General features: G+C 73.0%; 52 protein-coding genes and 1 pseudogene (1 of these 53 running past the window's edge). 43 read left to right on the top strand and 10 right to left on the bottom strand.

Annotation, left to right across the window (positions count from 1 at the left end; translation table 11 throughout):
* A protein-coding gene (locus ABT238_RS28075) for an SRPBCC family protein (protein ID WP_350796914.1) crosses the window boundary here: on the top strand, window positions 1–175 show its 3' end. 353 nt of this gene lie to the left of the window's left edge; the window shows 175 of its 528 coding nt (coding positions 354–528); its start codon lies beyond the left edge, outside the window; it ends in the stop codon at window positions 173–175.
* Window positions 176–178: 3 nt separating this feature from the next.
* Here the strand turns inward: ABT238_RS28075 and ABT238_RS28070 are convergent, their stop codons facing one another.
* Window positions 179–1,279, bottom strand: coding sequence for a glycoside hydrolase family 18 protein (locus tag ABT238_RS28070; RefSeq protein ID WP_350569214.1), 1,101 nt, complete (start codon window positions 1,277–1,279; stop codon window positions 179–181).
* Window positions 1,280–1,423: 144 nt separating this feature from the next.
* On the opposite strand from ABT238_RS28070, the gene metH reads away from it, so the two are divergent.
* The 3 genes from metH to ABT238_RS28055 all read left to right on the top strand — a co-directional run bounded on the left by metH (window position 1,424) and on the right by ABT238_RS28055 (window position 7,667).
* On the top strand, window positions 1,424–4,933 hold the full coding sequence (metH, locus tag ABT238_RS28065; protein WP_350569213.1) for a methionine synthase: 3,510 nt from the start codon (window positions 1,424–1,426) through the stop codon (window positions 4,931–4,933).
* 140 nt (window positions 4,934–5,073) lie between these two features.
* The gene (locus ABT238_RS28060) at window positions 5,074–5,775 is read left to right on the top strand and encodes an HAD family hydrolase (RefSeq protein ID WP_350796880.1); all 702 of its coding nucleotides are present in this window, start codon (window positions 5,074–5,076) and stop codon (window positions 5,773–5,775) included.
* Between the two features lie 290 nt (window positions 5,776–6,065).
* A complete protein-coding gene (locus ABT238_RS28055; RefSeq protein WP_350569209.1) occupies window positions 6,066–7,667 on the top strand; it encodes an ABC transporter substrate-binding protein in 1,602 nt (533 codons plus the stop codon).
* A gap of 101 nt (window positions 7,668–7,768) precedes the next feature.
* On the opposite strand, the gene ABT238_RS28050 is transcribed toward ABT238_RS28055, so the two are convergent.
* Both ABT238_RS28050 and ABT238_RS28045 read right to left on the bottom strand, forming a co-directional pair.
* Window positions 7,769–8,440, bottom strand: a complete 672-nt coding sequence (locus ABT238_RS28050) for a response regulator (protein ID WP_350569208.1) — start codon at window positions 8,438–8,440, stop codon at window positions 7,769–7,771.
* Window positions 8,441–9,349, bottom strand: coding sequence for a RecB family exonuclease (locus ABT238_RS28045; RefSeq protein WP_350569206.1), 909 nt, complete (start codon window positions 9,347–9,349; stop codon window positions 8,441–8,443).
* Between the two features lie 180 nt (window positions 9,350–9,529).
* Here ABT238_RS28045 and ABT238_RS28040 point away from each other — a divergent pair, with 180 nt between their 5' ends.
* From ABT238_RS28040 to ABT238_RS28030, 3 genes are all read left to right on the top strand, one after another.
* Window positions 9,530–10,750 carry a site-2 protease family protein gene (locus ABT238_RS28040; protein WP_350796856.1) on the top strand — a complete coding sequence of 407 codons (1,221 nt, stop codon included), beginning with the start codon at window positions 9,530–9,532 and terminating at the stop codon, window positions 10,748–10,750.
* A 57-nt stretch (window positions 10,751–10,807) separates the two neighbouring features.
* Window positions 10,808–11,767: a tRNA (adenine-N1)-methyltransferase gene (locus ABT238_RS28035; RefSeq protein WP_350569202.1), complete on the top strand. Its 960-nt coding sequence runs from the start codon at window positions 10,808–10,810 to the stop codon at window positions 11,765–11,767.
* Window positions 11,768–11,894: 127 nt separating this feature from the next.
* Window positions 11,895–12,500, top strand: coding sequence for a hypothetical protein (locus ABT238_RS28030; protein ID WP_350569201.1), 606 nt, complete (start codon window positions 11,895–11,897; stop codon window positions 12,498–12,500).
* Window positions 12,501–12,564: 64 nt separating this feature from the next.
* Here the strand turns inward: ABT238_RS28030 and ABT238_RS28025 are convergent, their stop codons facing one another.
* Window positions 12,565–12,867 carry a ferredoxin gene (locus ABT238_RS28025; RefSeq protein ID WP_502884335.1) on the bottom strand — a complete coding sequence of 101 codons (303 nt, stop codon included), beginning with the start codon at window positions 12,865–12,867 and terminating at the stop codon, window positions 12,565–12,567.
* Between the two features lie 286 nt (window positions 12,868–13,153).
* Between ABT238_RS28025 and arc the strand changes: the two genes are divergently transcribed.
* The 24 genes and pseudogenes from arc (at window position 13,154) to ABT238_RS27905 (ending at window position 36,609) form a co-directional block, all read left to right on the top strand.
* Window positions 13,154–14,920, top strand: a complete 1,767-nt coding sequence (gene arc / locus ABT238_RS28020) for a proteasome ATPase (protein WP_350569198.1) — start codon at window positions 13,154–13,156, stop codon at window positions 14,918–14,920.
* Between the two features lie 216 nt (window positions 14,921–15,136).
* The gene (gene dop, locus ABT238_RS28015) at window positions 15,137–16,648 is read left to right on the top strand and encodes a depupylase/deamidase Dop (protein ID WP_350569196.1); all 1,512 of its coding nucleotides are present in this window, start codon (window positions 15,137–15,139) and stop codon (window positions 16,646–16,648) included.
* Between the two features lie 182 nt (window positions 16,649–16,830).
* Complete coding sequence (locus tag ABT238_RS28010) at window positions 16,831–17,049, top strand: ubiquitin-like protein Pup (RefSeq protein WP_350569195.1); 219 nt, start codon at window positions 16,831–16,833, stop codon at window positions 17,047–17,049.
* A gap of 155 nt (window positions 17,050–17,204) precedes the next feature.
* Window positions 17,205–17,282 (top strand): annotated as a pseudogene (locus ABT238_RS28005) (endonuclease VII domain-containing protein); the annotation flags it as partial.
* A complete protein-coding gene (prcB, locus tag ABT238_RS28000) occupies window positions 17,279–18,073 on the top strand; it encodes a proteasome subunit beta (RefSeq protein WP_350569233.1) in 795 nt (264 codons plus the stop codon). The pseudogene ABT238_RS28005 and the gene prcB, both read left to right, overlap by 4 nt.
* 32 nt (window positions 18,074–18,105) lie before the next feature.
* Window positions 18,106–18,909 (top strand): proteasome subunit alpha, encoded by an 804-nt coding sequence (gene prcA, locus ABT238_RS27995; RefSeq protein WP_350569193.1) that lies wholly within the window; start codon window positions 18,106–18,108, stop codon window positions 18,907–18,909.
* A gap of 126 nt (window positions 18,910–19,035) precedes the next feature.
* Window positions 19,036–20,397: a Pup--protein ligase gene (gene pafA / locus ABT238_RS27990; RefSeq protein ID WP_350569192.1), complete on the top strand. Its 1,362-nt coding sequence runs from the start codon at window positions 19,036–19,038 to the stop codon at window positions 20,395–20,397.
* 173 nt (window positions 20,398–20,570) lie between these two features.
* Window positions 20,571–21,563, top strand: coding sequence for an FKBP-type peptidyl-prolyl cis-trans isomerase (locus ABT238_RS27985; protein WP_350569191.1), 993 nt, complete (start codon window positions 20,571–20,573; stop codon window positions 21,561–21,563).
* A 240-nt stretch (window positions 21,564–21,803) separates the two neighbouring features.
* Window positions 21,804–23,111 (top strand): FKBP-type peptidyl-prolyl cis-trans isomerase, encoded by a 1,308-nt coding sequence (locus ABT238_RS27980; protein ID WP_350569189.1) that lies wholly within the window; start codon window positions 21,804–21,806, stop codon window positions 23,109–23,111.
* Between the two features lie 160 nt (window positions 23,112–23,271).
* A complete protein-coding gene (locus tag ABT238_RS27975; protein ID WP_350570767.1) occupies window positions 23,272–23,637 on the top strand; it encodes an FKBP-type peptidyl-prolyl cis-trans isomerase in 366 nt (121 codons plus the stop codon).
* Window positions 23,638–23,804: 167 nt separating this feature from the next.
* Complete coding sequence (locus ABT238_RS27970; RefSeq protein WP_350570769.1) at window positions 23,805–24,785, top strand: helix-turn-helix transcriptional regulator; 981 nt, start codon at window positions 23,805–23,807, stop codon at window positions 24,783–24,785.
* A 73-nt stretch (window positions 24,786–24,858) separates the two neighbouring features.
* Window positions 24,859–25,815, top strand: a complete 957-nt coding sequence (locus ABT238_RS27965; protein ID WP_350570770.1) for a helix-turn-helix transcriptional regulator — start codon at window positions 24,859–24,861, stop codon at window positions 25,813–25,815.
* Between the two features lie 3 nt (window positions 25,816–25,818).
* On the top strand, window positions 25,819–26,049 hold the full coding sequence (locus ABT238_RS27960; RefSeq protein ID WP_350570771.1) for a hypothetical protein: 231 nt from the start codon (window positions 25,819–25,821) through the stop codon (window positions 26,047–26,049).
* A gap of 23 nt (window positions 26,050–26,072) precedes the next feature.
* Window positions 26,073–26,252 carry a hypothetical protein gene (locus ABT238_RS27955; protein WP_350570772.1) on the top strand — a complete coding sequence of 60 codons (180 nt, stop codon included), beginning with the start codon at window positions 26,073–26,075 and terminating at the stop codon, window positions 26,250–26,252.
* 273 nt (window positions 26,253–26,525) lie between these two features.
* Complete coding sequence (gene tatA / locus ABT238_RS27950) at window positions 26,526–26,822, top strand: Sec-independent protein translocase subunit TatA (RefSeq protein ID WP_350570774.1); 297 nt, start codon at window positions 26,526–26,528, stop codon at window positions 26,820–26,822.
* Window positions 26,823–26,940: 118 nt separating this feature from the next.
* Window positions 26,941–27,831 carry a twin-arginine translocase subunit TatC gene (tatC, locus tag ABT238_RS27945; protein WP_502891471.1) on the top strand — a complete coding sequence of 297 codons (891 nt, stop codon included), beginning with the start codon at window positions 26,941–26,943 and terminating at the stop codon, window positions 27,829–27,831.
* A gap of 138 nt (window positions 27,832–27,969) precedes the next feature.
* Window positions 27,970–29,136, top strand: coding sequence for an NAD(P)/FAD-dependent oxidoreductase (locus ABT238_RS27940; RefSeq protein ID WP_350570776.1), 1,167 nt, complete (start codon window positions 27,970–27,972; stop codon window positions 29,134–29,136).
* A gap of 60 nt (window positions 29,137–29,196) precedes the next feature.
* Entirely contained in the window at window positions 29,197–29,517 is a 321-nt protein-coding gene (locus tag ABT238_RS27935; RefSeq protein WP_350570777.1) for a (2Fe-2S)-binding protein, read from the top strand.
* Entirely contained in the window at window positions 29,498–30,961 is a 1,464-nt protein-coding gene (locus tag ABT238_RS27930) for an FAD/NAD(P)-dependent oxidoreductase (RefSeq protein WP_350570779.1), read from the top strand. Before ABT238_RS27935 ends, ABT238_RS27930 begins: the two co-directional genes overlap by 20 nt.
* Before the next feature lie 177 nt (window positions 30,962–31,138).
* Complete coding sequence (locus ABT238_RS27925; RefSeq protein WP_502884377.1) at window positions 31,139–32,002, top strand: dihydrodipicolinate synthase family protein; 864 nt, start codon at window positions 31,139–31,141, stop codon at window positions 32,000–32,002.
* Between the two features lie 120 nt (window positions 32,003–32,122).
* The gene (locus ABT238_RS27920; protein WP_350570781.1) at window positions 32,123–33,127 is read left to right on the top strand and encodes a proline racemase family protein; all 1,005 of its coding nucleotides are present in this window, start codon (window positions 32,123–32,125) and stop codon (window positions 33,125–33,127) included.
* Between the two features lie 55 nt (window positions 33,128–33,182).
* Window positions 33,183–34,547: an aldehyde dehydrogenase family protein gene (locus ABT238_RS27915; RefSeq protein ID WP_350570782.1), complete on the top strand. Its 1,365-nt coding sequence runs from the start codon at window positions 33,183–33,185 to the stop codon at window positions 34,545–34,547.
* Entirely contained in the window at window positions 34,547–35,602 is a 1,056-nt protein-coding gene (locus ABT238_RS27910) for a proline racemase family protein (protein ID WP_350570784.1), read from the top strand. The genes ABT238_RS27915 and ABT238_RS27910 overlap by 1 nt, the downstream gene beginning before the upstream one ends.
* A gap of 128 nt (window positions 35,603–35,730) precedes the next feature.
* Window positions 35,731–36,609 carry an ornithine cyclodeaminase family protein gene (locus tag ABT238_RS27905; protein ID WP_350570826.1) on the top strand — a complete coding sequence of 293 codons (879 nt, stop codon included), beginning with the start codon at window positions 35,731–35,733 and terminating at the stop codon, window positions 36,607–36,609.
* A 226-nt stretch (window positions 36,610–36,835) separates the two neighbouring features.
* Here the strand turns inward: ABT238_RS27905 and ABT238_RS27900 are convergent, their stop codons facing one another.
* Window positions 36,836–37,447, bottom strand: a complete 612-nt coding sequence (locus tag ABT238_RS27900) for a TetR/AcrR family transcriptional regulator (protein WP_350570785.1) — start codon at window positions 37,445–37,447, stop codon at window positions 36,836–36,838.
* A 170-nt stretch (window positions 37,448–37,617) separates the two neighbouring features.
* On the opposite strand from ABT238_RS27900, the gene ABT238_RS27895 reads away from it, so the two are divergent.
* Together ABT238_RS27895 and ABT238_RS27890 are read left to right on the top strand one after the other, a co-directional pair.
* Entirely contained in the window at window positions 37,618–38,445 is an 828-nt protein-coding gene (locus ABT238_RS27895; protein WP_502891470.1) for an NAD(P)-dependent oxidoreductase, read from the top strand.
* 174 nt (window positions 38,446–38,619) lie between these two features.
* Complete coding sequence (locus ABT238_RS27890) at window positions 38,620–39,330, top strand: GntR family transcriptional regulator (RefSeq protein ID WP_350570787.1); 711 nt, start codon at window positions 38,620–38,622, stop codon at window positions 39,328–39,330.
* Between the two features lie 188 nt (window positions 39,331–39,518).
* Here the strand turns inward: ABT238_RS27890 and ABT238_RS27885 are convergent, their stop codons facing one another.
* Complete coding sequence (locus tag ABT238_RS27885) at window positions 39,519–40,199, bottom strand: ABC transporter ATP-binding protein (protein WP_350570789.1); 681 nt, start codon at window positions 40,197–40,199, stop codon at window positions 39,519–39,521.
* The gene (locus ABT238_RS27880) at window positions 40,196–41,272 is read right to left on the bottom strand and encodes an ABC transporter permease (protein WP_350797161.1); all 1,077 of its coding nucleotides are present in this window, start codon (window positions 41,270–41,272) and stop codon (window positions 40,196–40,198) included. Before ABT238_RS27880 ends, ABT238_RS27885 begins: the two co-directional genes overlap by 4 nt.
* A 162-nt stretch (window positions 41,273–41,434) precedes the next feature.
* Between ABT238_RS27880 and ABT238_RS27875 the strand changes: the two genes are divergently transcribed.
* From ABT238_RS27875 to ABT238_RS27865, 3 genes are all read left to right on the top strand, one after another.
* On the top strand, window positions 41,435–42,664 hold the full coding sequence (locus ABT238_RS27875) for a sensor histidine kinase (protein WP_350796616.1): 1,230 nt from the start codon (window positions 41,435–41,437) through the stop codon (window positions 42,662–42,664).
* Window positions 42,661–43,311: a response regulator gene (locus ABT238_RS27870; RefSeq protein WP_350570792.1), complete on the top strand. Its 651-nt coding sequence runs from the start codon at window positions 42,661–42,663 to the stop codon at window positions 43,309–43,311. The genes ABT238_RS27875 and ABT238_RS27870 overlap by 4 nt, the downstream gene beginning before the upstream one ends.
* Before the next feature lie 81 nt (window positions 43,312–43,392).
* Complete coding sequence (locus tag ABT238_RS27865) at window positions 43,393–44,430, top strand: nitronate monooxygenase (protein ID WP_350570793.1); 1,038 nt, start codon at window positions 43,393–43,395, stop codon at window positions 44,428–44,430.
* A 28-nt stretch (window positions 44,431–44,458) separates the two neighbouring features.
* On the opposite strand, the gene ABT238_RS27860 is transcribed toward ABT238_RS27865, so the two are convergent.
* Window positions 44,459–45,862 (bottom strand): aminopeptidase P family protein, encoded by a 1,404-nt coding sequence (locus ABT238_RS27860; RefSeq protein ID WP_502884378.1) that lies wholly within the window; start codon window positions 45,860–45,862, stop codon window positions 44,459–44,461.
* 303 nt (window positions 45,863–46,165) lie between these two features.
* Here ABT238_RS27860 and ABT238_RS27855 point away from each other — a divergent pair, with 303 nt between their 5' ends.
* Genes ABT238_RS27855 through ABT238_RS27835 form a run of 5 tightly spaced genes read left to right on the top strand, consistent with a single transcriptional unit; the run spans window position 46,166 to window position 51,857 of the window.
* A complete protein-coding gene (locus ABT238_RS27855; protein ID WP_350570796.1) occupies window positions 46,166–47,923 on the top strand; it encodes an ABC transporter substrate-binding protein in 1,758 nt (585 codons plus the stop codon).
* Window positions 47,924–47,936: 13 nt separating this feature from the next.
* Entirely contained in the window at window positions 47,937–48,899 is a 963-nt protein-coding gene (locus ABT238_RS27850) for an ABC transporter permease (RefSeq protein ID WP_350570798.1), read from the top strand.
* Complete coding sequence (locus ABT238_RS27845) at window positions 48,896–49,882, top strand: ABC transporter permease (protein ID WP_350570799.1); 987 nt, start codon at window positions 48,896–48,898, stop codon at window positions 49,880–49,882. The genes ABT238_RS27850 and ABT238_RS27845 overlap by 4 nt, the downstream gene beginning before the upstream one ends.
* Window positions 49,882–50,883 (top strand): ABC transporter ATP-binding protein, encoded by a 1,002-nt coding sequence (locus tag ABT238_RS27840; RefSeq protein ID WP_350570801.1) that lies wholly within the window; start codon window positions 49,882–49,884, stop codon window positions 50,881–50,883. The genes ABT238_RS27845 and ABT238_RS27840 overlap by 1 nt, the downstream gene beginning before the upstream one ends.
* Window positions 50,880–51,857, top strand: coding sequence for an ABC transporter ATP-binding protein (locus ABT238_RS27835; RefSeq protein ID WP_350570802.1), 978 nt, complete (start codon window positions 50,880–50,882; stop codon window positions 51,855–51,857). The genes ABT238_RS27840 and ABT238_RS27835 overlap by 4 nt, the downstream gene beginning before the upstream one ends.
* Window positions 51,858–52,146: 289 nt before the next feature.
* Here the strand turns inward: ABT238_RS27835 and soxR are convergent, their stop codons facing one another.
* Window positions 52,147–52,698: a redox-sensitive transcriptional activator SoxR gene (gene soxR / locus ABT238_RS27830; protein WP_350796508.1), complete on the bottom strand. Its 552-nt coding sequence runs from the start codon at window positions 52,696–52,698 to the stop codon at window positions 52,147–52,149.
* A 47-nt stretch (window positions 52,699–52,745) separates the two neighbouring features.
* Here soxR and ABT238_RS27825 point away from each other — a divergent pair, with 47 nt between their 5' ends.
* On the top strand, window positions 52,746–54,212 hold the full coding sequence (locus tag ABT238_RS27825; protein ID WP_350796493.1) for an MFS transporter: 1,467 nt from the start codon (window positions 52,746–52,748) through the stop codon (window positions 54,210–54,212).
* Window positions 54,213–54,365: 153 nt separating this feature from the next.
* Here the strand turns inward: ABT238_RS27825 and ABT238_RS27820 are convergent, their stop codons facing one another.
* A complete protein-coding gene (locus tag ABT238_RS27820) occupies window positions 54,366–56,744 on the bottom strand; it encodes an immune inhibitor A domain-containing protein (protein ID WP_350796476.1) in 2,379 nt (792 codons plus the stop codon).
* Between the two features lie 154 nt (window positions 56,745–56,898).
* Between ABT238_RS27820 and ABT238_RS27815 the strand changes: the two genes are divergently transcribed.
* Window positions 56,899–56,972: KR domain-containing protein (locus tag ABT238_RS27815; protein ID WP_350797148.1), on the top strand; the 74-nt coding region annotated here is incomplete at its 3' end.

Raw genomic sequence — 56,972 nt, 5'->3', positions numbered from 1 at the left:
CGGGACCTGGACGTTCGTGCTGACCGGGGCCGGCGGGGGCTGCACGCTCACCGTCACCGAGCGCGGCGAGGTCTACCAGCCGCTGTACCGGGCCGTCTCGCACTACGTGACCGGCGAGGGCGCCGCCGTCCACCGCTTCCTGGCCGCGCTGGCCCACCGGATGTCCCCGGCCTGAGCGCTACCGCACCCACTCGCGCCGGTAGTCGGCCCAGTTCTGCTCGGTGGCGGCGAAGTCCACGTACAGGCCGACGCCGAAGCTTTGCCGCTGCAGGTCGTACCGGCCCAGGCCCAGCCGGATGCCCCGGATCCCGGCGGTCACCGTCTCGGCGTCGCCCCAGTGGCCCCACTTGTCCTCCCAGTAGAACGGCAGGCCCATCAGCAGGTCGACGTCCTCGGGGGTGGCCTCCAGGGCGAGTTCGGTCTGGTAGGCGTTGTAGGCGCCGTAGAACCCCTCGGTCGGCATGCTGGAGTCGTAGGTCATCAGCGCGATCTGGTCGACCCGGCGCGCGGTGGCCGCGAAGTACGCCTGGTCCCACCACTTGCCGTGGCCGGTGAGCGCGATGCCCACGGTGTGCTGGTACGGCAGCGGGTCGATCTGCGGGGCGGCCACCGAGAGCACGGCGCCGCGGCCGGCGGTGACCGGGCGCACCCGCTCCAGCAGGTCGAGCCAGCCCTTCGAGCCGGGCCGGATCGGCTCCATGTCGAAGTGCACGCCGTCGAAGCCGAGGTCCAGCACCTGGACGGCGGAGGCGGTGACCCGCGCGCGGGTGGCGACGTCCTCCAGGTCGAGGGCGTCCTTCTCCGGCTTCACCTCGTCGCCGAGCCAGCTCTGCACCCGGATGCCGGGCAGCGCCCGGTGGGCGGCGTCGGTGAACCAGCGGGCGCGGGGGTGGACGGAGGGCGGCAGCGAGCCGTCGTGCTCCAGCGGTCCGGTGTGCACGTACAGGTCCCGTACGCCCGTGCCGGCCAGCCGCCGGGCGAGGTCGGCGATGTCGGCGTCACCCTTCCGGCCGTCGACCCAGGCGTGGCCGAGCCAGACCGCGTCGCGCCCCCGGGTACGGGCCTCGGGCGAGGGATCGCCGACGTACTGCAGGCGCAGCGCGAGGGCCGCCGAGCCGACCGGCAGGGCGACCACGGCGAGCGCCGTCACCGCCACCACCAGCGTCTTCCGCCACCACGACCAGCCGCGCCAGCGGGCCCGCAGCGCCCGCGCCCGGGCCGCGGCCCACCCCGGCGCCCGGCGCGCCCCGTCTCGTAGTCGTGTCCGGAATGCGGTCATGCCGTCGTTCCCCCCTCATGGCCGAGCGTTCAGGATACGGAACTGGTGGTCGCCACCGGCCCCGGGCCCGATACCCTGGCCACGTGCGTCCCCGATCCAGCGGGTGCGCAAAGCCGACAGCCGTCGCACCCAGGGAGAAGCCCCATGGCCACTGCAGCCACCCCGTCCGTCACCCGGCAGAGCCGCGCGAACGCGCTGCGCGAGGCACTGGCCACCCGTGTGGTGGTGGCCGACGGAGCGATGGGAACCATGCTCCAGGCACAGGACCCCACGCTGGAGGACTTCCAGAACCTGGAGGGCTGCAACGAGGTCCTCAACCTGACCCGGCCCGACATCGTCCGCTCGGTGCACGACGCCTACTTCGCGGTGGGCGTGGACTGCGTGGAGACCAACACCTTCGGTGCCAACCACTCCGCGCTCGGCGAGTACGAGATCGCCGAGCGGATCCACGAGCTCTCCGAGGCCGGTGCCCGGCTGGCCCGCGAGTCCGCCGACGCGCACACCGCCGTGGACGGCCGGCCGCGCTGGGTGCTCGGCTCGATCGGCCCCGGCACCAAGCTGCCGACCCTCGGCCACGCCCCCTACGAGACGCTGCGCGAGGGCTTCCGGCAGAACGCGGCCGGTCTGATCGCCGGCGGCGCGGACGCCCTGCTGGTGGAGACCAGCCAGGACCTGCTGCAGACCAAGGCCGCGATCCTCGGCTCCAAGCAGGCGCTGGCCGATGCGGGCGTGGACCTGCCGGTGCTGGCCCAGGTGACCGTCGAGACCACCGGCACCATGCTGCTCGGCTCGGAGATCGGCGCCGCGCTGACCGCCCTGGAGCCGCTGGGCGTCGACTACATCGGCCTGAACTGCGCCACCGGCCCGGCCGAGATGAGCGAGCACCTGCGCTACCTGGCGAAGAACGCCCGGATCGGCCTGTCCTGCATGCCGAACGCCGGTCTGCCGGTGCTGGGCAAGGACGGCGCGCACTACCCGCTGAGCCCGTCCGAGCTGGCCGACGCGCACGACGTCTTCACCCGCGAGTACGGGCTGTCGCTGGTCGGCGGCTGCTGCGGCACCACCCCCGAGCACCTGCGCCAGGTGGTCGAGCGGGTGCAGGGCCGTCCGGTGACCCCGCGCGACCCGCGCCCGGAGCCGTCCGCGGCCTCGCTGTACCAGTCGGTGCCGTTCCGTCAGGACACCTCGTACCTGGCGATCGGCGAGCGCACCAACGCCAACGGCTCGAAGAAGTTCCGCGAGTCGATGCTGGCCGGCGACTGGCAGGCCTGCGTGGAGATCGCCCGCGACCAGATCCGGGACGGTTCGCACCTGCTGGACCTGTGCGTGGACTACGTCGGCCGCGACGGCGTCGCCGACATGAAGGAGATCGCCGGCCGGCTGGCCACCGCCTCGACCCTGCCGATCGTGCTGGACTCCACCGAGCCGGAGGTGCTGCGGGCGGGCCTGGAGGCGCTCGGCGGCCGCGCGGTGCTCAACTCGGTCAACTACGAGGACGGCAACGCCCCGGAGTCGCGGTTCGGGCGGATCGCCTCGCTGGCCCGCGAGCACGGTGCCGGCCTGATCGCGCTCACCATCGACGAGGAGGGCCAGGCCCGCACCGCCGACAAGAAGGTGGAGATCGCCGAGCGGCTGATCGCCGAGCTCACCGCCGACTACGGCATCGACGAGGGCTCGATCCTGGTCGACTGTCTGACCTTCACCCTGGCCACCGGCCAGGAGGAGTCCCGCCGGGACGGCATCGAGACCATCGAGGCGATCCGCGAGCTGAAGCGCCGCCGCCCGGCGGTGCAGACCACGCTGGGCCTGTCCAACATCTCCTTCGGCCTCAACCCGGCCGCCCGGGTCGTCCTCAACTCGGTCTTCCTGCACGAGTGCGTGGAGGCCGGCCTGGACTCGGCGATCGTGCACGCCTCCAAGATCCTGCCGATCTCGCGGATCCCGGAGGACCAGCGCGAGGCCGCGCTCGACCTGGTGTACGACCGCCGCCGGGACGGCTACGACCCGCTGCAGCGCCTGCTGGAGCTGTTCGAGGGCGTCTCCTCGGCCTCGGTCAAGGCGTCCAAGGCGCAGGAGCTGGCGGCGCTGCCGCTGGACGAGCGCCTGCAGCGCCGGATCATCGACGGCGAGCGGGCCGGCCTGGAGGCCGACCTGGACGAGGCGCTGACGGCCCGTCCGGCGCTGGAGATCATCAACGACACCCTGCTGTCCGGCATGAAGGTGGTCGGCGAGCTGTTCGGCTCCGGCCAGATGCAGCTGCCGTTCGTGCTCCAGTCCGCCGAGGTGATGAAGACCGCGGTGGCGCACCTGGAGCCGCACATGGAGAAGTCCGACTCGGAGGGCAAGGGCACCATCGTGCTGGCCACCGTGAAGGGCGACGTCCACGACATCGGCAAGAACCTGGTCGACATCATCCTGTCCAACAACGGCTACAACGTGGTCAACCTGGGCATCAAGCAGCCGGTCTCGGCGATCCTGGACGCCGCGCAGGAGCACAACGCGGACGTCATCGGGATGTCCGGCCTGCTGGTCAAGTCCACCGTGATCATGAAGGAGAACCTGGAGGAGCTGAACCAGCGCAAGCTGGCGGCCCAGTTCCCGGTGATCCTCGGCGGCGCCGCGCTGACCCGCGCCTACGTCGAGCAGGACCTGTACGAGATCTACGAGGGCGAGGTCCGCTACGCCCGGGACGCCTTCGAGGGCCTGCGGCTGATGGACGCGCTGATCGCGGTCAAGCGCGGCGTGCCGGGCGCGGTGCTGCCGGAGCTCAAGCAGCGCCGGCACGCCCGGGTGGAGGTCGAGGAGCCGGAGGAGGTCAACCTCGGCCAGATCCGCTCCGACGTGGCGGCGGACAACCGGGTGCCGGCCCCGCCGTTCTGGGGCGAGCGGATCGTCAAGGGCGTGCCGTTCGCCGACTACGCCTCCTGGCTGGACGAGGACGCGCTGTTCAAGGGCCAGTGGGGGCTGAAGGCCGCCCGCAGCGGCGAGGGGCCCTCCTACGAGGAGCTGGTGGAGACCGAGGGCCGGCCGCGGCTGCGGATGTGGCTGGACCGGCTGCAGACCGAGGGCTGGCTGGAGGCGGCCGTGGTCTACGGCTACTTCCCGGCCAACTCCAAGGGCGACGACCTGATCGTCTTCCACGAGGACGGCACCGAGCGGACCCGCTTCACCTTCCCGCGCCAGCGGCGCGGGCGGCGGCTGTGCCTGGCGGACTTCTTCCGCCCGGAGGAGTCCGGGGTGCGCGACGTGGTCGGCCTCCAGGTGGTCACCATGGGCAACCGGATCTCCGAGGCGGCCAACGAGCTGTTCGCCGACAACTCCTACCGCGACTACCTGGAGCTGCACGGCCTGTCCGTCCAGCTGGCCGAGGCGCTGGCCGAGTTCTGGCACGCCCGGGTCCGCTACGAGCTGGGCTTCGGCGACGAGGACCCGCAGGACGTCAAGGACATGTTCGCGCTCAAGTACCGCGGCGCCCGGTTCTCGCTGGGCTACGGGGCCTGCCCGGAGCTGGAGGACCGCGCCAAGATCGCCGAGCTGCTGAAGCCGGAGCGGATCGGCGTGGTGCTCTCCGAGGAGTTCCAGCTGCACCCGGAGCAGTCCACCGACGCGATCGTGATCCACCACCCGGAGGCGAAGTACTTCAACGCCCGGTAACGCACGGGTTGCGCAACGTTCGCCCGATCCGGGCGCTCCGGGCGTATCCTTGATGATCCTGAACGGGCCGGTCCGCTCACCAGCGGGCCGGCCCGTGCCATCCCCGGGGCCGATCCGGGCACGGACGGAAGGATCCCGCCATGACCACCATCTCCACCGCCACCCAGCTCCTCGGCGACGACGACCGGGGCCTCCAGGCGGTGCTGCTGGACATGGACGGGACGCTGGTCGACACCGAGGACTTCTGGTGGCAGGCGGAGGCCTCGCTCTTCGCCGACCTGGGCTACCAGCTGACCGCCGAGGACCGTGCCCACGTGGTCGGCGGCCCGATGACCCGGGTGATCGACCACCTGCTGAGCAGCACCGGGGTGGACCTGTCGCCGGCCGACCTGACCGTGCTGATCAACCAGCGCTTCGTCGACCTGCTCGGCGGCGGGGTGCCGCTGATGCCGGGCGCCGAGCGGCTGCTCAACACGCTGGCCGCGCACGGCGTGCCGGCCGCGCTGGTGTCCGCCTCGCACCGGCACATCATCGACATCGTGCTCCGCTCGCTGGGCGCCGAGCACTTCGCGTTCTCGGTCGCCGGGGACGAGGTGCCGCGCACCAAGCCGCACCCGGACCCGTACCTGGAGGCGGCCCGCCGGCTGGGTGCCGACCCGGCCCGCTGCGTGGTGGTGGAGGACGCGCCGACCGGGGTGCGGGCCGCCGAGGCGGCCGGCTGCCCGGTGGTCGCGGTGCCCTCGGTGGCGCCGATCGAGCCGGCCCCGGGGCGGCTGGTGCTCTCCTCGCTGGAGCAGGTCGATCTGGAGCTGCTGCGCTCCCTGGTGGCCTCGCGAGTGTGATTGTCGTCTCATTGCGGAGCGCCACTACCGACCGGTAAGCGGGCAGGGCCGCCCGGCCCGGGGGAGCGCCCCGGGAGAAAACGGGCATTGCCTGACAACTCGTCGGACGGGCCAGCCCAGAGCCCCGTCGCCGTGTCCCAAACGTCACCTGTGCGGGTGTCGGGGGTGTGTGTTCGATATGGCACGCTACTCCAGTTCGTTCCACCCCCGAGCCCAGGCACCGCCGCTGACGGGCACCCCCCGTCGTGCCCGCGATCGCAGCCGGACCGCACCCCAGAAGGACGCGACCCGTGAAGACTTCAGCTGAACGACTGGCCGTGCTCGGCTGTGCCGGAATCGTCGCCGCCTCGGTGGCCGGCTGCGGCTCGGTCACCGACGCCGTCAAGGGGGACGGCGACAAGGCGATCACCATGGGCACGACCGCGCTGACCAGCTCCCTGGACCCGGCCATCGCCTACGACGCCGGCTCCTGGCTGCTGATGCGCAACACCTTCCAGTCGCTGCTCAGCTACCCGGCCGCCTCCAGCGCGCCCACCCCGGACGCCGCGCAGTCCTGCGAGTTCACCGCCGGTGACGCCACCCAGTACCACTGCACGCTCAAGTCCGGGCTGAAGTTCTCCAACGGCCACGCGCTCACCGCCGCCGACGTCGTCCACTCGATCCAGCGGACCCTGAAGATCAACGACCCGAACGGCCCGGCCGGCCTGCTGTCGTCGATCAAGTCCGTCGAGGCGCCCAACGACACCGAGGTGGTCTTCCACCTCGGCCAGCCCGACGCCACCCTCCCCGCGAAGCTGGCCGGCCCGGCCGGCGCCATCGTCGACCAGGAGGTCTACCCGGCCGACAAGGCGCTGCCCAACGACAAGCAGATCGGCTCCGGCCCGTACCGGATCGAATCGGTCGAGGCGATGGCCAACGGCGGCCCGGCGAAGGTCGTGCTGCTGCCGAACGACAAGTACACCGGCGACGCCAAGCTGCGGAACAAGAAGTTCACCCTGCGCTACTACGACAAGCCGGCCGACCTCAAGACCGCGCTGGACAACGGCGACGTCGACCTCGCCGACAACAGCCTGGAGCCGAACACCGCCGCGCAGATCCTCTCCGACCAGCAGGGCGGCAAGACCGACCTGCGCGTCGTCGAGGGCGACAGCAACGACACCCGCTACCTGGTCTTCAACACCAAGGACGCCACCGGCGGCAACGTCGCCGTCCGCCAGGCCGCCGCCCAGCTGATCGACCGCAAGTCGCTGGCCCGCGACGTCTTCGCGCGCACCGTCCAGCCGCTGTACTCGATGGTCCCGGCCGGCGTCACCGGCCACAACACGGCCTTCTTCGACCGCTACGGCGACCAGGACGTCACCAAGGCCAAGGCCATCCTCACCGCCGCCAAGGTGTCCACCCCGGTCAAGCTCACCCTCACCTGGTCGCGCTCGCGCGCCGAGGCCGCCGAGGCCGAGACGCTGAAGAAGCAGCTGGAGGCCGGCGGCCTGTTCCAGATCACCGTCCAGCAGGAGCCCGACTGGGACACCTACAAGAAGGGCTGGAACGAGGGCAAGTACCAGCTGTACACGATCGGCTGGTTCGCGGACTACCCGGACCCGGACAACTACGTCGCCCCGCTGATCGTCGACGGCGGCTCGTACCACCACGGCTGGGACGACCCGCAGATCAGCCAGAAGCTGGTGCCCGACACCCTCAAGCAGACCGACCGGGCCGCCGCGACCGGCACCTACGCCCAGATCCAGGGCATCGTCGCCACCAACGCCCCGCTCATCCCGCTGTTCCAGAACAAGGCGTTCTTCACCTCCCGCTCCAACATCACGGGTGTGGAGTCCACCGTCGACACCACCGGCTTCTTCCGCTTCTGGGAGATCGGCCGCAGCGGCAAGTAGCAGCGCGGCGGCACGCAGCCCCCGCGGCGCTGAGCGGCCCGCCCGCCCCACCCGGCCACCGGCCGGGGGAGCGGACGGGCCGCTCGCCGTCCCTCCGGGCCCTACAGCGTGCCCGGGCGCACCAGCCCGCTCTCGTAGGCGTACACCGCCGCCTGCACCCGGTCGCGCAGCTGGAGCTTGGTCAGCACATGGCCGACGTGCGTCTTCACCGTCGTCTCGCTGACGAACAGCTCCGCCGCGATCTCCGCGTTCGACAGCCCGCGCGCCACCAGCTTCAGCACCTCCAGCTCCCGCTCGGTCAGCGCGTTCAGCGCCTGCGGAGGCGTCTCGTCGCCCGAGGGCAGCTTGGTGGCGTACATGTCCAGCAGCCGCCGGGTGATCGACGGGGCCAGCATCGCCGCGCCGTCCGCCACCACCCGGATCGCCTGCACCAGCTCCTCGGCCGGCACGTCCTTCAGCAGGAAGCCGCTCGCCCCCGCGCGCAGCGCCTCCACCACGTACTCGTCCAGGTCGAAGGTGGTCAGCACCAGCACCTTCGCCGGGCCGTCCCGCCCCGGACCGGCGATCCGGCGGGTCGCCTCGACACCGTCCATCCGCGGCATCCGGATGTCCATCAGCACCACGTCGGGCTGCAGCGCCCGCACCTGGTCCAGCGCCTGCTGGCCGTCGCCGGCCTCGCCGACCACCACCAGGTCGGACTCGGCCTCCAGGATCATCCGGAAACCGGTGCGCAGCAGCGGCTGGTCGTCGACCAGCAGCACTCGGATCGTCACCTAGGACTCCTTGTTCATGGGATCCCCCGTGGGATCGCCCTCGTCGGACGTACGCGCCAGCGGCAGCGGGTACGGCGGGGGCGTGCCGCCGAACTCCGGACAGCTGGCCCGGTGGTCGCACCAGTCGCAGAGCCGGTTGCGGGTCGCCGGGAAGTCGCCGGTCGCCACCGCCCGGCCGATCCGCTCCCACAGCGCCAGCAGCTTGCGCTCCACCGCCAGCAGGTCCGCCTCGTCCGGGTCGTAGCTGACCACGTCCCCGCCGCCGCCCAGGTAGACCAGCTGCAGCCGCTTGGGGATCACGCCCTTCCAGCGCCAGACCACCAGTGCGTAGAACTTCATCTGGAACATCGCCTTGCCCTCGAAGTCCCGCGAGGGCGCCCGGCCGGTCTTGTAGTCCACCAGCCGGACCTCGCCGGTCGGGGCGACGTCCACCCGGTCGATGTAGCCGCGCAGCAGCAGCCCCGAATCCAGCGCCGTCTCCACGTAGAGCTCGCGCTCCACCGGGTGCAGCCGGGTCGGGTCCTCCAGCCGGAACCACTGGGAGAGCAGCTTCTCCGCGTCCGCCAGCCAGCGGGCCAGCGCGGCGCCGTCCGGGTCCTCCGGGAACAGCCCGGCCAGCTCCGGGCGCTCGCCCAGCAGCCGCTCCCACTGCGGGCGCAGCAGCCCCAGCGCCCGCTCCGGCGTCCGGTCGGCCGCCGGCGAGTCGAACAGCCGCTCCAGCACCGCGTGCACCAGGGTGCCCCGGGTCGCCGCCGCGCTCGGCGGCTCGGGCAGCCGGTCGATCACCCGCAGCCGGTACAACAGCGGGCAGGTGAGGAAGTCGCCGGCGCGCGACGGGGACAGCCCGGTCGGGGCCGCCGCCGGACGGGGCGGGGCCGCGGCGGGACTGCTGGTCTCGGTCTGCTGCATATCCCAGACCCTATTGCCCCGCGCTGTCATCCCGCTGCCACGGTGCTGCCGCATCGCGGCCGCCACGGGGTATGAACGAAGGGGAAGGCGAGGGGCGAGCGCCGGGCGGCCGCCCCGATCACGTAGCGTGGGCGCACCGGCGCGCGGCGCGCTGCGGGGGCGACGGACGAAGGGAACACGGTGAGCGACTCCAGGGGGCAGCAGACCTCCGACCAGCCACCGCAGGGCGGCAACACCCGGCCGGGGACCCCGCCGCCCCGCGAGCCGGAACCCCGCGGCGGCATCCTGATGGGCCGCCCCTTCGGCGTGCCGATCTACGTCACACCGTCCTGGTTCATCATCGCGGCCCTGATCACCTGGGTCTTCGGCGGCCAGCTCGACCGGGTGCTGCCCGACCTCGGCGGCACCCGCTACCTGGTCGCGTTCTCCTTCGCCGTCGCCTTCTACGGCTCGGTGCTGGTCCACGAACTCGCCCACACCGTCGTCGCGCTGCGCTACAAGCTCGGCGTCCGCCGCATCCAGCTGCAGTTCTTCGGCGGCGTCTCGGAGATCGAGAACGAGGCCGAACGCCCCTGGCGCGAGTTCTGGCTGGCCTTCGTCGGCCCGCTGCTCTCCCTGGTCCTCGGCGGCGTCTTCTACCTCGCCCTGCAGGCCGTCGAGGTCTCCACCGTCCCCGGCGTCCTGCTGACCGGCCTGATGGTCTCCAACCTCATCGTCGCGGCCTTCAACCTGCTGCCCGGCCTGCCGCTGGACGGCGGCCGGATGCTGCGCGCCGTGGTCTGGGCCGTCACCGGCCGGCCGATGGCCGGCACCGTCGCCGCCGCCTGGGCCGGCCGCGCGCTCGCCATCGCCGTCCTCGTCGGCCTGCCGCTGATCAGCTCCGCCCGCGAGCTCGACCGCAGCCGCACCGACACCCTGGTCGACGCCGTCCTCGCCGCCGTGCTCGCCGCGATCATCTGGAACGGCGCCACCGGAGCGCTGCGCAACGCCCGCCTCAAGGAGGTCCTGCCCGGCCTGCGGCTGCGCGACCTCGCCCGCCGGGCCGTCGAGGTCACCGCCGACACCCCGCTCGGCGAGGCCATGCGGCGCGCCCACGAGGCGCAGGCCGGCGCGGTCGTCGTGGTGGACGGCCGCGGCGAACCGATCGCCATCCTCCGCGAGGCCGCCGTGCGCGGCATCCCCGAGCACCGCCGCCCCTGGGTCGCCGTCGGCCCGCTCGCCCGCGACCTCGAACCGGGGCTGCGGCTCTCCGCCGACCTGGCCGGCGAGGACCTGCTGCGCGCGGTGCGGGCCACCCCCGCCGGCGAGTACCTGGTCGTCGAGGAGGACGGGCGCACCTACGGGGTCGCCGCGCTCACCGACATCGAACAGCGGCTGACCGCCGCCGTCACCGGCCGCTGAGCCGGTCACCCGGTCACCTGGTCAGCCGGACGGTCGGCTTCCCTTAGGATTGTCCGCATGTCCGAACCGACCGGTGCCACCCGCCGACGCGGGCCCTTCCAGGTCGGGGACCAGGTCCAGCTGACCGACCCCAAGGGCCGCCACTACACGTTCACGCTCCAGGCCGGGAACCAGTTCCACACCCACAAGGGTGCGTTCCCGCACGACGAGCTGATCGGCGCTCCCGAGGGCACGGTCGTGCGCACCACGGGGAACGTCCCGTACCTCGCGCTGCGCCCCCTGCTCCCCGACTACGTCCTGTCCATGCCGCGCGGCGCGGCCGTGATCTACCCCAAGGACGCGGGGCAGATCCTGGCCATGGCCGACATCTTCGCCGGCGCCCGCGTGGTCGAGGCCGGCGTGGGCTCCGGCGCGCTCTCCACCTACCTGCTGCGCGCCGTCGGCGACACCGGCATGCTCGCCTCCTACGAGCGCCGCCAGGACTTCGCCGACATCGCCAAGGGCAACGTCGAGCGCTACTTCGGCGGGCCGCACCCGGCGTGGAAGCTCACCGTCGGCGACCTCCAGGACAACCTGGTCGAGGCCGACGTCGACCGCGTCATCCTCGACATGCTGGCCCCCTGGGAGTGCCTGGACGTCGCCTCCAAGGCGCTCGTCCCCGGCGGCCTCATCTGCTGCTACGTGGCCACCACCACGCAGATGTCCAGGACCGTCGAGGCGCTGCGCGAGCACGGCACCTTCACCGAGCCGCAGGCCTGGGAGACCATGGTCCGCACCTGGCACCTGGAGGGCCTGGCCGTCCGCCCGGACCACCGGATGATCGGCCACACCGGCTTCCTGCTCACCGCCCGGCGGCTCGCCGACGGCGTCGAGCCGCCGCTGCGCCGCCGCCGTCCGGCCAAGGGCGCCTACGGCGAGGACTACGACAACGGGGCCCCCGAGCCGTCCCTGCAGGAGCGCGCGGCCGCCCGGGCCGCCGCCCGCGCCGAGGCCGCCGACCAGGCCGGCCTCGACTGAGACACCTCCCGGAGGGGTGGTACGGCGCCGCCGTACCACCCCTCCCGCGTTCCCGCACCCGGGGCACCGCGAGGCCGCCCCGGTGTGGGACGATGCTCGCTCACGCAGACCTCGGAGGGGACGCCTGGTGGAGACCGCGGTCGGGACGACGGCTGGACAGCAGACCGCCACGGGCCGCACCGGCCCCCGGCACGGGCGCACCGCCCCCTGGCACTGGGCCGTGACGGTGGCCGGCTGCGCCGCCGTGGTGGCCGCCGCGCTCGCCGCGGGCCCCGCCAGTGGCGCCCCCGGGCCCGCCCGGCCCACCCCCAGGGCCCTGCCCGCGGCCGCCGCCCCCGACCCGGCCCGGGCCGAACTCCCGCTCGACTGCGGACCGTTCCCGGTGACCGTGGCGGCCCACTTCGCCGCCGACCTCGGCGACGGGCGCCCCGGCACCGTCGTCGCCGCGCACTGCGCCGCCGAGAACGGCACCCCGCCGGACGCCGTCTACCTGCTCGGCGACGGCGCCGGCGGGCGTCCCGCCGTGCTGGCCACCCTGCTCTCCGAGCGGGAGGGCCTCACCGTCAGCCGCCTCGCGCTGCGCTCCGACGGCACCGTCACCGCCCACGCGCAGGGCTACTCCGGCGACGACGTGCCGCGGTTCGCCCCCGACATCTCGGTCGACCTCACCTGGACGCGCAAGGGCGGCGGCTGGGAACGCTCCCAGACCGCCGCCCCGCTCAGCCTCACGTAACTCGCCCGCGCGGCACCGGCGCGCCCTTCGGCTCGGGGCGGGGCCGCGCCCGCTCGCCGGGTTGTTACTCGGCGTCAGGCCCGTAGACCTCGACGCGGTCGGAGGCCCGGCGCACGTGGATGCAGTCGCCGGGGCAGTCCTTCACCGAGTCCACCACGTCCTGAAGCAGCGTCAGCGGCACCGGCACCGTCTCGCCCGGCTGCTGGCGCAACTCGTCGTCCTCGCCCTTCACATAGGCGAGGCCGTCGATGTCCAGCTCGAACACCTCGGGCGCGTACTGCGCGCAGATGCCGTCGCCGGTGCACAGATCCTGGTCGATCCACACCTCCAGCGGCTCGGCCGCCGTCGTCGACTCGCTCACCGACATGATGATTGTCCGCCGTTTCTGTCCCGAGACGCCCCGTCCTGGGGCATTCCCGCCATTCGTACAACGATCGGACCCCGTGCGTCGGTCGCGATCGGATATCGACTCGATCGACGATACATCTGGCCCGCTTTGGCCCGTGCGCGGTGGGTATCCCCCTAGCAGAGGGGAAGCACGCGAGGGCGAAGATCGGACACGCCCGTTCCATCTTTCTTGATCTAGGGGTTTACGGACCCCTGGTCCCAGGTAGGGTCTGGAAGCGTCCAGCTCCCCGGAGGAGGTGAGGACCGTGGCAGCCCACGATGACGACTACAACCGCAGCACCGGCAGGCCCGCTCGTGGTTCCGACGAGGCCGCTCAGGTCTCGTACCTTGAGCAGGAAATCGCCGTGCTGCGCCGCAAGCTCGCCGACTCGCCGCGCAATTCGAGAATCCTCGAAGAGCGGATCGTCGAGCTCCAGACCAACCTGGCCGGCGTGACCGCCCAGAACGAACGGCTCGCCTCCACCCTGCGTGAGGCCCGCGACCAGATCGTGGCCCTCAAGGAGGAAGTGGACCGGCTGGCACAGCCCCCGGCGGGATTCGGCGTCTTCCTCAGCTCCAACGAGGACGGCACCGCCGACATCTTCACCGGCGGCCGCAAGCTCCGCGTGAACGTCAGCCCCAACGTCGCCCTCGACGAGCTGCGCCGCGGCCAGGAAGTCATGCTCAACGAGGCCCTCAACATCGTGGACGCGATGGCCTTCGAGCGCATCGGCGACCTCGTCACCCTCAAGGAGGTCCTGGAGGACGGCGAGCGTGCCCTGGTCATCGGCCACACCGACGAGGAGCGGGTGGTCCGACTCGCCGAACCGCTGCGCGAGGCCACCCTCCGGGCGGGGGACGCCCTGCTGCTGGAACCGCGTTCCGGCTACGTGTACGAGGTCGTGCCGAAGGCCGAGGTCGAGGAGCTGGTCCTCGAGGAGGTCCCGGACATCGACTACCGCCAGATCGGCGGCCTCGCCAACCAGATCGAGCTCATCCGCGACGCGGTCGAGCTGCCCTACCTGCACGCCGAGCTCTTCAAGGAGTACGAGCTGCGCCCGCCCAAGGGCGTGCTGCTCTACGGCCCGCCCGGCTGCGGCAAGACGCTGATCGCCAAGGCCGTGGCGAACTCGCTGGCCAAGAAGGTCGCCGAGGTCACCGGCCGGCCCCAGGGGAAGAGCTACTTCCTCAACATCAAGGGCCCCGAGCTGCTCAACAAGTACGTCGGCGAGACCGAGCGGCAGATCCGCCTGGTCTTCCAGCGGGCCCGGGAGAAGGCGGGCGAGGGCACCCCCGTCATCGTCTTCTTCGACGAGATGGAGTCGCTCTTCCGCACCCGCGGCTCGGGCGTCAGCTCGGACGTCGAGAACACCATCGTCCCCCAGCTGCTCGCCGAGATCGACGGCGTGGAGGGCCTGGAGAACGTCATCGTCATCGGCGCCTCGAACCGCGAGGACATGATCGACCCGGCGATCCTGCGGCCGGGCCGTCTGGACGTCAAGATCAAGATCGAGCGCCCGGACGCCGAGGCGGCCAAGGACATCTTCTCCAAGTACCTCAAGGACTCGCTGCCCTTCCACCCGGACGACGTCAAGGAGCACGACGGCTCCGTCGAGGCCACGGTGGCCGCGATGATCCAGTCGGTGGTGGAGCGGATGTACTCCGAGACGGAGGAGAACCGCTTCCTGGAGGTCACCTACGCCAACGGTGACAAGGAGGTCCTGTACTTCAAGGACTTCAACTCCGGCGCGATGATCCAGAACATCGTCGACCGGGCCAAGAAGATGGCCATCAAGGACTACCTCGACCACGGCCAGCGCGGTCTGCGGGTCTCCCACCTGCTCAACGCCTGCGTGGACGAGTTCAAGGAGAACGAGGACCTGCCGAACACCACCAACCCGGACGACTGGGCCCGGATCTCCGGCAAGAAGGGCGAGCGGATCGTGTTCATCCGCACCCTCGTCACGGGGAAGCAGGGCGCCGAGTCCGGCCGCTCCATCGACACTGTCGCCAACACCGGGCAGTACCTGTAGCCGACCCGCTCCGGGTCCCCCGGAACGCACGCACCCCGTCCGGCTGTGGCGCCTCGCGGCCCCGCAGCCGGACGGCGCGTCTCGGGGCCCGCCGGTCGGCACCGCGTTCTAGGCTCGACCCACCGTTCGCGGGCAGACGGCCGGCGTCGGTGCTGTTCAGCGGTACGTCAGCGTGGACCGCCCGCCGGGGGCGGCACACCGGGCAAGGAGGGCCGCATGACCGTACGGCGCGTGATGGGCATCGAGACCGAGTACGGAATCTCCGTGCCCGGGCACCCCAACGCCAACGCCATGCTCACCTCGTCCCAGATCGTCAACGCGTACGCGGCGGCGATGCACCGGGCACGGCGGGCCCGCTGGGACTTCGAGGAGGAGAATCCGCTGCGCGACGCCCGGGGCTTCGACCTCGCACGGGACGTCGCCGACGCCAGCCAGCTGACCGACGAGGACATCGGCCTCGCCAACGTCATCCTCACCAACGGCGCGCGGTTCTACGTGGACCACGCGCACCCGGAGTACAGCTCGCCCGAGGTGACCAACCCGCGCGACGCCGTGCTCTGGGACAAGGCCGGCGAACGGATCATGGCGGCGGCCGCACAGCGCGCGCTGGAGCTGCCCAACGGGCAGAACATCCACCTGTACAAGAACAACACCGACAACAAGGGCGCCTCCTACGGCACCCACGAGAACTACCTGATGAAGCGGGCGACCCCGTTCGCCGACATCGTCCGCCACCTCACCCCGTTCTTCGTCTCGCGCCAGGTGGTCACCGGCTCCGGCCGGGTCGGCATCGGGCAGGACGGCTCCGCCCACGGCTTCCAGATCAGCCAGCGCGCCGACTTCTTCGAGGTCGAGGTCGGCCTGGAGACCACCCTCAAGCGGCCGATCATCAACACCCGGGACGAACCGCACGCCGACGCCGAGAAGTACCGCCGGCTGCACGTGATCATCGGCGACGCCAACCTCTCCGAGATCTCCACCTACCTCAAGCTCGGCACCACCTCGCTGGTCCTCGCCATGATCGAGGACGCCTTCATCACCTCCGACCTGGCCGTCGACCAGCCGGTGCGCACCCTGCACCGGATCTCGCACGACCCCACGCTGAAGCACCTGGTCACCCTGCGCAGCGGGCGCCGGCTCACCGCCGTCCAGCTCCAGCTGGAGTACTGCGAGCTGGCCCGCAAGTACGTCGAGGACCGCTTCGGCACCGACGCCGACGAGCAGACCGTGGACGTGCTGGCCCGCTGGGAGGACGTGCTGGGCCGGCTGGAGCGCGACCCGATGTCGCTCTCCCGCCAGCTGGACTGGATCGCCAAGCGGGAGATCCTGGAGGGCTACCGCAGCCGGGACGCCCTGGAGTGGGACAATCCGCGGCTCCAGCTGGTCGACCTCCAGTACAGCGACGTACGGCCCGAGAAGGGCCTCTACAACCGCCTGGTGGCCCGTGGCCGGTTCGACCGGCTGGTGACCGAGGAGGAGGTCACCAGGGCCGTCACCAAGCCCCCGGAGGACACCCGGGCGTACTTCCGCGGCCGCTGCCTGGAGCAGTACGCGGAGCACGTCGCGGCGGCCTCCTGGGACTCGGTCATCTTCGACCTGCCGGGCCGGGACTCGCTCCAGCGGGTGCCCACCCTGGAGCCGCTGCGGGGCACCCGCAACCACGTCAAGGAGCTGCTGGACCGCTGCCGCACGGCGGAGGACCTGCTCCGGGTGCTCTCCGGCGGGTAGCCGGGTCACTTTCCGATCACCACGGGTGAACGCCGGGCAAATGGGAATCATCCGGGGGGACGGCGGGTGTTGGACAGGAAGCGCCACCGGCAAACCGGAAGCGGGTTGTCGCACCTTGTGTATAGGGTCGATGCAGCAAGCAACGACCAAACCGTGCCAGACGATCGAGCGGGGTGAGGTAAATGGCGAGCAAGGACACCGACGGCGGCCAGCAGCGGGCGAACCGCTCCTCCGAGGAGGTCGAGGAGCAGGCCGCGGAAGCGCAGAATTCGGACGACCTCAAGGAGCGCCAGGAAAAGCTGAGCGACGACGTCGACGCGGTTCTGGACGAAATCGACGAGGTCCTGGAATCGAACGCCGAGGATTTCGTGCGGCAGTTCGTGCAAAAGGGCGGGCAGTAATCCCGGGCGGATTCCGGGCGGCCGCCCCGCGGCTTTTCGGGAATCCGAGGTTGTGACCGACGACGGCGGGCGGGCGGCGCGAGCCGTCCGTCCGTCCGGTCCGGCCCTCCGCCGTGCTGGACAGTGATCGTCCGGCCGGTAGGGTGCGGGCAGTGCGCGCTTCAAGCTACCTGGAAGGAATCGTGTGGAAGCCAACACTCGTGGCACCGGGCGTCTACCGGCTGCCTTCCTGACCCCGGGGTCCTCGTCGTTCCTCGACTTCCTGGAGGCCCACCGGCCCGAGCTGATCCCCGGCCGGCGCAGCCTGCCGGAGGGCGTCATCGAGGCCCCGCACGGCACGACCATCGTGGCCGCGGTCTTCGACGGCGGCGTGGTCCTCGCCGGCGACCGCCGCGCGACCATGGGCAACGTGATCGCCCAGCGGGACATGGAGAAGGTCTTCCCGGCGGACGAGTACAGCGCGGTCGGCGTCGCCGGCACCGCCGGCCTCGCCATCGAGATGGTCCGGATGTTCCAGCTGGAGCTGGAGCACTACGAGAAGATCGAGGGCACCGTGCTCTCCCTGGAGGGCAAGGCCAACCGGCTCACCACCATGATCCGGGGCAACCTCGGCATGGCGATGCAGGGCCTCGCCGTGGTCCCGATGTTCGCCGGCTACGACGTCGACCTCGGCCGCGGCCGGATCTTCACCTACGACGTCACCGGCGGCCGCTCCGAGGAGCGCGGCTTCGCCGCCACCGGCTCCGGCTCGGTCTTCGCCCGGGGCTCGATGAAGAAGCTGCACCGCGACGACCTGACCGCCGAGCAGGCCTCCACCATGGTCGTCCAGGCGCTCTACGACGCGGCCGACGACGACTCCGCCACCGGCGGCCCCGACCTCGCCCGCAAGATCTTCCCGATCGTCTCGCTGATCACCGAGGACGGCTTCCGCCGGCTCACCGAGGCCGAGGTCGCCGAGATCGCCGTCTCCATCACCGACCAGCGCCTGGCCCACCCCAACGGGCCGCAGGCCCCGCTGCTCTAGCCATCAACTGAGGAAGGAAGGGACGACCGCCGGTGTCGACACCGTTCTACGTCTCCCCCCAGCAGGCCATGGCGGACCGCGCGGAGTACGCCCGCAAGGGCATCGCGCGCGGTCGCAGCGTGGTCGTGCTCACGTACGCCGACGGCATCGTCTTCGTCGCCGAGAACACCTCCCGGGCGCTCCACAAGGTGTCCGAGATCTACGACAAGATCGCCTTCGCGGCGGTCGGCCGGTACAACGAGTTCGAGAACCTGCGGATCGGCGGCGTGCGCTACGCCGACCTGCGCGGCTACACCTACGACCGGGCCGACGTCACCGCCCGGGGCCTGGCCAACGTCTACGCACAGACGCTCGGCACCATCTTCTCCTCGGTCGGCGAGAAGCCCTACGAGGTCGAGCTGATCGTCGCCGAGGTCGGCCGCACCGGCGACGACGACCAGATCTACCGGCTCACCCCGGACGGCTCGGTCGTCGACGAGAAGAACTACGTCGTGGTCGGCGGCAACGCCGACTCGATCGGCAACTACCTCGGCCAGCGGCACCGCAGCGGCTTCTCGCTGACCGAGGCGGTCAAGGTCGCCGTGGACTCGCTCGCCCGCGACCCCAACGGCGGCAGCCCGCGCGTCCTCACCCCCGACCAGCTGGAGGTGGCGGTCCTGGACCGCCAGCGCTTCCAGCAGCGCAAGTTCAAGCGGATCCTGGGCGGCCAGCTCGCCCGGCTGCTCGACGGCGACCAGTCCGCGGAGACGGACGACACGGACGGCCCGGCCGGCTCGGCGGAGCCGGACGGCACGGAGAAGCCGGCGGCCACCCCGCCGGGCGACTCCGACCAGTAGTGCCCACGGGGTCCCGTGCCGCGGCCGTCACCGGCGGCGGCACGGGACCCCGGTGCCCCTGCGGCGGCCCGGACGGGCTTTCGCGGAGGCGGTTTCGGACAGCTCCCATCAGAGAATGGATGGCCCATGGACCGCCGAATTTTCGGGCTGGAGAACGAGTACGGCGTCACCTGTACGTTCCGCGGGCAGCGCAGGCTGTCCCCGGACGAGGTCGCCCGGTACCTCTTCCGCCGCGTAGTCTCCTGGGGCCGCAGCAGCAACGTGTTCCTGCGCAACGGTGCCCGCCTGTACCTCGACGTCGGCTCCCACCCCGAGTACGCCACCCCCGAGTGCGACGACGTCGTCGAGCTGGTGACGCACGACAAGGCGGGCGAACGCATCCTCGAAGGCCTGCTGGTCGACGCCGAGCGGCGGCTGCACGAGGAGGGCATCGCCGGGGACGTCTACCTCTTCAAGAACAACACCGACTCCGCCGGCAACTCCTACGGCTGCCACGAGAACTACCTGGTGGCCCGGCACGGCGAGTTCTCCCGGCTGGCCGACGTGCTCATCCCGTTCCTGGTGACCCGGCAGCTGATCTGCGGCGCCGGCAAGGTGCTGCAGACCCCGCGCGGCGCGGTCTACTGCGTCAGCCAGCGCGCCGAGCACATCTGGGAGGGCGTCAGCTCGGCGACCACCCGCTCCCGGCCGATCATCAACACCCGCGACGAGCCGCACGCCGACGCCGAGCGCTACCGCCGGCTGCACGTCATCGTGGGCGACTCCAACATGTCGGAGACCACCACCCTGCTCAAGGTGGGCTCCACCGACCTGGTGCTGCGGCTCATCGAGGCCGGCGTGGTGATGCGCGACCTCACCCTGGAGAACCCGATCCGGGCCATCCGCGAGGTCAGCCACGACCTCACCGGCACCCACCAGGTCCGGCTCGCCAACGGCCGGGAGGCCAGCGCGCTCGACATCCAGGAGGAGTACTACACCAAGGCGCTGGAGTTCGCCGACCGCAAGGGCATCAACACCGGCACCGTCGCGCGCGTCCTCGACCTGTGGGGCCGCACCCTGGAGGCGGTCAAGACCGAGCGCCTCGACGGGGTCGCCACCGAGATCGACTGGATCATGAAGTACAAGCTCATCGAGCGCTACCGCGAGAAGCACCAGATGAGCATGAGCAACCCGCGGGTCGCCCAGATCGACCTCGCCTACCACGACATCCACCGCCGCCGCGGCCTGTTCTACCTGCTCCAGGCGAAGAACCAGGCGCAGCGGGTGACCACCGACCTCAAGACCTTCGAGGCCAAGTCGATCCCGCCGCAGACCACCCGGGCCCGGCTGCGCGGCGACTTCATCCGCCGGGCGCAGGAGCAGCGCCGCGACTTCACCGTCGACTGGGTGCACCTCAAGCTGAACGACCAGGCGCAGCGCACCGTGCTCTGCAAGGACCCGTTCCGGTCCGTGGACGAGCGGGTGGAGAAGCTCATCGCCGGCATGTGACCCGGCGTCGGCGGGGAACGGCCCGCGGGCCGCCGTCCCCCCGGCGGTGTGATCTTCGTGGCGTCCGGTCCCGGTGGTGTCTACCGGGACCGGACGCCGTCTGCGCATACGCTGTCCGTCGAGTCCGGAGCCGGAGTCCGGAGAGCCGACTTTGACCGACAGTTAGGAACGCCGTGCGCCGCACCGCCGGGTTGCTTCTCACCCTGCCCCTGCTGCTGGCGGTGGCCTGCAGCAGCTCCACCAAGCCTGCCGGCCAGGCCACGCCCACGGCGTCGCCGACCGCCGCGCCCACCGTGCCCACCCCGGTGAACGAGGCCTCGCCGATGCCGACGCTGTCCGGCGGGGGCTTCGGGAGCAAGGCCACCATCACCATCCCCGAGGGCCAGCAGCCCAGCGGGCAGTTCGTGGTGAACACCGTCAGCGAGGGCGACCGCTCCGCGGTCAACAAGGGCGACTGGGTGACGGTGAACTACACCGCCAAGGACTGGACCACCGGCAAGGACCTGCCGAGTTCCTACGACTCCGGCGGCAAGCCGCAGCTCTACCAGGCGGGCAGCGGGCAGCTGGTGCCGGCCTTCGACCAGAGCGTGATCGGCAAGAAGGTCGGCAGCCGGCTGCTGGTCGTCGCCCCGCCGGCCGCCGCGTTCGGCACCCAGGGCTCCACCCAGCTCGGCGTCGGCCCCGGCGACACCGTGGTCTTCGTGCTCGACATCATGGAGAGCCTGCCGCCGGACTCCACGCTCTCCGGCACCATGACGCCGCCGCCGGCGAACCTGCCGCAGGTCAAGGACAACGGCAAGGCCCCCGTCACCATCACCGTGCCGGCCGGTCAGGCGCCGCCGACCGACCTCCAGCAGGCCGTGCTGATCAAGGGTGAGGGCAAGCAGGTCAAGTCCGGGCAGACCCTGGTCGTGCAGTACACCGGGGTGCTGTGGAGCGACGGCCAGCAGTTCGACTCCTCCTGGACCCACGGCGGCGCCCAGGCGCTGCAGATCGGCACCGGCAGCGTCATCGAGGGCTGGGACAAGGGCCTGGTCGGCCAGAACGTCGGCAGCCGGGTGCTGCTGGTGGTGCCGCCGGCGCTCGGCTACAAGGACCAGGCGCAGGGCGCCGTGCCGGCGAACTCGACCCTGGTGTTCGTGGTGGACATCCTGGAGGCCGTGTAGCGCCCGGCGGATCCGTGGAGATCCCTTGCGCGGGCTGGTTCGAGCCCGGGGGGATTCCGTACGCTTGGGCGGGCGCTCGCACGGGCAAGCGCCCGCCCTCATCCTGACCTGTCATACTGCCCTCGCACTGTGGTAGGCGCCGCCGGCGTCCGGGGTCCGGGCGGGCAGTGCGACAGCACCCCGGCGCCACCACGCCGGCCGTAGACCTCGAAGACCTCGTGGCGAGATGGATGGGGAGTCATGTCTGAGAAAGCGTCGAGCCCGGGCGGGTCCGGTACCGCGCACGGTAACTCCGCCGGAGACCCGGCCGACTCGCGGCCCGGCGGCCCGCTCCCGGGCGACGGCGAGTCGATCGTCGTGCCCCCGGCGATCCTGAAGCAGCAGGCCGGGTGGGGCGGGTCCGGGGAGGCTCCGCGGACCGCGGGGACGAAGACCGAGGACGCCCCGCAGATCTTCGCCTCCACCGTGCGCCGCCAGGACACCTCCGAGGCCGGGTACGACGAGAACCCGGGCAACGTCGGCAAGCTCGGCGTGATCCTCGGCACGGTCCTGGGCGTCCTGCTCATCGGCAGCGCCGTCACCCTGTACCTGGTGAACAAGGACGGCTCGTCGGACGAGGCCGCCGCCAAGCCGGACACCGCCAAGTCCGCCCCGGCCACGCCGACCACCGAGCCGGTCCCGCCGATCAAGGACAGCGCCAAGGTGCTGCCCAACGTCACCGGCGACTTCGGCAGCAAGGCCACCATCGAGGTGCCCGCCGAGCAGGCCGACGGCAGCTTCGTCGTCAAGGTCCTCTCCGAGGGCAACGGCCCCAAGGTCGAGAAGAACTCCTGGACCTCGGTCGACTACACCGGCAAGGACTGGAACACCGGCAAGGACATCCCCTCGTCGTACGACGACAAGGGCAAGCCGCAGATCTTCCAGGCCGGCACCGACGCGCTGATCCCGGCGCTCGACCAGGCCGTCGTCGGCAAGAAGGCCGGCTCCCGGCTGCTCGTCGTCGCCCCGCCGGCCGCCGCCTTCGGCGCCCAGGGCAACCCGAGCATGTCCATCGGGGCGAAGGACAACCTGATCTTCGTCATCGACATCCGCAACAGCAACGCCCCCGACGCGGTGGTCAGCGGCACCGTGACCCCGCCGCCCGCGGACTTCCCGCAGGTCAAGGACAACGGCAAGAAGCCCGCCGAGATCACCCCGGTGCCGGGCGCCGCCGACCCGACCGAGCTGAAGAGCCACGTCCTCATCAAGGGCGAGGGCCGCAAGGTCGAGAAGGGCGAGAAGATCCTCGTCCAGTACACCGGCGCCCTGTACAAGGACGGCAAGGTCTTCGACTCCTCGCTCAGCAAGGGCCAGGCGTTCTCCTTCCCGCTCGGCGGCGGCCAGGTCATCGCCGGCTGGGACCAGGGCCTGGAGGGCCAGACCATCGGCAGCCGGGTCGAGCTCGTCATCCCGGCCTCGCTCGGCTACAAGGACCAGGCCCAGGGCGACATCCCGGCCAACTCCACGCTGGTCTTCGTCGTCGACATCCTCGACGCCGGTCAGGGCTGATCCACTTTCGGGTGACAATGGTGTGCGTGTGACCTTCGGGCCCGGCCGCGTGGCCGGGCCCGTACGGGCGGCGGGCGCCCGTACCGTGGTCCGGGAACGGACCGGGTGCGGGCGCCCGCCGCTTGGTCATGGACCGAACCAACCGTGAGATGAGGCACTAGTGAGCAAGCCCGAGATCGACTTCCCGGTCGGCGACGCGCCGACCGAGCTGAAGATCCGCGACATCACCGTCGGCACCGGTGAGGAGGCCAAGCCGGGCCAGGTCGTCGAGGTCCACTACGTGGGCGTGACCTTCGCGACCGGCGAGGAGTTCGACGCCAGCTGGAACCGCGGCTCGACCTTCAAGTTCCCGCTCGGCGGCGGCCGGGTCATCAAGGGCTGGGACCAGGGCGTCGCCGGCATGAAGGTCGGCGGCCGCCGCGAGCTGGTCATCCCGCCGCACCTGGCCTACGGCAACCAGTCGCCCAGCCCGCTCATCCCGGCGGGCTCGACCCTGATCTTCGTGGTCGACCTGATCTCCGTCTGAGGACGCTGATCGCCAGGGCCGCACCCCGCACGCGGGGTGCGGCCCCACGTCTTCGTGGACTCGGCTTTTGCAGTGCGTACCGCTACCGGTACGGTCGGTCCCGCCGGGTCCACGACGCCCCGGCGGGCGCACCCCGCGCGCTGCGCGGCACACCGGAAGGGTCAGCGATGGCGATCGCCAAGGCAGAGCGGCTGATGAATCTCGCCCTGTGCCTGATGAACACCAGACGTCCGCTCTCCAAGAAGGAGCTGCGGGAGTCCATCGAGGCCTACCGCGAAGCCTGGCAGCACAGCAGCGAGGAAGCCTTCAACCGGATGTTCGAGCGGGACAAGGACGACCTGCGCGAACTCGGACTGGTCATCGACGTCGACGAGAACGCCCTGGACGGCGAGCTCGGCTACCTCGCCCGCGCCGACCGCAACCGCCTGCCGGAGATCGCCCTGGACGCCGAGGAGGCGGCCGCGCTCACCCTCGCCGCCCGGGTCTGGCAGCAGGCCAAGATGAGCGGCGCCGCCAGCGGCGCGCTCCAGAAGCTGCGGGCCGCCGGCATCCCCTTCACCGAGACCGAGCGCCGCCCCGCCCTCGAACCGCGCATCCCCGCCCGCGAGGCCGCGTTCGAGCCGCTGCTCACCGCCGCCCGCGACCGCCGCCCGGTCACCTTCGAGTACCGCAAGGCCGGCGCCGCCGCCGTCGAGCAGCGCACCGTCGAACCCTGGGCCCTGGAGTGCTGGCGCGGCCACTGGTACCTGGCCGGCTGGGACCGCGACCGCGAGGACGCCCGGGTCTTCCGGCTCAGCCGGATCACCGGCAAGGTCCGCGCCCGCTCCGGTGCCTTCCTCGGCGCCGTCCCCGAGCACGTCGACGTGCGGGCCACCGTCGCCAAGTTCGCCGGTGAGGGCGCCACCGCCACCGCCGTGGTCCGGGTCCGCCGGGGCGCGGGCTTCCCGCTGCGCACCAAGGCGCTCGCCACCCGGCGGGCCGACGACAGCTGGGACGAGCTGGAGATCCCGTACGGCAACGGGCTCGGCGCCGACCTCGCCGAGTTCGGGCCGGACGTGCTGGTGGTCGGCCCCGAGGAGCTGCGGGCCGACGTCATCGACCGGCTGCGCGCGGTGGCCGGCACCGTGGTGGAGAGTGTGGACGCATGAGCGAGCGAAGCGAGCGGATCACCGGAAGGCGCGTCCTGTGCGCAGCGCCTGCCGAGCGTAGCGAGGTGGCCGCATGAGTAACGCGATCGACCAGACCCGGCGGATGCTGTCGCTGGTCACCTATCTGCGCGAGCGCCCCGGCGCCGAGGTGGCCGAGGTGGCCCGCGCCTTCGGCATCAGCGAGCGCGAGCTGATCGGGGACCTCAACGTCCTGCCGATGTGCGGCACCAGCTTCCGCGGCGGCGACCTGCTCGACATCGACACCGACGGCGAGCGGATCTGGTGGCACAACGTCGACGACGTCGCCCAGCCGCTGCGGCTGGCCGCCGACGAGGCGACCGCGCTGCTGGTGGCCGCCCGCGCCGTGGCCGGCCTGCCCGGCCTGCGGGCCGGCGACCGCGAGGCGCTCACCCGGGCCGTCGCCAAGATCGAGAACGCGGCGGGGGAGAGTGCCGAGGGCAGCGCCCGGGTCGGCGTCACCTTCGAGGCCGAGAGCCACGTCTTCGCCGACATCGACCGTGCCCTCAGCGAGGGCCGCCGGCTCTGGCTGCGCTACTACTCGCACGGCCGCGGCGGCATGACCGAGCGCGAGGTCGACCCGATCCGGCTGCTCACCGAGGGACACACCTACCTGGAGGCCTGGTGCCGGACCTCCGAGGACCACCGGATGTTCCGGCTCGACCGGGTCGCCGAGATCAGGGTCCTGGACGTCCCCGCCGACCCGCCCAAGCGCGAGCCGCGCGACCTCTCCGGCGGGCTGGTCAACCCCTCCGCCGACGACCCCGAGGTGGTCGTCGAGGTCTCCTCCGGCGGCCGCTGGGTCGCCGAGTACTACACCCACGACCGGGCCGAGGAGCTGCCGGACGGCGGTCTGCGGATCACCCTGCGCAGCGCCGACCCATCGCAGCTGCGTCCGCTGGTGCTGCGGCTGGGCCGCGACGGGCGGATCGTCTCGCCGCCGGAGCTGGCGGAGCAGGCACGCGCGGCGGCGCTGGAGGCGCTGGCGCACTACGGGGAGGGGCAGGTCTGAGCCGTGGAGCCCGGTACCAGATTCAAGGTGTACTGCTCGGAGTGCCGGGAGAAGGTGGAGCTGCCGGTCGAGGCGTTCCGCCTCACCTTCGGCCGTACGGCGGCGCAGACGCACTACAGCTTCGGGTGCCCGCTGTGCGGGGCGGCGGTGCGCAAGCCCGCAGGGGAGAAGATCGTCGCGGCGCTGACCGGGGCCGGGGTGCGGACCATGCGGCTGGTGCCGGCCGAGGGGTGAGCGGGGCCCGCTAGGGTGGGGGCATGTCCTGGATGCTCGTCGCCGCCGTCCTCCTCGCCACCGCCGGCCTGCTGGTGCTGGGTGTCCTCGCGGTCCGGCTCTGGCTGGACGTGCGGGCGCTGGCGAAGGGCGTGGACGCCGCCTCGCGGGCGCTGGCCGAGGCGGCCGGCGACCTCGCGGCCACGGCGGCGGGCCGCTCCTGACGGGGCGCGGGCCGCGCGGGCCGGGCGTACGGGGCGTCCGCCCCGGCGCACGGAGCGCGGCGGCCCGCCGCCGACCTGCCGGCAATGTCGAACAGGGGGTACCGGGGGCTGCTGCGCGCGGGCGGTGGCGCGTTACGCTCTCAGATGGCTCCTGAGCGCGAACGGGGGCCGCTGTCCTGTTCGGGCGGCCGTCGTCACGGCGTCACCCGCAGCGGTTACCATCCCCGCAGCGGGCGGCCCGTCGGGTGCCGCCAAGACTGAAGGTGGTCGAGCATGCGGGTCTCGTTCACCGCGATCCTCCTGGTCGCGGTCATTGCCATTGTGCTCTTCGGGGCCAAGCGGCTGCCGGAGCTGGCGCGTTCGCTGGGCCAGTCGGCACGGATCCTCAAGAGCGAGGCCAAGGCGATGCGCACCGACGGCACCGCCGACGCCGCGGTGCCGCCCGCCCCGGCGGTCGCCGACGGCGGTACGGCGAAGACCATCCAGTCCGCTCCGGGCGCGTCCGCGACCGCCCGTCCGGTGAGCGAGCAGCCCGCCGGGCGGTCCGCGCAGGACGGCGGGGCGCGCTGAGCGCGCACGCGCGACCACTGGAGGCCCGTCGACCGGCGGGCCTCGACGCACGAGTTGAGGACCGGGGTTGAGCAAGCTCACCAAGGCGTCGAAGACGCCCAAGGATCCCGAGGGGCGGATGGCCCTCGCCGACCACCTGCGGGAACTGCGGAACCGCGTGGTCAAGTCGGTCCTGGCGATCGTGGTGATCACGATCGTCGCGCTGATCTTCCACAAGCAGATCGAGACGCTGCTGCTCAAGCCGCTGCCCCAGTGCACCCCGGACACCATCGAGTCCACCAAGGGCAGGTGCGCGCAGGTCTCGACCATCGGTCTGACCGCGGGCTTCAACTGGATGCTCAAGGTCGCCCTGACGGTGGGCGTGGTCGCCACCGTCCCGATCTGGCTGTACCAGCTGTGGGCCTTCGTGGCGCCGGGCCTGCACAAGCACGAGCGCAAGTACACGGTCATCTTCATGGCGTGCGGCGCGCCGCTGTTCCTGGCCGGTGTGACCCTGGCGATCCTGCTGCTGCCGCTGACCGTCGAGGTGCTGATCTCGTTCACCCCGGACGAGACCACGCCGATCCTGCCGCCGGCGGACTACTTCGACATCGCCACCCGGCTGGTCCTGGTCTTCGGCCTGGCCTTCGAGTTCCCGCTGCTGCTGGTCATGCTGAACCTGGTCGGCATGGTCACCGGCAAGCGGCTGCTGGGCTGGTGGCGCGGCATGGTGATGGGCATCACCGTGTTCGCCGCCTTCGCGACGCCCAGCGCCGACCCGCTCAGCATGCTGGCGCTGGCCGCACCGATCTGGGGCCTGTACTTCCTCGCGGTGGGCGTGGCGATGGTGAACGACCGGCGCAGGGCCCGGCGCAACCCGGACCTCGCGCTGAGCGACGAGGAGGCCTCGGACGTCGACCTCTCGGTGGCACCGGTCGCCGGGGCCGAGGCGATCGAGGCCTCGGGCACCCCGAGCGCTTTCGCCCCGGTGCCGGCCGCCCGCCAGGAGCAGATGGACGACATCACCTGATCCGCCCGACCTTCTGAGACCCACCGGTCCCGGCCCCGGCCCGCCGCCTCCCAGCGGCGGGCCGGGGCTTTTCGGTGCTTTTCGCGGTTTTGGCCCGGCGGTCTTGGCAGGTTCGATGGCATGTGACATATTACTGACGTGTCCCACTCCCAGAGACTCCCCGACGTCGTGGTGGTCGGTGCCGGTGTCGTCGGTGCCGCCTGCGCGTACTACGCCGCACGGGCCGGCCTCGCCGTCGACGTCGTCGACCGCGGCCCGGTCGCCGGCGGCACCACCGGGGCCGGCGAGGGCAACCTGCTGGTCTCCGACAAGGAACCCGGCCCCGAGCTCGACCTCGCCCTGTACTCCACCGGCCTGTGGCGCGAACTCTCCGACGAGTTCGGCGCCGCCGTCGAGTACGAGGCCAAGGGCGGCCTGGTGGTCGCCGGCACGCCCGCCCGGCAGGAGGCGCTGCGCGCCTTCGCGGCCGCGCAGGCCGAGGTCGGCGTCACCGCCGAGGAGATCCCCGGCGAGCGGCTGAACGAACTGGAGCCGCACCTCGCGCCCGGTCTGGCCGGCGGGTTCCACTACCCCCAGGACGCCCAGGTCCAGCCCGCGCTGGCCGCCGCCCACCTGCTGCGCGCCGCCCGCCTCGCCGGGGCGCGGCTGCACCTCGGCGAGGCCGTCCGGGCCGTGCGGCTGGGGAGCGACGGCGCCGTGCGCGGCGTGGAGACCGAGCGGCGGCGGCTCGACGCGCCCGCCGTGGTCAACGCCGCCGGCACCTGGGGCGGCGAGCTGGCCGCGCTGGCCGGGGTCGGGCTGCCGGTGCTGCCTCGGCGCGGGTTCGTGCTGGTCACCGAGCCGCTGCCGCGGATCGTCCGGCACAAGGTGTACGCCGCCGACTACGTGGCCGACGTGGCCAGCGGCTCCGCCGCGCTGCAGACCTCGGCCGTGGTCGAGGGGACGCCCGGCGGGCCGGTGCTGATCGGCGCCAGCCGCGAGCGGGTCGGCTTCGACCGGACGCTCTCGGTCGAGGTGCTGCACCGGCTGGCCGCCCAGGCGGCCGCGCTCTTCCCGGTGCTGGCCGGGGTGAACGTGATGCGCGCCTACCGCGGCTTCCGTCCGTACCTGCCGGACCACCTGCCGGCGATCGGTGCCGACCCCCGGGTGTCCGGGCTCTACCACGCCTGCGGCCACGAGGGCGCGGGCATCGGCCTGGCCCCGGCCACCGGGCTGCTGATCGCCCAGCAGCTGGTCGGAAAGGAGCCGGACCTCGGCCTCGCGCCCTTCCGGCCCGACCGCTTCCCGGCCGAGGACGCCGCCTGAGGCCGCCCGCGCGGTCCGCCCACCCCACGATCGGCTCATGAGCTGAACGGAGATCCCCCCATGCGCCGTAGCCGCACCCCCGCGGAGCTGGTCCGGGCCGAGCCCGCGCCCGCGCACACCATCGACTTCGACGGCCGGCCCGTGCCCGCGCTGCCCGGGCAGACCATCGCCGCCGCCCTGTGGGCCGACGGCGTGCTCGCCTGGCGCACCACCCGGGTCGGCGGCAAGCCGCGCGGGGCGTTCTGCGGGATCGGCGCCTGCTTCGACTGCCTGGCCACCGTCGACGGGCGGCCCAACCAGCGCACCTGCCTGCTGCCGGCCGAGCCCGGCACCACCGTCACCACCCAGGAGGGCCACGGCCGTGCCGACCTCGACGTCTGAGCCCGCGAACGGCTCCGGATCCGCCGCCGACGCGCGGTACGACCTCGCGGTGATCGGCGCCGGTCCGGCCGGCCTCGCCGCCGCCGTGACCGCCGCGGACCTCGGGCTGCGCTGCGCCCTGGTCGACGCCGGCCGGAGCACCGGCGGGCAGTACTACCGCCACCCCGCGCCCGGCCTCGGCGCCAACCGGCCCGACCGGCTGCACCACGGCTGGTCCGTCTACACCGGCCTGGCCGACCGGCTCGCCGTCCACCGCGAGACCGGCCGCGTCCGGCTGCTCTCCGGCCACCAGGTGTGGGCGCTGGAGCGCGCCGGCGACGGCGACTGGCGCCTGCACGCCACCACCGGACCGGACGCCGACGACCGGGCCACCGTCCGGGCCGCCGCCGTCCTGCTCGCCACCGGCGCCTACGAGCGGCAGCTGCCCTTCCCCGGCTGGACCCTGCCCGGGGTGGTGACCGCCGGCGGCGCGCAGGCCATGCTCAAGGCTGGCCTGGTGCTGCCCGGCCGGCGGATTGTGGTGGCCGGGAGCGGCCCGCTGCTGCTCGCGGCGGCCTCCTCCCTGGTCACCGCCGGTGCCGAGGTGCCCGCGGTGGTCGAGGCCACCGCGTACCTCGGGTACGCCCGGCGCCCCGGCGTCCTGGCCGCCGTCCCGGCCAAGCTGGTCGAGGGCGCCGGGCACGGCTCCGCGCTGCTGCGGCACGGCGTGCGGCTGCGGCCGCGCAGCGCGGTCGTCGAGGCGCACGGCACCGACCGGGTCACCGCCGTCACGGTGGCCCGACTGGACGCCGACTGGCGTCCGGTCCCCGGCAGTGAGCGGCGGATCGAGTGCGACGCGCTCGCCGTCGGTCACGGTCTGATCCCGCAGATCGAGCTGGCCACCGAGTTGGGCGCGGCCACCCGCACCACGCCCGACGGCACGGCCGCGCTCAGGGTCGACGCCCGCCTGAGGACCACCGTCCCCGGGCTCTGGGCGGCCGGCGAGACCTGCGGGGTCGGCGGCGCCGACCTGGCGATCGCCGAGGGCGAGCTGGCCGCGCACGCGGTCGCCGACCGGCCGGTGCGCACCGCGCTGCTGCGCAGGCGCTCCCGGCTGCGGGCCTTCGCCGAACTGATGGCCGCCGCGCACCGGCCCGGCCCGGGCTGGACCGACTGGCTGCGGGAGGACACCGACGTCTGCCGCTGCGAGGAGGTCCCGGCCGGCCGGATCCGCGAGGCGGTGGACGAGCTGGGCGCGGGCGACGCGCGCACCGTCAAGCTGCTGACCAGGGCCGGAATGGGCTGGTGCCAGGGGCGGATGTGCGGTGCGGCGGTCGCCTGCCTGGCGGGCGGCGCGGACCGTGCGGAGGTCCGCGCCGACAGCCGGCCGCTCTCCTGTCCCGTTCCGCTCGGACAACTCGCGGCCGAGCAGGACGGGCGGAACGAGCAGGACGGGGAGGACTGAGGTCCTTCCGGTTCCGGACCGGGGCCCGATCGGTCCCGGCCCGGGCCGGTCCGTCCGAAATCGCCCGGCGAGGGCCCTTGTCTCCGCCGCGCGCCCTCTAATAAAATGTCACACCTCACCAAGGAGTCACCTGTGTCCCAGACCCTGCACGACACCACCCGGCCCTGGCGCGGCATCATGGTCGCCACCACGCTCCCGCTGCGCCCGGACCTCTCCGTCGACTACGACGCCTACGCGGAGCACGTCCGCTGGCTGATCGAGTCGGGCTGCGACGGCGTCGTGCCCAACGGCTCGCTCGGCGAGTACCAGACGCTCACCGCCGAGGAGCGCGCCAAGGTCGTCGAGGTCGCCGTGGAGGCGGCCGGGGACGGCTCCCGGGTCATGCCCGGTGTCGCCGCCTACGGCAGCGCCGAGTCTCGCCGCTGGACCGAGCAGGCCGCCGAGGCCGGCGCCGGCTCCGTGCTGCTGCTGCCGCCGAACGCCTACCGCGCCGACCGGGCCGCCGTCCGCGCGCACTACGCCGAGGTCGCCAAGGCCGGGCTGCCGATCGTGGCCTACAACAACCCGATCGACACCAAGGTCGACCTCGTCCCGTCGCTGCTCGCCGAGCTGCACGGCGAGGGCTCGATCGTCGCGGTCAAGGAGTTCAGCGGTGACGTCCGCCGGGCGTACGAGATCGCCGAGCTGGCCCCTGGCCTCGACCTGCTGATCGGCGCCGACGACGTGCTGCTGGAGCTGGCCCTGGCCGGCGCGGTCGGCTGGATCGCCGGCTACCCGAACGCGCTGCCCGAGGCGAGCGTCGCGCTGTACAAGGCCGCCACCGCCCTCGACCTGGGCACCGCGCTGCCGCTGTACAAGGCGCTGCACCAGCTGCTGCGCTGGGACTCCAAGACCGAGTTCGTCCAGGCGATCAAGCTCTCCATGGACATCGCCGGCCGCCCCGGCGGTCCGACCCGGGCCCCGCGCCTGCCGCTGACCCCGGAGATCGAGGCGGCCGTCCGCGCTGCCACGGAGAAGGCGCTGGCCGAGGGCCTCGCCTGATCCGAACCCCGTGATTCCGGTGTCCGGGACGGCCGGCTGCGGCGGCAGCCGGCCCCTGGACCGGAACCCGGCACGGAGCGCCGTCCACCACCCGCCCACCACCCCACGGAGCGTCAGCAGATGCGCAGCCGTCACGTCTTCCACGCCGTCGACTCGCACACCGAGGGCATGCCCACCCGGGTCATCACCGGTGGGTTCGGTGTGATCCCCGGCGCCACCATGGCCGAGCGCCGGGTGCACTTCCAGCAGCACCTGGACGAGTTCCGGACCCTGCTGATGTACGAGCCCCGCGGCCACGCCGCGATGAGCGGCGCCATCCTGCAGCCGCCGACCCGGCCGGACGCCGACTGGGGCGTGCTCTACATCGAGGTCTCCGGCCTGCTGCCGATGTGCGGCCACGGCACCATCGGCGTGGCCACCGTGCTGGTGGAGACCGGCATGGTGCCGGTCGTCGAGCCCGTCACCACCGTCCGGCTGGACACCCCGGCCGGCCTGGTGATCGCGGACGTCGCGGTGGAGAACGGCGCGGCCAAGGCGGTCACCATCCGCAACGTGCCCTCCTACTCCGTGGCGCTGGACCAGAAGATCGAGGTCCCCGGCCACGGCACGGTGAGCTACGACCTCGCCTACGGCGGCAACTTCTACGCGATCCTGCCGCTCGCCGAGTTCGGCCTGCCGTTCGAGCGGGAGCGCAAGCAGGAGATCCTGGACGCCGGCCTGGCCCTGATGGACGCCATCAACGCCGGCCCGGACCGCCCGGTGCACCCGGAGAACCCGTCCATCCACAGCTGCCACCACGTCCAGCTGCTCGCCCCCGGCTCCACCGCCGAGCACTCCCGGCACGCGATGGCCATCCACCCCGGCTGGTTCGACCGCTCGCCCTGCGGCACCGGCACCTCGGCCCGGATGGCCCAGCTGCACGCGCGCGGCGAGCTGCCGCTCGACCGGGACTTCCGCAACGACTCCTTCATCGGGACCACCTTCATCGGCCGTCTGGTCGAGGAGACCGAGGTGGCCGGGCGTCCGGCGGTGGTGCCGACCGTCACCGGGCGGGCCTGGGTCACCGGCACCGCCCAGTACTTCCTGGACCCCAGCGACCCGTTCCCGGCCGGCTTCCTGCTCTGAGCCGCCGTCCCTCCCGCTCCCCCCTCCCGTCGAATCCCCCGAAGGGCTCCCCGCAGTGACGATCCGTTCGTACAACCCCGCCGACCCCACGGACCTCGTCGCCGAGGCCCCCCGCCCCGGTACCGAAGCCGTCGAGGCCGCCGTCGGCCGCGCCCGGACCGCGCAGACCGGCTGGCTCGCCGCCGGCGCCGGCGCCCGCTCGGCCGCGCTCACCCGGGTCGCCGAGGCGATCGAGGCGCACGCCGAGGAACTGGCCGAGCTGGTCGTGCGCGAGGTCGGCAAGCCGATCGCCGAGGCGCGCGGCGAGGTCGCCCGCACCGCCGCGATCTGGCGCTACTACGCGCAGGCGCCGTACGCGGCCTCCGGCGAGGTGCACGAGACCGCCGGCGGGCCCGGCCTGCTGCTCACCCGCCGCCGCCCGTACGGGGTCGCCGGGCTGATCACGCCGTGGAACTTCCCGCTGGCGATCCCCACCTGGAAGGCCGCCCCGGCGCTGGCCGTCGGCAACAGCGTCGTCCTCAAGCCCTCCTCGGAGGCGATCGGCTGCGCCCTGAAGCTGGCCGAACTGGTCGCCGGGGCCGGGCTGCCCGCGGACGTCTTCACCGTGCTGCCCGGCGGCGGTGCCGAGGGCACCGCGCTGGTCGGCTCGGCCGACGTGGTCTCCTTCACCGGCTCCACCGGCGTCGGCCGCCAGGTCGTCCGCACCGCCACCGAGCGCGGCACCCCGGTGCAGGCCGAGCTCGGCGGGCTGAACACCGGGATCGTCCTGCCGGACGCCGACATCGACCAGGCCGCCGCCCACCTCGCCAACGCGATCGCCGGCTACGCGGGCCAGAAGTGCACCGCCACCAGCCGGGTGGTCGCGGTCGGCGCGGCGTACGAGCCGCTGCGCGCCGCCCTGGTCAAGGCGCTCGCCCAGGTCGACGACACCTCCTGCGGCCCGGTCATCAACGAGGCCACCCGGGACGAGATCACCGCGGCCGTCGCCTCCGCCCGGGAGGCCGGCGCCGAGGTGCTGACCGGCGGCGCCGCGCCCCAGCGGGACGGCTGGTACCTGGAGCCGACCCTGGTCGCCGGGGTGCCGGAGGACCACCCGCTGCGCCGCGAGGAGTTCTTCGGCCCGATCGCCCTGCTGCACGAGGCGGCTGATCTGGACGAGGCGATCGCGCTCGCCAACGACACCCCGTACACGCTGTCCGCCTCGGTGCACACCCGGAACCTGGACGCGGCGCTGGCCGCCGCCGACCGGCTCAACGCGGGCATGATCCGGGTCAACGCGCCGTCCAGCGGCGTCGACTTCCACCTGCCGTTCGGCGGTGCCAAGGGCGCCAGCCACGGCGCCCGCGAGCAGGGCCGGGCGGCGCTGGACTTCTACACCCAGAGCCGCACCGTCACCCTGCTGCCGGGCGGGGGTGCCTGATGACGGCCCCCACCGACGGCGAGGTCCTGCACGTCGACACCGTCGACTACCACACGGCCGGCGAGCCGTTCCGGATCGTGGTCGCCGGCGCCCCGGCGGTCCCCGGTGACAGCGTCGCCGAGCGGCGGGCCATCGCGATCGGCGCCGGCGGCACCGCGACCGCGCCCCGGCCGAGCACGCTGGACGACGTCCGGCAGCTGCTCACCCGCGAGCCGCGCGGCCACGCCGGGATGTACGGCGGCTTCCTGGTGCCGCCGGACGACGACGAGGCCGACCTCGGTGTGCTGTTCTGGCACAAGGACGGCTACTCGACCGCCTGCGGCCACGGCACCATCGCGCTCGGCGCCTGGGCGGTCGACTCCGGGCTCGTCACGGCGCCCGACTACGGCGTCGCCCGGGTGCGGATCGACGTGCCCTCCGGCCGGGTCACCGCGCTGGTCCACCGGGCCGCCGGGCGGACCACCGGGGTGACGTTCCGCAACGTGCCCTCCTGGGTGAGCGAGCTGAAGCTGCCGGTGGAGACCTCGCGCGGCACCGTCGAGGTGGCCGTCGCGCACTCCGGCGCCTGCTACGCCTCGGTGCCGGCCGCCGCGCTCGGCCTCTCGGTGAGCCTCGGACAGCTGCCCGAGCTCACCGCGATCGGACGCGAGATCCGGGCCGCGCTGGCCGGCACCGAGGCGGTGCGCCACCCGGTGGACCCGCGGCTGTCCGGCGTCTACGGGGTCATCCTGTACGACGAACTCGCCTCGGAGAACGGCGGGCTGAACCAGCGCAACGTCACCGTCTTCGCGGACGGCCAGATCGACCGCTCGCCGTGCGGCTCCGGCACCTCGGCCCGGCTGGCGGTCCTGGCCGCCGAGGGCCGTCTCGCGCCCGGCGCGGAGCTGCGCCACGAGTCGATCGTCGGCACCGTCTTCGGCGGGCGGGTGCTGGCCGGCGGCGACCCGTGGGGCGACGGCGTGGTCACCGAGGTGACCGGCACCGCGCACCGCACCGGCGAGCACCGCTTCGTACTCGACCCGCAGGACACCCTCGGTACGGGGTTCCTGCTGTGAGCGGGGACCTGAGGACGTTTCCGGCCGCTGCCCCGGCCGCCGTCCCGGCCCCGGAACCGCCCGGCGCGGCGACTGAGCCGCTCCAGTCCGCCGCGCCGGGCCCGACCGGCGTACTCACCTCGGCCGCCATCGGGCTGACGCCCGCCGAGGCGGTCCGGGCGCTGGAGCAGGTGCTGCTCGACGGACTGGACCCGGAGGCCGCGCCCGCCCGCTCGGCGGTGCCGGTGCCGGCCGGGGAACTGCTGATGATGCCGGCCGCCTCCGCCCGCTACACCGGGGTGAAGATCGCCGGCGTCGCCCCCGCCAACCCGGCCGCCGGGCTGCCCCGGATCACCGGCAGCTACCTGCTGCTCGACGGTCCGACCCTGCAGCCGCTCGCCCTGCTGGACGGCATCGGACTCACCTCGCTGCGCACGCCCGCGGTCACCGCCGTCGCCCTGGACCGGCTGGCGGTGCCGCAGGCCGGGCACCTGGTGCTGTTCGGCTCCGGCCCGCAGGCGTACGGCCACCTGGACGCGCTGCTCGGCATCCGCCCGCTGACCCGGGTGACCGTGGTCGCCCGCAGCGAGCAGCCCGCCGAGGCGCTGGCCCGGTACGCCCGGGCACGCGGCCTGGACGCCGCCGTCGGCACCCCGGCCGACGTGGCCGGGGCCGACCTGGTGGTCTGCTGCACCACCGCGCGCACCCCGCTGTTCGACGGCGCGCTGGTGCCGGACCACGCGGCGGTGGCGGCGGTCGGCTCGCACGAGGTGGACGCGCGGGAGGTGGACGAGGTGCTGGTCGGCCGGTCCGCGCTCTACGTGGAGGCCCGCTCGGTCGCGCTGCGCGAGGCCGGCGACCTGCTGATGGCGGGCGTGACCGGCGCCGACACCCTGTGGAACCTGGCCGAGCTGGTGCGCGGCGAGGCTCCGGTGCCGACCGACCGGCCGAGGTTCTTCAAGAGCGTCGGCATGGCCTGGGAGGACCTCGCGGTCGCGGCGGAGGCGTACCTGCGCGACACGCCCTGAAACTCCGGCCGGCACGGGTTCGCTGTGGGGCCCGACGCCAGGGTGCCGGCGCCTCGGCGCTGCGCCGGCACCCACCCCCCGTAACCCATTGCCCTGGACGGGGGGCGTCGAAGTGACCGGCCGGAACGACGGCCGACGTGGTGGGACGGGATCCCCCGCCACGTCGGCCGTTTTTTGCGTCTGCGCGCCCTTGCGGGTTGCCAGGCCTGTTCGCGCTCGCGTCTGCTCAGGCCCGCGGCCGGTAGGTGCCGATCAGGCGGGCCAGGTGGCGGCCGGTCAGGTGGAGGGGCTCCTCGCTGCGGGCGACCTGGGCGGCGAGTTCGGCGCCCTCCAGGGTGTTGATGACGGTGGCGGCGAGTTCGCGGGCGTCGGCGAGGGCGATGCCCGAGCCGTGCAGCTTCTCCTCGACGATGGCGCGCCAGTGCGCGAACGCCTCGGCGACGGCCTGCTCGATGACCGGGGCCCGGCCGACCGTCTCCAGGGCGGTGGTGGTGATCGGGCAGCCGTCCTGCCAGTCGGAGGCGCGCAGGGCCTCGGCGAGCAGGCGGGTGCAGGCGGTGATCGCCTCGCCCGGGTCGGCGGCGCTGTCCAGCCCCTCGCGCAGCATCGCGGCGAACTCCTGGTCCCCGTGGCGGATCGCCTCGGCGGCCAGTTCCTGCTTCCCGCCCGGGAAGAAGTGGTAGACGGAGCCGAGGGTGGCCTCCGCCTCGCGGGAGATCTGCTTGATGCCGGTGCCCTCGAACCCCTGGCGCTGGAGCAGCCGGGAGGTGGCCCGGACGATCCGCTCGCGGGTGCCGGTGGTGGTCTTCACGGGGTTCACGGAGTTCGCGGAGTTCACGGCGGCGAGTCTAGCCGGTGGATTGAATAGAGCGTTCGTTCCAGTGCTGTGCTAGCGTCACCTCCTGGATAGAGCGTTCGTTCTAGTCGCCTTCGGAGGGGATCCCCGTGTCCGCCACGCCGCAGCAGCCCAGCAGCAAGCCGTCCGTCACCCTGATCGGCCTCGGCCCGATGGGCCTGGCCATGGCCGGCGCCTACCTCGACGCCGGATACCGCGTCACGCTCTGGAACCGGACGGCCGGACGGGCCGGCGGCCTGGTCGCCCGCGGTGCCGTGCTCGCGCCGAGCGCGGCCGACGCGATCGCGGCCAACGAGCTGGTGGTGCTCAGCCTCACCGACTACGACGCGGCCTTCGCCGTGCTGGCCGCCGCCGAGACGGAGCTGGCCGGCAGGGTCGTCGTGAACCTCGGCTCCGACACCCCCGAGCGGGCCCGGGAGGCCGCCCGGTGGCTCGCCGAACGGGGTGCCGGCCACCTCACCGGCGGGGTCCAGGTGCCGCCGTCCGGGATCGGGAGGCCGGAGTCGTCCACCTTCTACAGCGGCCCGGTCGAACTGTTCCGTCGGCACCGCGCCGCGCTGGAGGTGCTGACCGGCGCCGACTACCGGGGTGACGACCCGGGGCTCGCCCAGGTGTACTACCAGATCCAGATGGACCTCTTCTGGACCTCGCTGGCCGGGTACCTGCACGCCACCGCCGTCGCCGAGGCCAACGGCATCCCGGCGGACGAGTTCCTGCCCCACGCCGCCGCGACGGCCGCCTCGCTGCCGGGCTTCCTCGCCTTCTACGCGCCGCGGATCGCCGCCGGGAACCACGAGGGCGACGTCGACCGGCTCGCGATGGGGCTGGCCAGCGTCGAGCACGTACTGCACACCGTGGAGGCCTCCGGGGTGGACGGCGCGCTGCCGCGGATGCTCGCCGACACCTTCCGGCGGGGTGTCGAGGCCGGGTACGGGGCGTCCAGCGCGAGCAGTCTGGTGCGGCTGTTCAAGGGGGAGTGAGGCGGGGGAGCCGAAGCAGTGGGCCGCCGACCGTTGTCACCGGGCGGCGGCCCTGTCACCATGGGTCCGGTCACGTGTCGAGATCGCTGACGTATCATCCGAATCACGGAATGTTGCACACTCAACGTAACGTGACATTGTACGCTGGTGTTCTGCACTCACCGGAGGAACACCATGGCCGACCTCAAACCCCGCACCCTGATCTCCGTCCAGGAGCGGCTGCGCGACCAGGTCGCCCACGCCCTGCGGGCCGCCCTGATCTCCGGCGAGCTGCGCCCCGGCGTCGTCTACTCCGCGCCGGCCCTCGCGGCCGACTTCGGCGTCTCCGCCACCCCGGTCCGCGAGGCCATGCTGGACCTCGCCCGCGAGGGCCTGGTCGAGGCCGTCCGCAACAAGGGCTTCCGGGTCACCGAGCTCACCGAGCGGGACCTCGACGACTTCACCGAGATCCGTGCCCTCATCGAGGTCCCGACCGTCGGCCGGGTCGCCCGCACCGCCAACGCCGACCAGCTGGAGGCGCTGCGCCCGCAGGCCGAGGCGATCGTCGCCGCCGCGGGCAAGCAGGACCTCATCGGCTACCTGGAGGCCGACCGCCAGTTCCACCTCGACCTGCTCGGCCTGGCCGGCAACACCCGCCTGGTCGAGGTCGTCGGCGACCTGCGCAAGCGCTCCCGCCTCTACGGCCTCAACCGCCTCGCCGAGCGCGGCGAGCTGGTCTCCTCGGCGGAGGAGCACCTGGAGCTGCTCGACCTGATGATCGCCGGCGACGCCCCCGCCGCCGAGTCCTGCATGACCCGCCACCTCGGCCACGTCCGCTCCCTGTGGGCCGAGGACGAGCAGCAGCCCGAGGAGTCGCGCACCGGCCTGCGGCTGCGCTCCCGCTAGGCGGTGGACCGCCCGTTCGGGTGAGAGTGCCGCGACCGGGGGGCACCGGGCCCGAGTCCACCGACCCGCAGGACGGCGAGTACCGGGTGCACGCCGTCCACCACCCCGGGCGGACGTTCGTGCTGCCCGAGTCCATCGGGGCGTCGGTGCCCCTGTCGGTGGACGACGTGCTGGCCGCCACGAAGTGGTCACACCGCGGCGGGGACCGTCAGACGGCCGTCGTGGACTTCGGCGACCTGGTCGACGGCGGTCAGGTGGGTGCGGTCGTGGGTGACCAGGACGGTGGCGGTGGCGCGCTGGTGGGTGAGGGTGGTGAGCAGGTCCAGGACGGCGGCGCCGCGTTCGTGGTCGAGGGCGCTGGTGGGCTCGTCGACCAGGAGGACGGTGGGGTCGTTCATCAGCGCGCGGGCGATGTTGACGCGCTGGCGCTGACCACCGGAGAGCTGGTGCGGGCGGCGGCCCGCCTGGTCGCGCAGGCCGACGGCGTCCAGCAGCTCCAGGGCCCGGGGGAGGGCGGTGCGCGGTGCGCGGCCGTCCAGGTGGGCCATCACCTGCAGCTGCTCGACGGCGGTGAGCGAGGGCAGCAGGTTGGGCTGCTGGAAGACGATGCCGATCCGGTCGCGGCGCAGCGCCGTCAGCGCGGTGCGGCTCAGGCCGGTGGTGTCCGTGCCGTCCACCACCACCCGGCCGGAGTCGGGGGCGATGAGCGTCGCGGCGACCGCCAGCAGGCTGGACTTGCCCGAGCCGGACGGGCCCACCACGGCGGTGAGCGTGCCCTTCGGGACGGTCAGCGAGACGTCGTCGAGGGCGGTCAGCCGGCCGTCGCCGTCCGGGTAGGTGAGGGTGACGTGGTCGAGAAGAAGGGTCATCGGGCGCTCCCCAGGGCGGTCAGCGGGTCGACGGCGGTGATGCGGCGGACGGACAGGGCCGCGCCGACCGCGCCGAGCGCGATCATGACGACGGCGGGCACCAGGACGGTCGGGGCGTCCAGGACGAACGGGACGGCGGAGCCGATCAGCGCGCCGAGGCCGGCGGCGACGGCGGTGCCGAGCGCGGTGCCGAGCAGCAGCAGGACGACGGCCTGTCCGAGCGCGTCGCGCAGCAGGTAGCGGGTGGAGGCGCCGAGCGCCTTGAGGACGGCGATGTCGCCGCTGCGCTGGATCGTCCAGACCGTGAAGAACGCGCCGATCACCAGGGCGGAGATGGCGAACAGGAAGCCCCGCATCAGCTGCAGCGAGCCGTTCTCGGAGGTGTAGGAGCCGATCGCGGCGAGCGCGTCGTCCCGGGTGCCGGTCTCGGTGCCGAGCGCGGCGTCGGCGGCGTCCAGGTCGGCGTTCTCGTCGGTGGTGAGCGCGACCACGGTGGCGTGGCCGGCGCCGCCCGGGGCGGACTGCTGCCAGTCGGCGAGGGTGGTCCAGACGACCGGGGTGTGGCTGTAGGAGGCGTCACCGGAGACGGCCGCGACCGTCAGCGGGTGGCCGGCGACGGTGAACGCGTCGCCGGGGTGCAGCCCGCCGAGGTCCTCGGCGGCGGTCTGCGACAGCACCGCCCGGCCCGGGGAGAGGGCGGAGCCCTGCGGGGCGAGCGTGGAGCCGTCGGGCGCGCCGAAGACGGAGACCGCGGCGGTGCGCGGACCGGCCGCCGCCTTGGTGGTGGCGATGCCGAGCGGCTGGGCGTCGGTGACGCCCGGGGTCCGGGCCCAGCCCTGCCACTGCTCGGGGGTGACCTGGGAGTCGGTGAACGACAGCTTCTGCCCGTCGGCGGGCCGGCCGAAGGCCAGGTGGTCGGCGGGCAGGCCGGTGATCGCCGAGATGTTCTGCCGGCCCAGCCCGGCGGTCAGGCCGGACAGCAGCCCGACCAGCACCGTGATCAGTACGATGACGGTTCCCATCAGGGCGAACCGCCCCTTGGCGAACCTCAGATCCCTCCAGGCGACGAACACCACAAGCCCTTCCGCTCGATCCACTGCGACACTGACGAGGTTCGTCGAAAGAGGGGCCCTCGGGCATCGCACCGGGGATTGGATCCTCGGCATCGAAGGGCAGAATCCGAGTTCAACCTTTTGATTGATGCCGGTCGGCGGCATGCGCCTTACGCTGGACGGATGGCGACCGATCGACCCCGTACCACTCCCGTCGCCCGCGTACTCCAGGTCTGCCTGCACCTGCTGGTGGCGGGCCTGCTGGCACTCGCCGTCGCCCGGGCCCTGGCCGGGCGGGGCGGCGACCCGGCGGCCGTCACGGCCGCCGCCACCGCGATGGCCGCGGTCTACACCGCCGGACCCCTGATCGCGGCCGTCGGCCGCTCCCGCCGGGCCGCCGGGCTCTGGCTGGCGCTGCTCGGCATCACCTGGGCGGGCGTGCTGGTCGTCTCCCAGGACGGCGTCTGGCTGGCCTTCCCGCTGTACTTCCTGGAGCTGCACCTGCTCGGCCGGCGCGCCGGCCTGGCCGCGGTCGGGCTCACCGCGGTGGCCTCGATCGCCGCGTACTCCGCGCACCAGCACGACGTGAGCCTGGCCGCGGCCATCGGGCCGCTGCTGGGCGCCGCCGTGGCCACCGCGACCGTGTACGGCTACCAGGCGCTCTACCGGGAGAGCGAGGAGCGCCGCCGCCTCATCGACGAGCTCACCGCGGCCCGGGCCGACCTCGCCGCGGCCCACCACGCGGCCGGTGTTCTCGCCGAGCGCGAACGGCTCGCCCGGGAGATCCACGACACCCTCGCGCAGAGCCTCACCAGCATCCAACTGCTGCTGCGGGCCGCGCAGCGCGCCCTGCCGGAGCGCACCGACGCCGCCGCCGAGTACGTCGAGCAGGCCCGGCAGGCCGCGCAGGACAACCTCGACGAGGCCCGCCGCTTCGTGCGCGCGCTCACCCCGCCGGCGCTGGAGAGCGACACGCTGCCGGTCGCCCTGGAGCGGCTGTGCGCGACGACCTCGGCGCGCAGCGGGCTGCCGGTGCGGCTGCACGTCTGCGGCGAGCGGGTCCGGCTGCCGGTGCCGCACGAGGTGGCGCTGCTGCGGATCGCCCAGTCGGCGCTCGGGAACACCGTGCGGCACGCCGGGGCGACGCACGCGGAGGTGACGCTGAGCTTCATGGCGGGGGAGGTGTCGCTGGACGTGGTGGACGACGGGGCGGGGTTCGACCCGGCGGCCGTCCGAGGACCGGCGGCGGCAGCGGAGGGCGAGGGCGGCTTCGGGCTGCCGTCGATGCGGGCCCGGGCGCGGGCGCTCGGCGGTACCTTCGCGGTGGAGTCCGCGCCGGCGGAGGGCACGGCGCTCGCCGTGCTGCTGCCGGTGCCCGGTGCTTCCGGCGCTTCGACTGAGGAGTCCCCGTGACCGAGGGTGTGATCCGCCTGCTGCTCGCCGACGACCACCCGGTGGTCAGGGCCGGGCTGCGGGCCGTCCTGGAGAGCGAGCCGGACTTCGTGATCGTCGCGGAGGCCGCGACCGCCGAGCGTGCCGTGGAGCTGGCGGCGGAGGCCGAGGTCGACGTGGTGCTGATGGACCTGCAGTTCGGGCCCGGCTCGGCGATGAACGGCGCGCAGGCCACCGCCGCGATCACCGCGCGGGGCGCGGGCGCGCCGCGGGTGCTGGTGGTGACCACGTACGACACCGACGCGGACACCCTGCCGGCGCTGGAGGCCGGGGCCACCGGGTACCTGCTGAAGGACGCGCCGCCGGAGGAGCTGGCGCGGGCCGTGCGGTCCGCGGCGGCGGGGCGGACGGCGCTGGCGCCGACGGTGGCGGACCGGCTGCTGGAGCGGATGCGCACGCCCGCGGCGGCGCTGAGCGTGCGCGAGACCGAGGTGCTGGGGCTGGTCGCGGACGGGCTGACCAACCAGGCGATCAGCCGCCGGCTGCAGCTGAGCCTGGCCACGGTGAAGTCGCACCTGGTGCACATCTACACGAAGCTGGGCGTGGAGTCGCGGACGGCGGCGGTGCGGGAGGCGCGGGCGCGGGGGCTGATCCGGCGCGGGGGTTGAACCGGCGCGGGTCGACCCCGGGCGTAGGGTGGGCGGGCAGCCCGAGAACCCCGGTGCGCCGTGTGAGTGGAGGATCCCCGGATGGCCGTGCGACTCGACGAACTCCCCCTGCCCGTGATCGCCGCCCCGATGGCCGGCGGCCCGTCGACGCCGGAGCTGGCGGCCGCCGTGAGCGGGGCGGGCGGGCTCGGCTACCTCGCCGCCGGGTACCGGAGCGCCGCGGCCACGCTCGAACAGGTCCACCGCGTCCGGGAACTGACGGACCGCCCGTTCGGCCTGAACCTGTTCGTGCCGGCCGGGCCCGGCGACCCGGCGGCCGTCGCCGCCTACCGGGAGCGGCTGCGGCCGGAGGCCGACAGGCACGGCGTGACCCTGCCGGAGGCGATCGCGCCGGACCGGGACGACTGGGACGCCAAGATCGCCGCGCTGCTCGCCGAGCCCGGCCTGGTCCCGGTGGTGTCGTACACCTTCGGGCTGCCCTCCGCCGAGGAGGCGCGGGCGCTGCGGGCGGCGGGCACCTTCCAGGTCGGCACGGTGACCACGCCGGAGGAGGCACGGCGCGCCGAGACGGCCGGGATGGACGCGCTGGTCGTGCAGGGGCCGGAGGCCGGCGGGCACCGCGGCACCCACCGGACGGCGGACCGCCCCGGGGACCTGCCGCTGCTCGACCTGCTGGCCGCCGTCCGGGCGGTGACCGGGCTGCCGCTGGTCGCGGCCGGCGGGCTGTCGGACGGTGCGGCGATCGCGGCCGCGCTGCGGTCCGGGGCGGTGGCGGTGCAGCTGGGGACGGCGCTGCTGCGCGCGGACGAGGCCGGGACGACGGCGGCACACCGCGCGGCGCTGACGGAGTTCGACACGACGGCGGTGACCCGGGCGTTCACCGGCCGCCCGGCCCGGGCGCTGCGCAACGACTTCGTCGACCGGTTCGACGCGTACGCGCCCGCCGCCTACCCGGACGTCCACTACCTGACCCAGCCGCTGCGCGCGGCGGCGGCCCGGCGCGGTGACACGCAGGCGATGCACCTGTGGGCGGGGACGGGTCACCGGGCGGCGCGCAGCGGCCCGGCGGCGGAGCTGGTCGGGGAGTTGTGGAAGGACGCCCGGGCCGCCGGGCTGTGAGACCCGGCGGCCACGGGAACGCGGGGGATCAGCCGAGCAGGCCGGCCATCCAGGCCTCGATGGCCGGCACCGTGCGGGGCAGCGCGCCGGACATCAGGCGCGCGCCGTCGGCGGTGATGACGAGGTCGTCCTCGATCCGGATGCCGAGGCCGCGCAGTTCGGCGGGCAGCGTCTCGTCGTCGGGCTGGAGGTAGAGGCCGGGCTCGACGGTGAGCACGTGGCCCTCCTCCAGCACGCCGTCCAGGTACGTCTCGGCGCGGGCCTTGGCGCAGTCGTGGACGTCGAGGCCGAGCATGTGGCCGGTGCCGCAGAGGGTGTAGCGGCGGTAGAGGCCGCTGTCGTCGGCGAGCGCCTCCTCGGCGCTGACCGGCAGGACGCCCCAGTCGGCGAGGCCCTCGGCGATGACGCGGGCGGCCGCGGAGTGGAAGTCGCGGAAGCGGGCGCCGGGGCGCAGCGCGTCGATGCCGGCCTGCTGGGCGGCGAGGACGAGTTCGTAGGCCTGCCGCTGGACGGGGGTGAAGGTGCCGCTGAGCGGGAGGGTGCGGGTGATGTCGGCGGTGTAGAGGGTGTCGGTCTCCACGCCGGCGTCGAGCAGCAGCAGAGCGTTGGGGTCGAGGGCGCCGTCGTTGCGGATCCAGTGCAGGACGCAGGCGTGGGCGCCGGAGGCGGCGATGGTCTCGTAGCCGATGCCGTTGCCCTCGGCGCGGGCGCGCAGGTTGAACACGCCCTCGATCCAGCGCTCGCCGCGGTGGTGGCGCAGCGCGGTGGGCAGGGCGCGCACGACGTCCTCGAAGCCGAGGACGGTGTGGTCGACGGAGAGCTGGAGCTGCTCGACCTCCCAGGTGTCCTTGACCAGCCGCAGCTCGGACAGCACGGCGGAGAACAGGCCGTCGCCCTGGCCGAGTTCGGCGGCGCCGGGGCGGCCGGTGGCGGCGTCGAGCGCGGGGTCGACACCGGTGAGGACGCGGGTGGCGGGCTGCGGGCCGGTGAGCAGCTTGTCCAGCTCGTCGAGGTGCTCGACGCGCACGCCGGTGAGCCGGGAGGCCTCGGCGAGGTCGGGGCGGCGGCCGACCCAGAACTCGCCGTAGCGGCGGTCGCGGAAGAACTCGGCGCCGCGCACCGGGTCGCCGCCGCGCGGGGAGCGGGGGCGCAGGTAGAGGACGGGCTCGTGGCCGTCGGGGCCGGTCGGCTCCAGGACGAGGACGTGGCCGACCTGGTCCTCGCCGGTGAGGCCGGTGAGCCAGGCGTAGGCGCTGTGCGGGCGGAAGCGGTAGTCGCAGTCGTTGCTGCGGACCTTGAGGGTGCCGGCCGGGACGATCAGGCGCTCGCCGGGGAAGGCGGCGGAGAGCCGGCTGCGGCGGCCGGGGGTCACCGCGAAGCCGGGGACGCGGTCGTCGGCCGGGAGCGGGGTGGGTGCCCAGGAGGTACCCATGAAGGCGTTGAGAGCGGGGGAGACGGGGAGGTCGTGGCTTCCGGTGTTGAGGCCGGTCTGACGGAGGGTCACCGGGTGCTCCTAAGCGGGTGGTGCGGATTTCGGGGAGGTGGGGGTGGCACGGACACAGCTCGGTAACGGGTGGCGTCACCTCTTGTGCAGTGCAATTTCACATTACTATGTTACGGGTCACACCGCGGAGCGGCTAGACCCGCAGAGGTCGCCCTCCGAGGCTGGTCCCGGATCCACCCCCGGGGCGGACGACGGGCCTTCACGGCGGGCCCCCCACTGCGGAGTCAAGATATGAACAGGCGTACCCAGACCGCCCTCGCGGCGGCCATCGCGGCGGCACTCACCCTCGGCCTCGGGGCCTGCGGCAACAAGGACAAGGGCGACGACGGCTCCGGCGATGCCGCCGCCACCTCCACCAAGGGCCCGGGCGCCGAGAACGGGACGATCGTCGGCGGTACGCCGGTCAAGGGCGGCACCCTGACCGTGCTGACCAACCAGGACTTCGCCCACCTCGACCCGGCACGCAACTGGACCCTGCCGCAGATGGACTTCGGTACCCGGCTGATCTACCGGACCCTGGTCACCTTCAAGGCCGAGCCGGGCGCCGCCGGCAGTGAGATCGTCCCCGACCTCGCCACCGACGTCGGCCGCCCGTCCGACGGTGGCAAGACCTGGACCTTCACCCTGAAGGACGGTCTGAAGTACGAGGACGGCACCCCGATCAAGGCCTCCGACATCAAATACAACGTCGAGCGCTCGTTCTCCCCGGACCTCACCGGCGGTCCCGACTACGCCGTCCAGTACCTGGCCGGTGGCGAGAACTACAAGGGCCCGCTGACCGGCGAGCACCTGCCGAGCATCGAGACGCCCGACGACAAGACGATCATCTTCCACCTCAAGCGTCCGGTCGCGGAGTTCTCCTACACGGCCACCCTGCCGACCTTCGCGCCGGTCCCGCCGGCCCAGGAGAAGGGCACCCAGTACGACACCCGGCCGTTCTCCTCCGGCCCGTACAAGATCGAGTCCTACGACCGCGGCAAGCAGCTGGTGCTGGTCCGCAACACCAACTGGGAGGCCGGTACCGACACGGTCCGCAAGGCCTACCCGGACAAGATCGTGGTGACCCAGGGTCTCAAGGGCGGCCAGGTCGACGACCGGATCATCGCCAGCGAGGGCGCCGACGCCTCCTCGATCGAGATGCCGTGGATGCGCCCGGAGTCCGTGCCGAAGGTGCTGCCCAAGGCGGACGTCAAGGCCCGCATGGTGGCCGAGCGCACCGGCTGCACCGACAACCTGTACATGAACACCTCCAAGGCCCCCTTCGACGACCCGAAGGTGCGCGAGGCGATCATGTACGCCGTCGACCGCGAGGCCCAGGTCACCGCGTGGGGCGGCCCCGCGCTGGCCGAGGTCGCCACCTCCTACCTGCCGCCGTCGCTGACCGGCGGTCAGAAGGCCGACCCGCTGCAGATCCCGGCCACCGGCGACCCCGAGAAGGCCAAGGAGCTGCTGAAGGCGGCCGGCAAGACCGACCTCAAGGTCTCGCTCACCGTCTCGCTCGGTGACAAGACCCGCGGTGAGGCCATTCAGCAGTCGCTGTCCAAGGCCGGCGTCCAGGTCACCGTCAACACCGTCGACCCGTCCGCCTTCACCGACACCCTCGGCGACACCAAGAACGCCCCCGAGCTGACCATCAACGGCTGGTGCCCGGACTACCCGTCCGGCGCGACCTTCCTGCCCTTCATCTTCGACGGTCGCACCATCAAGGAGAAGGGCAACCAGGGCAACTACAGCCAGTTCCGCGACCAGGCCACGATGGACGAGATGGACCGCATCGCGACCCTGACGGACGTCAACGAGGCCAACAAGGCCTGGCAGAAGCTGGACGAGGACCTCATGAAGAAGGCTCCGGCCGTGCCGCTGATGTGGCAGCGCCGCGCGCTGCTGGTCGGCAACAACGTGGCCGGCGCGTTCGGCAACTCCGGCTACGCCGGAATGCTCGACATGGCCGTGATCGGCCTCAAGGACCCCTCGAAGAGCCAGGGCTGAGGGAACCTCCGCAATGAGTAGCACTTCCATCGAGCCCGCCGCCGCGCCCGTCGCGGCGGCGGGCCCCGCGAAGGCCTCCGGGCGCGGGCCCTGGCGGCTGGTCTGGGACCAGCTCTGGGCCAAGGGCTCCGCCCGGTTCGGCCTGATCACCGTCGCCGTCCTGGTCCTGCTGGCCGTGCTGGCCGGCCCGCTGAGCGCCCTCGGCGGCTGGTCCCCCGAGGAGTTCGACAAGCGCGCCATCGATCCCTACCTGGGCGGCGTACCCAAGGGCGACTTCGGCGGCATCGGCGCCCGGCACTGGCTCGGTGTCGAGCCGGTCACCGGTCGCGACCTGTTCGCCCGGGTCCTGCACGGCGGCCAGGTGTCGCTGCTGATCGCCTTCGTCGCCACCGCGGTGGTCGTGATCGCCGGCACCCTGGCCGGCATCGCCGCCGGCTACTTCGGCGGCCGGGTCGACGCCCTGCTCTCCCGGCTGATGGACCTCACCATGTCCTTCCCCTCGCTGATCTTCATGATCGCGATGATGTCGGTGGCCAAGGACGTCAACCGGATCGTGCTGATGACCGCGGTGATCGGCCTGTTCGGCTGGCCCGGCATCGCCCGCGTGGTCCGCGGCCAGACCCTGTCGCTCAAGCACCGCGAGTACGTCGAGGCCGCCAAGGTCGGCGGCGCGCGTTCCTGGCGCATCCTCACCAGGGAGATCCTGCCGAACGTCTCCGGCCCGATCATCGCGTACACCACGCTGCTGATCCCCGGCATGATCGCCACCGAGGCCGCGCTCTCCTACCTGGGTGTCGGCGTCCGGCCGCCCACGGCCTCGTGGGGCCAGATGATCGCCGAGTCGATCGTGCACTACGAGACCGACCCGACGTACTTCCTGATCCCGACGGTCTTCCTCTTCATCGCGGTACTGGCGTTCACCCTGCTCGGCGACGCGCTGCGGGACATCCTCGACCCCCGGGGAGGCCGGTCGTGATCCTCTACCTCGGCCGCCGGCTGATCGGCGTGGCCGGCATCCTGCTGGCCATCTGTGCCATCACCTTCACCATCTTCTACCTGCTGCCCAACGACCCGGCCGCGGCCGCCTGCGGCAAGACCTGCAGCCCCGACCGGCTCGCCGAGGTCAAGGCGGCGATGGGCCTGGACAAGCCGATCTGGGAGCAGTTCGGCACCTACCTGGTCGGCATCGTGGCCGGCCGCGACTACGGCAGCGGCCCCAGCGCCGTGCACTGCGGCTTCCCCTGCCTCGGCTACTCCTACGAGTACTCGCTTCCGGTCTGGGACCTGCTCGTCGACCGCCTGCCGGTCTCCGTCTCGCTCGCCCTCGGTGCGGCCGTGCTCTGGCTGGTCCTCGGCCTGGGCGCCGGCGTCACCTCGGCGCTGCGCAAGGGCAAGCCGGCCGACAAGGTCCTGATGGTGCTCTCGGTCGGCACCGCCTCGCTGCCGGTCTACTTCACCTCGGTCATGCTGATCTGGGGCGTCGTCCGCAGCGCCGGTCTGCTGCCCTACCCCTCGTACCACAAGTTCACCGACGGCCCGTTCGAGTGGGCCTCGAACCTGCTGCTGCCGTGGATCGCGCTGGCCCTGCTGTACGCGGCACAGTACGCCCGGCAGAGCCGCAACTCGATGATCGAGGCGATGGCGGAGCCGTACATCCGCACGGCCCGCGCCAAGGGCATGCCGTCGCGCACCGTCACCGTCAAGCACGGCCTGCGCTCCGGTATGACGCCGATCCTCACCATCTTCGGCATGGACCTCGGCGGCCTGCTCGCCGGCGCCGTCATCACCGAGTCGATCTTCGGTCTGCCCGGCATCGGACGGCTCTTCTACGACGGTCTGCTCCGCTCCGACCAGCCCGTCATCCTCGGCGTCACGTTGCTCGCGGCCTTCTTCATCGTCGTCGCGAACCTGCTGGTCGACGTGCTCTACGCGTACGTCGACCCGAGAGTGAGGTACTGATGACCGCACTGTTGGAGGTCGAGGACCTCAAGGTCTCCTTCGACACCCCGCGCGGCACCGTCCGGGCCGTCGACGGCATCAGCTTCGCCGTCGAGGCCGGCCAGACCCTCGGCCTGGTCGGCGAGTCCGGCAGCGGAAAGTCCGTCACCTCGCTCGCCGTCATGGGCCTGCACCGCGGCGCCGCCGTCACCGGCTCGATCCGGCTCAACGGCCAGGAGCTCAACGGGCTCGGGGAGCGCGAACTCGGTACCATCCGGGGCCGGCGGATCGCCATGATCTTCCAGGACCCGCTCTCCAGCCTGCACCCCTTCTACCCGGTCGGGGAGCAGATCGCCGAGCACTACCGGGTGCACTTCAAGGCCTCCCGCAAGGCCGGGCGGCAGCGCGCGATCGAGATGCTCGCCGAGGTGGGCATCCCCGAGCCGGCCCGCCGGGTCGACGAGTACCCGCACCAGTTCTCCGGCGGCATGCGCCAGCGCGTCATGATCGCCATGGCGCTCGCCTGCGAGCCCGACCTGCTGATCGCCGACGAGCCGACCACCGCGCTCGACGTCACCGTCCAGGCCCAGATCCTCGATCTGATCGCCCGGATCCAGCAGGAGCGCGGCCTCGGCGTCGTGATGATCACCCACGACCTCGGCGTGGTCGCCCGGGTCGCCCACGAGGTGCTCGTCATGTACGGCGGCCGCGCCGCCGAGCAGGCGCACGTGGACCGGCTGTTCGCCGCCCCCGCGCACCCGTACACCCGAGGGCTGCTCGACTCGCTGCCCCGTCTGGACGACACCGACGACGCCCCGCTGCGGGCCATCCCCGGCAGCCCGCCGTCGCTGATCGCCCCCGCCCCCGGCTGCTCCTTCGCCCCGCGCTGCGTCCGCACCACCGCCGCCACCGCCGAGGAACACGCCCGCTGCCTGTCCGAGCGGCCCGGCTTCGGCCCGCTCGCCCCCGGCCACCAGGCCGCCTGTCACCTGCCGCTGGTGCCGGAAGGAGCCCTGGGATGACCGAACCCCTGCTGACGGTCCGGGACCTGGTGAAGACCTTCCCCGGCCGCCGCTCGCGCACCGGCAAGGCCGGCGCCCCGATCCGGGCGGTGGACGGCGTCAGCTTCGACGTCGGCGCCGGCGAGACGCTGGGCCTGGTCGGCGAGTCCGGCTGCGGCAAGTCCACCACCGGCCGCATGATCGTCCGGCTGATCGACCCGACCTCGGGCAGCGTCAACTTCGACGGCACCGAGATCGGCGGCCTGAGCCAGGCCCAGCTGCGCCCGCACCGCAAGCACCTGCAGATGGTGTTCCAGGACCCGTACTCCTCGCTCAACCCCCGCCAGACGGTGGCCCGGATCATCTCCGAGCCGCTGCTGGTCCAGGGCACCGGCGCGGCCGACGCGCGCAAGCGGGCCGCCGAGCTGATGGAGCTGGTCGGCCTCATCCCCGAGCACCTGGACCGCTACCCGCACGAGTTCTCCGGCGGCCAGGCCCAGCGCATCGGCATCGCCCGCTCGCTGGCCACCTCGCCCCGGCTGGTGGTCGCCGACGAGCCGGTCTCCGCGCTGGACGTCTCCATCCAGGCCCAGGTGGTCAACCTGATGGAGCGGCTCCAGGACGAGCTGGGGCTGGCGTACATCTTCATCGCGCACGACCTCTCGGTGGTCAAGCGGGTCTGCGACCGGGTCGCGGTGATGTACCTCGGGCGGATCGTCGAGATCGGCGACAAGCACCAGGTGTACGGCAACCCCGCGCACCCCTACACCAAGGCGCTGCTCTCCGCGGTGCCGCTGCCCGACCCGGCGGCGGAGCGGGCGCGCGAGCGGATCGTGCTGCTCGGCGACCCGCCGAGCCCGGCCGACCCGCCGCCCGGGTGCAGTTTCCACCCGCGCTGCCCGAAGGCCCAGGAGATCTGCCGCTCCGAGCGACCGCTGCTGCAGATCGCCGGTCCGGGCGGCCGCGAGGCGGCCTGCCACTTCCCGGAGAACTGACCCGGGATCCACGGTCCCGCGGCCGCGGGCGCCTGCCACTGGGCGCGCCCCCGGTCGCGTTCCGACCGCCGTACCGTCCGAACCACCCCCACGCGGACGGTACGGCACCACACCGCGCGAGCAGCATGCCCGCTCGCGCACCGAACGCCCGGCCGGGCGCGGCGGGGAGCCTGATGAGGGCCGCGCCCGGCCGGGTCTCCACCCGGCCGACCTCCTGAAGGGTCGGCCGGGTGCGCCGGGCCTGCCGGGGCCGACCTGGGTCGTCGGTCCTGGCGGGCCCGTGCGGCGTTCACGGCCTCAGTCGGCCGGCCCGGCGGTTCCGGCTGTCCCGGTCGAGCCGGCCGGGCGGGTCGGGCTCCTCGGAGGGCAGCCGGCGCGGGCCGGGGCCGTCGGCGGCCAGCGCGTCGCGCGGATTGAGCACCCGGCAGCGGCGCAGCGAGAGGCAGCCGCAGCCGATGCAGCCGGTCAGCTCCTCCTCCAGCCGCTCGATCTCCCGGCGCCGGGCCGCGAGCAGCGCCGCCCAGCGGCGCGAGATCCGCTCCCAGTCGCGCTTGTCCGGCATCCGCTCGGCGGGCAGGCCGGCGAACACCTCGGCCACCTCCGACAGCGGGATGCCGAGCCGCTTGGCGACCAGGATCAGCGAGAGCCGGCGCAGCACGTGCCGGTGGTAGCGGCGCTGGTTGCCGGACGTCCGCTCGGAGGCGATCAGCCCCTGCTCCTCGTAGAACCGCACCGCCGAGGCGGCCACGCCGGCCCGCCGGGCGACCTCGCCGACGGTCAGCAGATCGATCGGGCGGGGCCTGTCCTCCGCGCCCTGCGCGGCGTCCGTGGCGCGGTCCATGGGCATCCTTGACTTCAAGCTCTGTTGAACTACTAGCGTACCGAGGCGTGACCGACTCCTCGTCCGCCCGGACCACTGCCACCCCCTCCGACCAGGGACGTCACGCTCCGGAGGCGGAGCCGCCGACGTCCTCCGGCGGCTGGGGCGAACTGTTCTCCCGGCAGTTCGCCGCCCAGGCCTCGATCCTCGCCGGCGGCGTCGCGCTGTACGCGATGAACCTCTACTTCACCGCCGCCCTGCTGCCCTCGATCGTCGAGGACATCGGCGGCGCCCGCTACTACGCGTGGGTGGCGACCGGCTTCCTGATCGCCGCGGTGATCGCCGCGATGCTGGTCAGCCGGATGCTGGCCCGGCTGGGGCCCTCGCGCGCCTATCTGACCGGCTTCCTGGTGTTCGCCGGCGGCGCGGGGCTGACCGCGGTCAGCCCGACGATCGAGGCGCTGATCGTCGGCCGGATCGTCCAGGGCCTGGGCGGCGGGCTGATGGCCGGGCTCGGCTACGCGGTGATCCGCACCGCGTTCCCGGAGCGGCTGTGGACCAGGGCCGCCGGACTGGTGTCCGCGATGTGGGGCGTGGGCACCCTGGTCGGCCCCTCGCTGGGCGGGCTCTTCGCCGAACTGGGCCTGTGGCGCGGGGCGTACGCGCTGCTCCTGGCAGCGGCCGTGGTGCTGGCGGTGCTGGCCCGGCGCTCGCTGCCGGGGCCGTCCGGCACCGGACGGTCCGCCGAGCCGCTGCCACTGGCCTCGCTGGTGCTGCTGACGCTGGCGGCGGCCACCTTCAGCATCAGTTCGACGGTGCCGCGCGGCTGGGCGACGGTGCTGTGCATCGTGGTGGGCCTGGCGCTGCTGGCCGGCTTCGTGCTGGCGGAGCGCGGCGGGGCGGCGACCGTCCTGCCGAAGCTGACCTACCGGCGCGGCAACCACCTGAAGTGGATCTACCTGACCGTCGCCGTGTACTGCACCGGCGTGATGACGGAGACCTTCATCCCGCTGTTCGGCCAGGAGCTGGGCGGGCTCAGCCCGCTGGCGGCCGGGTTCCTGGGGGCGACGGTCTCGGCGGGCTGGACGTCCGCGCAGCTGTTCAGCGTCAACCTGGGCTCGGAGCGGGCCCGGGAGCTGGCGATCCGGCTCGGTCCGGCGGTGCTCACGGCGGGCCTGCTGGCGTACGGCCTGCTGCAGACGGGCTCGGCGTCCGGCGGGCGGGTGCTGCTGTGGGCGGTGGTGCTGGTCGCGGGCGGCACGGGCATCGGGGTCGCCTTCCCGCACCTGAGCGTCACGGCGATGCGCAGCACGGACGACGAGGCGGAGGGGGCCAAGGCGGCGGCCGGGCTCAACACCACCCAGCTGATCGCCTTCTCGGTGAGCTCGGCGCTGGCGGGGACGCTGGTGAGCATCGGCGGGGACTCGACGCTGGACGGGGCCCGGTACATGGTCTTCGGGCTCGGCGCGCTGACCGTGTTCGGCACCGCGACCGCGGCGCTGAGCCTGCGCCGGGGGTGTCCGGACGCGCGCTGAGCTCCGCACCCGGGGGACGCGCGCTGAGCTCCGCACCCGGGGGACGCGCGCGGCCGCCCCGGCCCTCCGTGGGGGAGGGTCGGGGCGGCCGTTCTTCCGCGGTACCTGTCTTCCACGGGAGACCCGGTGCTCAGGACACCGGGGGTGCTGGGGTCAGGACGCGGGGCCGACCCGGACGGTGGTGATCCGCCCGCCCTGGGCCTCGCGGACGACCTCGATCTTGGTGTTGGTGTCCGGGACGTTCACCGCGAGCAGCGGGGTGGCCGGGTCGCGGTAGACGCCGCTGTGGTCGTTGAAGACCGGCACGGCCGGCTTGGACCCGATGCGCACCGGGACGCCTGACTTGTGCAGGGTGAACGCGGTGGTCGGCTTGAGCGAGAAGGTCGCGTCGTAGGTCTGCGCCCGGCCGTTGACCAGGGTGCCGTCGGCGAAGCGGATCGGGGTCGGGCGGGCGTCGATCGGCAGGATCAGGCCGCCGCCCGGGTGGTCCTTGGTGTTGTTGTCGCCGTACGCGGTGTCCCAGAGCCAGACGAGCACGCCCTCCTGGTACGGGTAGTTGTCGACGATGTCCTTCTTGCCCTCGACGCCGGAGTAGCCGAAGTTGTACGGCCCGGTCTTCAGGAACTCGCCGAAGCCGCTGTAGCGGCGGTTCTCCACCAGGTAGGCGCGCGGGTGCTGCTTGACGAAGGTGCGGCCGGTCACGATGGTGAAGCCGGTGCTGACCCAGTCCGCGGTGCCGTTCTCGGCGCCGTCGGCGAACAGCTCGGTGCCGCCGGCGGTGATCTTCACCGCGTCGACCAGGACGCCCTTGCCGTGGGTGTTGTTGTCCGAGGTGACGTGGAAGCGGAGCCTGACGTTCTTGCCGGCGTAGCCGTCCAGCGGGATGTGCAGCTGCCGGTAGGCGCCCGAAGTGCCGCTCAGGCCGGGGACGTTGGCGCTGGTGTTGCCGATCGGGGCGCCGTCCACGGTGCCGGGCAGGGCGGTCCAGCGCTTGCCGCCGTCGGTGGAGGCCTCGACGGTCAGGAAGTCGTAGTCCTGCTCGACGTCGTACCAGATCGCCGCGTCGAGGGCGGCCGGGCCGGTGACCGAGGTCAGGTCGACGTCGCGGGCCAGCGCGTTGTCCAGGTCGTCGCCGGTCTGGCTCCACCACTGCTTGCCGCCCTCGCGCGGGTCGGCGAGGTCGGTGCTGGTGGTGCTGTCCGGCAGGTGGACCAGCACGGCCTGTGCCTGGTCGGTGTTGTAGCCGCTGACGCCGAGGGCGTGGCTGGAGCGGGTGGCGGCCTGCGCCTCGTCGTAGTTGAGCCAGCCGAACTGCAGCTTGCTCCAGGCGTCGAGGTCACCGGGGTAGGCGCCGGTGGTGTTCTTGCCCTTGCCCAGGTACGAGCCGGAGGACATCAGCGACCAGAAGTTGACGCTGTTGTCGCCGCCGGTGGTGCTGTACAGGTCGGGCAGGCCGAGGTTGTGGCCGAACTCGTGGGAGAACAGGCCGACGCCGCTGTTCTCGCCCGCCTGGACGTAGTCGTAGACGTACAGGCCGCTGTCGCCGACGGGCGCGCCGCCGATCTTGTTGCCCTCCGGGCCGACCTGGCCGGTCGGGTCGGGGAGGGTCCAGCTGCGGTGCGCCCACAGCGCGTCGGCGCCCTGCGCGCCGCCGCCCCAGGTCTCGTCGACGCCGGCGTGCACCACGATGACGTTGTCGAGGTAGCCGTCGGGCTGGGCGAACTCGCCGTTCTTGTCGTGGTCGTAGCGGTCGTAGACGTCGTACTGGGCCAGCTCGGCCTTGACGTCGGCGGCCGAGCGGCCCTTGGCGACCTGGCTGTCGTACCAGGCCTTGACGGCGTCCCGGATGAACTCCTGGCCCTGGGTCCAGGCGCCGGAGCCCTGCGGGCCCTTGTTGGAGCCGTAGCGGGCCTCGTTCCAGGGCAGGGTGACCCAGTCGCTGACGGTGCCCTCGATGTCGTAGCGGCCCGAGGACTGGGTGCGGTAGTAGTTGCGCATCGAGACCGCGCCGGGCGCGTCGTCGAAGAACATCTTCTGGTAGTACTGCCGGCTGAAGTCCTGGTTCCAGAGCGTGTGGTTGTCGCTCCGGCCCGGCTTGGCGATGCTGTTGTGCAGCGGGCCGGGGGTGCCGCCGTAGCGCGGCTGGCCGTTGTGGAGGGTGGTGTTGTCCACCTGGTCGCCGAACTCGGCGAGGATGACGAAGACCTTGTCCTTGCGCTGCTGGGCGAGCTGGACGTAGTCGTTGCCGACCCGCACCTTGGCGGGCGCCCGGCGGTCGGTGGTCTTCGCCACGGCACCCTTGTTGAGCTGCTCCAGTGCCTTGGTGCGCAGCGACTGGCGCTCGCGCTCCTGCGGGGCGAGCGGGGCGGGCGGGGCTTCGAGGCCGCCGGCCTCGGTGCCGCTGCCGCTCTCGGCGGTGAGAGCGGGCGCGGGAGTGGGGGAGGCGGCCTGGGCGGCGGTGGACCCGAGGAGGGTGGCCGCTATCGCACTCGTGGTGAGTGCGGCCGCGAACGCCGCGGACAGTCTGCGCAACTGACCGGTCCTTTCCGGACGGGGGTGGTCGGGTGAGCGCAGGTAATATTTCACATGTCATGGGTCACACGGAAGACTTCGGGCTCCGGTCCCGGCAAAAGCCGGGCGCCGCACGGCCCGGATGGGGCCGTGATGGCACCCCGGGCGCACCGCGCTGGTCACCGGCGGCACCGGGGCGCTCGGCGGGCACGTCGCCCGGTGGCTGGTCCGCGGCGGGGTGGAGCACCT

Origin of the sequence: Kitasatospora sp. NPDC001527, assembly GCF_040298605.1 — a bacterium.
Classification (GTDB): Bacteria; Actinomycetota; Actinomycetes; order Streptomycetales; family Streptomycetaceae; genus Kitasatospora.
The sequence above is the reverse complement of the archived record's forward strand: the minus strand, read 5'-3'. Positions and strand labels throughout refer to the sequence as shown.

Excerpts from the sequence above, each read along its gene's own strand:
- ABT238_RS27885 (WP_350570789.1), bottom strand. The coding sequence starts at position 40,199 with ATGACCCTTCTTCTCGACCACGTCACCCTCACCTACCCGGACGGCGAC.
- ABT238_RS27925 (WP_502884377.1), top strand. The coding sequence starts at position 31,139 with ATGGTCGCCACCACGCTCCCGCTGCGCCCGGACCTCTCCGTCGACTAC.
- ABT238_RS27955 (WP_350570772.1), top strand. The coding sequence starts at position 26,073 with ATGTCCTGGATGCTCGTCGCCGCCGTCCTCCTCGCCACCGCCGGCCTG.
- ABT238_RS27935 (WP_350570777.1), top strand. The coding sequence starts at position 29,197 with ATGCGCCGTAGCCGCACCCCCGCGGAGCTGGTCCGGGCCGAGCCCGCG.
- ABT238_RS27920 (WP_350570781.1), top strand. The coding sequence starts at position 32,123 with ATGCGCAGCCGTCACGTCTTCCACGCCGTCGACTCGCACACCGAGGGC.
- pafA (WP_350569192.1), top strand. The coding sequence starts at position 19,036 with ATGGACCGCCGAATTTTCGGGCTGGAGAACGAGTACGGCGTCACCTGT.
- ABT238_RS27850 (WP_350570798.1), top strand. The coding sequence starts at position 47,937 with ATGAGTAGCACTTCCATCGAGCCCGCCGCCGCGCCCGTCGCGGCGGCG.
- dop (WP_350569196.1), top strand. The coding sequence starts at position 15,137 with ATGACCGTACGGCGCGTGATGGGCATCGAGACCGAGTACGGAATCTCC.
- ABT238_RS28060 (WP_350796880.1), top strand. The coding sequence starts at position 5,074 with ATGACCACCATCTCCACCGCCACCCAGCTCCTCGGCGACGACGACCGG.
- tatC (WP_502891471.1), top strand. The coding sequence starts at position 26,941 with ATGGCCCTCGCCGACCACCTGCGGGAACTGCGGAACCGCGTGGTCAAG.
- ABT238_RS27890 (WP_350570787.1), top strand. The coding sequence starts at position 38,620 with ATGGCCGACCTCAAACCCCGCACCCTGATCTCCGTCCAGGAGCGGCTG.
- ABT238_RS27970 (WP_350570769.1), top strand. The coding sequence starts at position 23,805 with ATGGCGATCGCCAAGGCAGAGCGGCTGATGAATCTCGCCCTGTGCCTG.
- ABT238_RS27860 (WP_502884378.1), bottom strand. The coding sequence starts at position 45,862 with ATGGGTACCTCCTGGGCACCCACCCCGCTCCCGGCCGACGACCGCGTC.
- ABT238_RS28070 (WP_350569214.1), bottom strand. The coding sequence starts at position 1,279 with ATGACCGCATTCCGGACACGACTACGAGACGGGGCGCGCCGGGCGCCG.
- ABT238_RS27835 (WP_350570802.1), top strand. The coding sequence starts at position 50,880 with ATGACCGAACCCCTGCTGACGGTCCGGGACCTGGTGAAGACCTTCCCC.
- metH (WP_350569213.1), top strand. The coding sequence starts at position 1,424 with ATGGCCACTGCAGCCACCCCGTCCGTCACCCGGCAGAGCCGCGCGAAC.
- ABT238_RS27910 (WP_350570784.1), top strand. The coding sequence starts at position 34,547 with ATGACGGCCCCCACCGACGGCGAGGTCCTGCACGTCGACACCGTCGAC.
- ABT238_RS27895 (WP_502891470.1), top strand. The coding sequence starts at position 37,618 with ATGGGCCTGGCCATGGCCGGCGCCTACCTCGACGCCGGATACCGCGTC.
- ABT238_RS27865 (WP_350570793.1), top strand. The coding sequence starts at position 43,393 with ATGGCCGTGCGACTCGACGAACTCCCCCTGCCCGTGATCGCCGCCCCG.
- ABT238_RS28010 (WP_350569195.1), top strand. The coding sequence starts at position 16,831 with ATGGCGAGCAAGGACACCGACGGCGGCCAGCAGCGGGCGAACCGCTCC.
- ABT238_RS27980 (WP_350569189.1), top strand. The coding sequence starts at position 21,804 with ATGTCTGAGAAAGCGTCGAGCCCGGGCGGGTCCGGTACCGCGCACGGT.
- ABT238_RS27840 (WP_350570801.1), top strand. The coding sequence starts at position 49,882 with ATGACCGCACTGTTGGAGGTCGAGGACCTCAAGGTCTCCTTCGACACC.
- ABT238_RS28045 (WP_350569206.1), bottom strand. The coding sequence starts at position 9,349 with ATGCAGCAGACCGAGACCAGCAGTCCCGCCGCGGCCCCGCCCCGTCCG.
- ABT238_RS27855 (WP_350570796.1), top strand. The coding sequence starts at position 46,166 with ATGAACAGGCGTACCCAGACCGCCCTCGCGGCGGCCATCGCGGCGGCA.
- soxR (WP_350796508.1), bottom strand. The coding sequence starts at position 52,698 with ATGGACCGCGCCACGGACGCCGCGCAGGGCGCGGAGGACAGGCCCCGC.
- tatA (WP_350570774.1), top strand. The coding sequence starts at position 26,526 with ATGCGGGTCTCGTTCACCGCGATCCTCCTGGTCGCGGTCATTGCCATT.
- ABT238_RS28035 (WP_350569202.1), top strand. The coding sequence starts at position 10,808 with ATGTCCGAACCGACCGGTGCCACCCGCCGACGCGGGCCCTTCCAGGTC.
- ABT238_RS27875 (WP_350796616.1), top strand. The coding sequence starts at position 41,435 with ATGGCGACCGATCGACCCCGTACCACTCCCGTCGCCCGCGTACTCCAG.
- ABT238_RS27965 (WP_350570770.1), top strand. The coding sequence starts at position 24,859 with ATGAGTAACGCGATCGACCAGACCCGGCGGATGCTGTCGCTGGTCACC.
- ABT238_RS28025 (WP_502884335.1), bottom strand. The coding sequence starts at position 12,867 with ATGTCGGTGAGCGAGTCGACGACGGCGGCCGAGCCGCTGGAGGTGTGG.